Genomic DNA, 56,299 nt, shown 5'->3' with positions numbered 1-56,299 from the left:
CATGCAGCCTGATCCCAAGTGCCGTTATGACCTTCATGATGGTCGCAAGGCTTGGGTTCCCATCCGCCGATAACGCTTTATAGAGCCCTTCCCGAGTCAGGCCGGTATCGCGCGCCAATTGGGCCATGCCGCGCGCACGCGCAATATCACCCAATGCAGCAGCAAGCAAAGCCGGATCGTTTTCCTCAAGGCAGGCCTGAAGATACAGGGCCATGCCCTCCTCAGTCTTGAGGTGATCTGCGGCGTCCCACTTGGTCAGTTTGGTATTGGTCATGGCGGCCTCCGATTACCCGTATGCCAATTTGTCCTTGATCTATCATCCCCGCTACTCGCCAGCGAAACGATTGAGAATGTAGTCACGATCGACTAAGTCGCAACATGCTCGGCGACCGTCGCCCCAAACATGCAACCCCAGTCATTAAGGTGCAGGAAAACAAAAGCACAAGCCGGGAAAAGCTGAAAAATGATGCCAAAATGGCATCGATCTACCTAAGCTAGCGTTACACTTCTTGACTGCCGCCGATCTAGCGACCATACCACTCTCTAACCAGAGGTGTCATAATCCGGCCAGAATGATGGCGAAAAGCCTTCGACAGATAGTATTACGTTTAATGGACCTTTATGGATTATGTGGGTCCTACAAGACAGGGGATAGCGTTACCTAGTGAATCGCTAGAGTTTCGCTTCAGGTCAACTAGAGATTTTGCAGGAATAACCATGGCCACTGCCGAACAAATTAAAGCGCTGCTCAGAAGTCATATTGATCGGGACGAACATCGCTTTTATTCAATTGCGCTGCAGGTTGCGGCCAAAGAGGCTAGGATCGGCCATACCAAATTAGCCGGTGAAATAAAAGTTTTGATTGACAAAGCCCAGGCAGCTAGGCCAGCGGAGGTTGCGTCAACAGTTAAAGCAACACCATTAAATCGCCCACCCCAAGAGCTAAACGGCCTGCTGCAACTGTCTCACCCAACCTCGAGGCTGTCTGAACTTATACTTTCAGCCGAGACAAACACTAGAATCAATCGAATCATTATCGAACAACGACAGAAAGATAAACTCGGCCAGTACGGCCTATCACCTAGACGGAAAATTTTGTTCACAGGTCCACCTGGAACAGGAAAAACTCTCACATCTTCTGTTCTAGCGTCGGAACTCAAACTACCGCTTTACACGATTGTTCTCGACTCCCTCATTACCCGCTATATGGGAGAAACAGCTTCAAAGCTCCGACTTGTCTTTGACCATATCAAGCAAACAAGGGCCATTTATCTTTTTGACGAATTTGATGCCATTGGGACTCAGCGCGGCTCACAAAATGATGTTGGAGAAATCAGAAGGGTACTAAACTCTCTTCTGCTTCTCATCGAGCAAGATACGTCTGAGAGTATAATCATTGCAGCAACGAACCACCCCGAATTATTAGACAAAGCTCTATATAGAAGATTTGACGATATAATACCTTTCGAAAAACCAGATAAGAGCAGTATAAAAAAAATCATCGTTAACAAACTATGCCAATTTGATCTAAAAGATGTGAAATGGCCTGCTGTTATCAACAAGGCAGAAGGGTTGAGTTCAGCAGAAATCGCTAGGGCATGTGACGACGCCGCAAAAGAAGCAGTACTGCACAATGAATCAACCTTAACTGACCAGCTTTTAGTAGACGCACTGGCATATAAACACTTACACACTTAACGGTACACATAGATGCGCGAAGGATTGCCACACATAGTTTTAACGGGATTCAATAGAAAAGAAAAATTCAAATCAAAGTCTATTGGTAGGAATCCCGAAATACCATTTCAAGACAGGGCTTCCCATGGAAGCCAGATGCTTTCGAGCTACAACAACGCTATTGCAATTGGAGCCTCACGCAAAGAGAATTCAAAGCCCTTAACAACTGAGAGTGGTATATACTTAGAAATAATAAGCTTTCCAGACTGCTCGCTCCAACTGGACAGCCTGGACAGTTCCAAGGGATACAAACTAAAAAGTTTGCACCTAGCAGAAAATCGAGAGATAGCTGTAATTTTTGTTCCTGACAGCAAGCGCTCAGAATTTTCAAACAAAATTGAAGCGTATCTGAATCCGGACAAAGATGTACATAGTAAAAAACATCAGACATCCGCCCCAAAGAACAGAAAATTAATAGATAGCATCGAGACAATAAAACTCGCCAGCCTACGCTCATTTTGGACCGATGTATCTTCTAAATACCCATCAAACGATGAAACCATAATTTGGTGGGAGGTTTGGTTAAGCTGGGGGCCAAACATGGGGTCTCCGCTTGATTTAGCAAATCGCTTAGCAGAGCGCATAGGTGCCCAAACCACTCAATCATTCCTGACTTTTTTCAATTCTGCCGTTTTCTTGCTGAAATGCTCCGCTTCAACCCTTCAATCCGCACCTGAACTGATTGGAAATCTAGCAGAGCTTAGGCTTGCCCAGGCCTCCCCTAACTTATCCATTACTTTGTCTGCTCGCGACCAGACCGAGCTTTCGAGCAATCTGCGCTCAAGGACAACGTTCAAGCCAGGGTCCACGGCATCAGTATGCATTTTAGACACAGGCGTAAATTATAATAACCCACTTTTATCTCTAGCCTGTAGCCGTGAAAAGTCTGAGTGCTGGGACGCGAGCTGGAATCATTTTGATAACTATTTGCCAGGACAGTCCTACAACGATCATGGATCAAGGCAAGCCGGCTTAGCCCTTTATGGCGCTGAACTGCAAGAACTTCTATTCCTTAACACATCAGTTGAAATAAACTACCACATCGAGTCGGGAAGAATTCTGCCTGAAACTGGAAGCAATGACCCCAAGCTCTATGGGGCCGTGACAGTAGACACCGCTAACAAGATTGAGATCGTGAGGCCCAGCTGGAATAGGGTTTATTCATTAGCTGTCACAGCTACACCCTCTGGACCTAGTGGCATCCCGTCATCATGGTCCGCAGAGATAGACTATTTTTCTTCCGGATACCAAGATGAAAAACAACGTCTCTTTGTAATTTCCGCAGGAAACAACGCCTCCATCAGTCCGCATACAGATTACTGGGACCAAGTTAATCTTTCGGAAATTGAAGACCCTGCCCAGTCATGGAACGCATTAACGGTCGGTGCTTGTACTTTCTTAACAACTGTCGACGATCCTACTTTCAAAGGCTGGGCGCCATTCGCTCACCCTGGGGATATTTCGCCTTCTTCTCGCTCATCTTTAAATTGGAACTGGAGAAAACAGGCCCCCTACAAACCAGAAATTGTTGCAGAGGGTGGAAATCGGCTAATTTCTCCATGTGGAACTAGCCTGTCCGATGCGGACTGCGTTTCTATACTTACTACCTCCGGGCGATCATCTGGGCTCGTTCTCGAAACTACAAAAGACACAAGTGCCGCAAGCGGTCTTGTCTCAAGAGATGCAGCTATTCTAATTGCCGAGTATCCAAATTTCTGGCCAGAAACTATTCGCGGACTACTTGTTCACTCTGCCGAATGGTCTCAGCAAATGATGAACAGGTATCAAACCCTCCAAAGCTCGCACTCTCTTAGCGTTGCGAAAGAGGTCATGCTACGAACCGTAGGGCATGGAGTTGTCAACTTACGCAAAGCGCAACACAGCGCAAGCAATCTGTTAACACTAATATCACAAGAAGAAATAAAACCGTTCATTAAAGAGCAGAGCAAGAGCACGCCGTCGTCTGATGCAAAACTTAATGAAATGACCCTCTACGACCTGCCTTGGCCAATTGAGACACTTCAAAGCTTACAAGGTACAACCGTAAAACTAAGAGTGACACTATCTTACTTCATCGAGCCCAATCCGGGTAGGAAGGGGTACCGAAGCAGATATAGCTATCAGTCCCACGGGCTCAGATTCGAAGTTATTAGACCAGAGCAAAGCCTACAAAACTTTAAACGTTTTGTGAATGGCTTGGTCAACGAAGATAGTGAGGACTATGACGGCCCAGAGGGAGATAACTCCGGTTGGAACTTTGGACCAAATCTTAGAAAAAGAGGGTCATTGCACACAGACTTTTGGGTAGGCGACGCATCTCAGCTATCTAACATGCGCTATATCGCAGTATACCCAGTAGGAGGCTGGTGGAAATACAAAACCTCTGGTGATAGTTGGAAAAAAAGTGCTAGGTACAGCCTCATTGTCACCATAGAAACGCCAGACGAGATATCCGAAGTACCTGTAGACATTTATACCCCAATAAAGATCATAACTTCAACAGATATCCAAGTTTAGATCTGGACAGCCCAAACTCTCAAGACAGGTCAATCAGCAGATTAATACATTTAAAGAAATCACAACCATCATAAAAGTAGTTACTTGACTCATAGATTTCTTGCTTACGCGCGTATGGGGATGTATCTTTAAACGGTCGCTGTTATACAGCGACCAGGCTTGGCGGCCTGAACAGTACAAGGCGCAGCAGCGCCACCATCACGGTTGTCGGCGCTTTTTTTGCGCCCGGCATTCCTGTGCTATGGCGGGTTGCGCAGGAGCACCTTCGGGTGCGCCGGTTCCCTTGTACGCCGGTCCGCCAATCCTGTGCAATCCGCCACCCATACTGCTTGGCGGCAGCGGGTGACGGCTACTTAGTACAAGGAGTTCATCCATGCCTATCGCTTCTCATCCATCTCCCCCTGGCACCTCTGACACCAATCTGACGATTGCCAAAGGCCATCGCTTTTGCCCCACCGGCGACGCATCCCATGACCGCCACTTGTTCATGGTGACACCAGGCATACCCATTTCGGATGCAGCCCGATCTCTTTGCGAACTGCTTGATGCTTTGGACGAACCGATCTATGCCACAGCCATGAACGAACGGGAGTTCACCGCCCGCGACGCTTGGCTGGCTAAGTACACACTCGACGCGGCAAAAGCAGTCGCCGGCGCAATCGCGCGCACGTTGGAAAAACGCGACCCTGAACCAAAACTACCTGCCGAGTAAGGCTTGCGCCCCCTCTGCCCACTAGGCTCAGGGGGCGTCGCTCATATCCAGTTGATCGATATCAAGAAGCAGCCATCTGCTTGCACATAGCATGAAGGGTGGACACTCGACCGACCCCGCAAGGACCTCCATGAGCGAAGAATCCGCCACCCTCCTCCTGCCGTCGCCTGCCGACACCGGCAGCGGCACCAAGCCCGTCACCCGCACCCGCCGCCCACGTCAGCGCAAGCCAGCCCCCAGCATCGCCGCGCCAGAGACCATCACCCAGGTCAGCCAGCAACCCGCCGCCCTGGTAGTGGCCAACGCGCGCAAAGGCAGCAACGAAGACAGTACCTCGGCGCACCTGCCGGCCAGCTACCCGTACCGCACGCGCATGCGCCGCCAGGACTACGACAAGGCCAAGCACGCGCTGCAGATCGAGCTACTGAAGGTACAGAACTGGGTGAAGGAAACCGGCCAGCGCATCGTCATCCTCTTCGAGGGCCGTGACGCAGCGGGCAAGGGCGGCACCATCAAGCGCTTCATGGAGCACCTGAATCCGCGTGGTGCTCGCATCGTCGCGCTGGAGAAGCCCTCCGAACAGGAGAAAGGCCAGTGGTACTTCCAGCGCTACATCCAGCACCTGCCCACCGCCGGTGAAATGGTGTTCTTCGACCGCTCCTGGTACAACCGCGCCGGGGTCGAGCGGGTGATGGACTTCTGCTCGCCGCTGCAATACCTGGAGTTCATGCGCCAGGCGCCGGACCTGGAGCGGATGCTGTGCAACAGCGGCATCCTGCTGTTCAAGTTCTGGTTTTCGGTGAACCGCGAGGAGCAATTGCGCCGCTTCATCTCGCGGCGCGACGACCCACTCAAGCACTGGAAGCTGTCGCCCATCGACATCAAGTCGCTGGACAAGTGGGAGGATTACACCGCCGCCAAGGAAGCCATGTTCTTCCACACCGATACTGCCGATGCGCCGTGGACGGTGATCAAGTCCGACGACAAGAAGCGCGCGCGGATCAACTGCATCCGGCATTTCCTGCATTCGCTGGACTATCCGGGCAAAGACCACAGCGTGGCGCATGCGCCGGATCCGCTGCTGGTGGGGCGCGCTTCGCGGGGGTTCGAGGAGGATGAGGTGCCAGCCCCGAGCCCTCTGTAACGGCCATCGCGGGGCCAGCCCGCTCCCACGCGGCGCCCCACCCTTGGGTTTTCAGGGCAACTGCGCTTCAATACGCGCCTTTACCAGATACCTCCAAGGATCGCTTCATGGCCACCAACACCAAGCAACAGAAACGCGCCAAGCGCGCCGCCACCAAGGCCAAGCAGAACCGCATGGTGCGCAGCGGCCAGGCGGTCAAGGCCAGCGCCGGCGACAGCGCCAGCGTCGAGCAGGTATTCAACAAGGCCATGGAGTCGGGCAGCTACAACAGCCTGTTCGAGAAGATGAAGGAAGCCCAGGAAAACGGCCTGGTGCCGATGATCTCGGTGTTCCTGGTGGACCCATTGCTGGCACTGGTGCTCAAGGGCCACAAGGAAGAACACGCCACCGACTACATCGTCATGGTGTTCACCGCCTACCGCAAATGGCTCGACGGCACCGACGAGGACGCGACCATGGCCTGGCTTGAGAGCGATGAGTTCCAGGCGGCCTATGTCACGGCTTCCGAGGTGGTGGCCAAGGGGCAGCAACAGCAGAAGCAATTCGGCTGAGCCAGCACCGCCGCCTTCGCGGGTAACGCTCAACACTGTGGGAGCGGGTTTATCCGCGAAGAGGCAGGAACAGACAAACAAAAAGGCCGCGCCCTTCACAGGACGCGGCCTTTTCATTTCACAGGCAGCGAATCAGCTATCCAGTGCCACGCGCCCGGCAGCGCCGCGCTTGCGGTGCACCAGCAAGCCTGCGGCCACAACGGCGATGCTCAGCAGCGCGGTAGCGATGATCTCGACGCGGTGGTCCTCACGCAGCCCCATCACCACCAGAATGGCGACGATGAAGGCGATGGTCGCCCAGGTCAGGCCCGGGAACATCCACATCTTGAACGAGATCTTCTCGCCGCTGGCTTCACGCTGGGCACGCATGCGCAGTTGCGACACGGCGATCACCAGGTACACCAGCAGGGCGATGGCGCCAGAGCTGGCCAGCAGGAACTCGAATACCGCGGCCGGGGCCAGGAAGTTGGCGAACACGCACAGGAAGGCCGCAGCGGTGGACAGCAGCACGGCCCAGTGCGGGGTGCCCGCCTTGGTGGTGCGCTGGGCGACTGCCGGGGCATCGCCACGCTTGCTCAGGGAGAAGAGCATGCGCGAGGAGGTGTACAGCGCCGAGTTCAGGCAGCTGGTCACGGCGATCAGCACGACGATGTCGACGATCAGCTTGGCATTCGGTACGCCGATCAAGCTGAGGACGGTCTGGTAGGAGCCTTTCTCGGCCAGGGTCGGATCGTTCCACGGCACCATGGCCACGACCAGGAAGATCGATACCAGGTAGAACAGGCAGATACGCCAGATCACCGAGTTGGTGGCCCGGCTGATCTGCTTGCCCGGGTCTTTCGACTCGGCGGCGGCGATGGTGACGATCTCGGTCCCCATGAAGGAGAACATGGTGGTCAGCATGGCGGCCAGCACGGCGCCCAGGCCATTGGGCATGAAGCCTTGGGTATCGAACAAGTGGCTGACGCCGCTGATCTGGCTGCTCGGGACCATGCCGAACATGGCAGCGCAACCGACGACGATGAAGCCGATGATCGCCAGTACTTTGAGCAGGGCGAACCAGAACTCGAACTCACCGTAGTTCTTCACGCTGAACAGGTTGGTAACGGTCAGCACCAGGGTGATGATCAGCGAGAACGCCCACAGGTCCACGGCCGGGAACCAGGCATGCAGGATGGCGGCGGCGGCGTTGGCCTCCAGCGGGATCACCAGCACCCAGAACCACCAGTACAGCCAGCCGATGGTGAAACCGGCCCAGCGCCCGATGGCGCGGTCGGCGTAGGTCGAGAAAGAACCGGTGTCGGGCGAGGCGACCGCCATTTCACCGAGCATGCGCATCACCAGTACAACCAGGGTGCCGGCAGCGGCGTAAGCCAGCAGCACGGCAGGGCCGGCGGCGGCGATGGCATGGCCGGAGCCGACGAACAAGCCGGCGCCGATCACGCCTGCGATGGACAGCATGGTCACATGCCGTTGTTTGAGCCCCTGAGCGAGGTCATTGGAATTGTTACCGCTCATAAAACTACCTTTGTAAGGAGTGGACCACCCGAATGAAGGGAATACGAAGCGCACCAAGGGGTGATTTAGGCGTCGCCGCATTCGGTCTTTTCCCACTGGCAATAAGCGCGCCATTTTTAAATGCCATTTATCCGGAATGGCTGACGCCCGCAAATTCTCTGGCTTTGCGGCCTTTCTGCCAGGCTTTGACCGAAAGCCCGCCAAATCTCCATGCCAAGTCCGGATTACTGAAATACCCACTTACAAACGCACCAAAGGTGCTCCTCGGTAACACCCGCGCACCAGGGCAAGGCATTGAAGTGCAACCAAGAGGTACAACCATTGTTTCAGCCATGATTCGATCTGCGTGGGAGCGGGCTTGCCCCGCGATAGCGATTGTCGCTTCAACACCTTCAGTCCTGCCGAAGCCATCGCGGGGCAAGCCCGCTCCCACGAGGTGCTACCTGTTTCTGCGTAAATGGTCTAAACCGCTTCCATGCTCCGGCCAAAACTGGCACCATCGCGCCTTTTTTCATCAAGGCTCCGGTGCTGGGCAAAACGCCATTGCGGACATCCTCGCGACAGTCCACTGCAACGATGCGACAAACTGCCCCACCAATGACCGAAGCCCCTTGCGACCCGGTTGGCCGCTGTTGCGCCGCTATGCTAGCGTGGCGCTCGCCAGGAAGGCCGCCAACAGCTGGGAACGCACCCGAACACATGAGGACCGCACATGGCCCAGGCCACGCCCGCGCTGGAAATCCGTAACCTGCACAAACGCTACGGCGAGCAGGAAATTCTCAAGGGCATTTCGCTGACCGCGCGCGACGGTGACGTGATCTCCATCCTCGGCTCATCCGGCTCCGGCAAGTCCACCCTGCTGCGCTGCATCAACCTGCTCGAGAACCCGCACCAAGGCGAAATCCTGGTCGCCGGCGAAGCCCTCAAGCTCAAGGCGCAGAAAAACGGCGACCTGATCGCCGCCGACAACCGCCAGATCAATCGCCTGCGCAGCGAGATCGGCTTTGTCTTCCAGAACTTCAACCTGTGGCCGCACATGTCGATCCTCGACAACATCATCGAGGCGCCGCGCCGCGTACTCGGCCAAAGCAAGGCCGAAGCCATCGAGCACGCCGAGGCGCTGCTGAACAAGGTCGGCATCTTCGACAAGCGCCACAGCTACCCCGCCCAGCTTTCCGGTGGCCAGCAACAGCGTGCCGCCATTGCCCGCACCCTGGCCATGAAGCCCAAGGTCATCCTGTTCGACGAGCCGACTTCGGCGCTCGATCCGGAAATGGTCCAGGAAGTGCTTAACGTCATCCGCGCCCTGGCCGAAGAAGGCCGTACCATGCTGCTGGTGACGCACGAGATGAACTTTGCCCGCCAGGTGTCCAGTGAAGTGGTCTTCCTGCACCAGGGCCTGGTCGAAGAGCAGGGATCGCCGCAGCAGGTCTTCGAAAACCCGACCTCGGCGCGTTGCAAGCAATTCATGTCCAGCCACCGCTAACGGAGCAATACATGCAGACTTACAAGAAGTTCCTCCTGGCCGCTGCTGCCACCCTGGTGATGTCGGCCAACGCCATGGCCGCAGAAAAACTGCGCATGGGTATCGAGGCTGCCTACCCACCGTTCAACAACAAGGACGCCAGCGGCCAGGTCGTCGGCTTCGACAAGGACATCGGCGACGCCCTGTGCGCCAAGATGAAGGTTGAATGCACGGTCGTGACCTCCGACTGGGACGGCATCATCCCGGCCCTGAACGCCAAGAAGTTCGACTTCCTGGTGTCGTCGCTGTCGATCACCGACGAGCGCAAGCAGGCGGTGGATTTCACCGACTACTACTACTCGAACAAGCAGCAGTTCATCGCGCCGAAGAACGTCGACTTCAAGACCGACCGCGCTTCGCTCAAGGGCAAAACCATCGGCACCCAGCGCGCAACCCAGGCCGCAACCTGGCTGGACGAAAACGGCGGCATGGACAATGAGTTCAAGGTCAACCTCTACGATGGCCAGCAAAACGCCTACCTCGACCTGACCTCTGGCCGCCTCGACGCCATCCTCGCCGACAAGTACGCCAACTACGATTGGCTGAAATCCGAAGCCGGCAAGAACTACGAGTTCAAGGGTGAGCCGGTCAACGAGGATGACAAGGTCGGCATCGCCGTGCGCAAAGGTGACGACGCGCTGCGCAACAAGCTCAATGCCGCACTGAAGGAAATCATTGCCGACGGCACCTACAAAAAGATCAACGACAAGTATTTCCCGTTCAGCATCTACTGATTCGCACCTCTTGATTCGCCCCGACAGGCACCGCTGATGCGGTGCCTGTCCCTTGAACAAACCTACCCATGATAATCGACCTGCACGGATTCGGTCCGGCCCTGATCGCCGGCACTGTAATGACCGTAAAACTGGCGCTCTGCGCCCTGCTGCTGGGGCTGGCCCTGGGCCTGCTCGGCGCACTGGCCAAGACCTCGCAAGTCAAACCGCTGCAATGGCTTGGCGGCACGTATTCCACATTGGTGCGCGGCGTACCCGAGCTGCTTTGGGTGCTGCTCATCTATCTCGGTACGGTCACCATGATGAACCGTATCGGCGATGCCCTGGGCATTCCAGGCCTGGAACTCAGCGCATTTGCTGCGGGCGTGATCGCGCTCGGCCTGTGCTTCGGCGCCTATGCAACGGAGGTGTTCCGCGGTGCCATCCTGGCCATACCCAAGGGGCATCGTGAAGCCGGCATGGCCCTGGGCCTGTCGAAGGCTCGAATCTTGTCGCGGATCATCCTGCCGCAGATGTGGCGCATCGCCCTTCCTGGCCTGGGCAACCTATTCATGATCCTGATGAAGGACACCGCGCTGGTCTCGGTGATCGGGTTGGAAGAAATCATGCGCCACGCGCAGATTGGTGTAACCGTGACCGATAAGGCATTCACGTTCTACGCCGTTGCCGCCTGCATCTACCTGGGCCTGACCGTCATTGCCATGACCGGCATGCACTTCCTGGAAAAGCGCGCCGCTCGCGGCTTCATGAGGGCCGAATAAATGAACTGGGAAGTCATCATCAAGTGGCTACCGCGCCTGGCCCAGGGCGCGACCCTGACCCTGGAGCTGGTGGCCATCGCGGTCATCGCCGGGCTGATCCTGGCCATCCCGCTGGGCATTGCCCGCTCCTCGCGGCACTGGTACATGCGCGCCCTGCCCTTCGGCTACATCTTCTTCTTCCGCGGCACGCCACTGTTGGTGCAGCTGTTCCTGGTCTACTACGGCCTGGCCCAGTTCGACGCGGTGCGTACTAGTGCGCTGTGGCCGTACCTGCGCGACCCGTTCTGGTGTACGGTACTGACCATGACCCTGCACACCGCCGCCTACATCGCCGAGATCCTGCGCGGCGCACTGCAGGCGATCCCCAAGGGCGAGATCGAAGCCGCCCGGGCACTGGGCATGTCGCGGGGCAAGGCGCTGTTCTACATCATGCTGCCGCGCGCCGCGCGCATCGGCCTGCCGGCCTACAGCAACGAAGTGATCCTGATGCTCAAGGCCAGCGCCCTGGCCAGCACCGTGACGCTGCTGGAGCTGACCGGCATGGCGCGGACCATCATCGCCCGCACCTACCTGCCGGTGGAGATCTTCTTTGCTGCCGGGGTGTTCTACCTGGTGATCTCGTTCGTGCTGGTGCAGGGCTTCAAGTTGCTGGAACGCTGGTTGCGCGTGGATGCCTGCCAGGGGCGCTAACCTGCAACACGCTCGGGGCCGCTTTGCGGCCCCTTTCAATTGCGCCTCGGTGCCTGCATGAACACGACACTCCCCCTCCAAGGCAGCCAGCTCCTCGAGCGCTTCCAGGCCCTTGACCACTTTCTGCTTCAGCACCAGCCGCTGTGGCGCCCACGGCCGTTCACCGAACTGCAGCTGGGCTGGGAAAGCGAGTACTCCGAGCTGTCCGCATGGCTGCGCAATCGCACCCTGGAACAAGCCGAAGCCGTCCAGCAACACCCGGAACAGGTTCCGGCCCCGGCCCCCTTCCCGCAACTGGCCAGTCTGGCCCGACAGCTGTCTGCCGTGGGTGAATTGCCCGACGCTGGCCTGCACCCGGCCGGCCACCGCCTTGACGCCAACGTCCCTGGACGCAAATGGCAGCAGATCGAGGCCTTCAGCCGCCGCCTGAGCTTCAACCAGCCCACCCGGCACTGGCTGGACTGGTGTTCGGGCAAGGGCCACCTGGGCCGCCGCCTGCTGCAAGCCGGCCAGCAATTGACCTGCCTGGAGTACGACGCCGAGTTGGTCAGCGCCGGCCAGGCACTGAGCGATCACCATCGACTGCCAGCCCAGCATGTTCAGCAGGATGTAATGGCCGCAGACAGCATGCAGCAGCTGGGTGGCGACAAAAGCGTGGTGGCCCTGCATGCCTGTGGCGATCTGCATGTGCGCCTGCTGCACCTGGCCAGCCAGCAAGGCTGCCCGCAACTGGCCGTGGCGCCGTGCTGCTACAACCGCATCCAGGGCGAGCAGTACAAGGCGATATCCACAGCCGCACAGGCATCGGCCCTGCAGCTGTCGATCGGCGATCTGGGCCTGCCGCTCAGTGAAGCCGTCACCTCCAGCGCCCGGGTACGCCGCCAGCGCGACAGCTCGATGGCCAGGCGTCTGGGGTTCGACCTGCTGCAGCGCCAACAGCGGGGTATCGATGCTTACCTGCCAACACCTTCATTGCCGGTCGATTGGCTGAAGAAACCCTTCGAGCAGTACTGCCGTGACCTTGCCGCGCTGCGCCAGGTCGAACTGAGCGGCACGCCGGACTGGGCCGCCCTTGAGTCGCAAGGCTGGCAACGGCTGGCTCAGGTGCGCAACCTGGAGCTGGTGCGCAACCTGTTCCGCCGCCCATTGGAACTGTGGCTGGTGCTCGACCGAGCCTTGTACCTTCAAGAGCAAGGTTATGCCGTGCGCGTAGGACTGTTCTGCGAATACCCGCTGACGCCACGCAACCTGTTACTGCTGGCCGAACGCGACGGATCGCCGCAGCGCAGCTGACAACCTGTGGATAACTCTGTGTACAAGCTTGTGATGAAAATCACATACGCTTGGATCCAAGCGCTATTTGCGCCGCTTTGCTTATTCCGCTTTCCAGCTGAAAACCAGCAAAAACAGGGCTTTGCGCAAAGACCGGTGGCAGGGCCAGTCGGCATGCCTTTCGCGCAAGTAAAAAATGCCGCTTGTGCATAAGCATTTCAGCCGCAAGCTTGAAACCGCCTGAAACAGGCGATTTCAAGCCAGTTTCAACAGCCCCATACCGAGCAGAAGCAGCGCCAGCCCCAGCCAGCCACGGCCGCCCAGACGCTGACCGAACAGCGCCCAACCCATGGCGACAGTGGCAAGGATGCCGAAGCCGCCCCAGATGGCATAGGCCAGCGACAACTCGATGTCCTGTACCGCTTGAGCCAACGCGGTGAAGGCCGCCAGCACGCAGAAGATCGAGGCCACGCCCAGGCCCTTGCGACGAAAACCGTCGGAATACTTGAGCAGCAGGTTGGCCAGCACTTCCAGCACGATGGCCAGGCCCAGCCAGGCAAAGGGAATCAGCATGGCAGCGCCTCCCCTTCAACCTCGACGGGCTTGCTGCGGGTACCTGCCTTGATCAGCAGGATGCCGGCAATCATCACCGCCAGCCCCAGGGCCTTGGCCCAGCCCAGGCTTTCGCCCAGCCAGAGCACACTGACCAGGGTGATCAGGACGATGCCGATCCCCTCCCACAGCGCATAGGCCACACCGACCGGCACACGCTTGACCGCCAGGGCCAGAAAGAAATACGACAGGCAGATCATGACGTACATCACGGCATGCCCAGCCACGGGGAAATGAGTGGCGGCGAGTTTCATCGACGCCGTGCCGATCACCTCGGCGGTGATGGCGACGATCAGGTAGATCCAGGAACGCATGGTGCCCTCCCATGGGCGACACAGCAGCCGAGCGCACAGGCGTCGGCGCAAGACAGAAAGGTTTGAGGCTGTAGTGGGAGGGTGGCGCTAGAGGTCGCCGGTCCAGTGACGTTCACGGGAAACCAGGCGGGAGGTGGAGAGGAGCTTGAAAGCTTTACTGTTCAACATAATGAACAACAAATTAGCTTAGGCAATCGCAAAAGTCAAAGCGATAGAAAAAACACAAATAAAGACGCGAACAAATTGCAGGTATACCGAACAAACCCCTGAAAACACCTAGAACGGCGCGTAAATTATATTAACCACCCATGGAGCGACAGGAACACAGCATGCCTCGTGGCCCGGCAACTCAGCCACAGCACAGCCAAGCTTCGTCGGCTCGTTCGGTGTATCATCGCCGGCTGTCCACGTGATCATGCACTGTTCAAACGAGCCAAGACGCGCAGAACCACCCGCCCGGTGATCTGCCGGCGCTGTGCGAAAAATGATCAAGGATGCCAACAACCGTGATTGTTCGCGTAGGGGGCATGGCCTCATCGTATTAACGGGACGCGCGTCACAGCTGCCAATACCCAAGCTACTGGTCCCCGAGAGGGAGCCGCTAGCGTTGCAGCCGCCTCTTGAACACAGACTGACCTTGGAACGGATTCGAACATCGTGAAACACGCCAAGCCCTTCGCCCTGCTGACCGTCGCCCTGGCCCTGACTGGCTGCGCCAGCAGCACGCCACCGGCCAAGCCGACACCGCTGGACTGGAACATGCCCGGCATGCAGCTCGGCGGCGACCGCGGCCTGCCGCTGCACGTCGCCACCCCTTGCCGCAAGCGCGGCTGCGACAACGACAAGCTGTTCTTCAATCCCGGCAAGACCGAACCAAGCGTCACCACCATCCACCGCGGCTGGTAGGAAAATTCTCCTTTGCGCTCGGTGACTTAGGGTGTTACGCATTGATTGCAAGAAGTAGTTTACAGCCACGAATCCATCGCTATAATGACGCCCCTGTGCCGGTATAGCTCAGATGGTAGAGCAACTGACTTGTAATCAGTAGGTCCCGGGTTCGATTCCTGGTGCCGGCACCATACTCAAAAAGCCTCGACGTAAGTCGGGGCTTTTGCGTTTCTGGAGATCATCCAGTCGCCCCCCCACCCCGTCACTCCAGCAACAACGCCTTATGCAGCTTCCTGATCTCCGGCCCGCTAAGCTCCAGCGCCACGTGCTTGCCCTCCTTCCCCAGCCCGTTGATCAGCACGATCCCTCCCTTGGCAAACGTCCTTTCCTGAGCAAGCGGATAAAGCGCAATGATGTGATCGATGCTGATCACATACTGACGGTGATTGCTGACTTCGAAACTGACGAAACGGCTCACTCCCTGTGCTCCCTGAGTCGCTGCACGTGGCAGCCCACGTAACTCCATAGTAGCTATCGGCCACAATTGCGACAGATTGCCCTGCCGCTCGATTTCTTGTTTGGGCTCAATAAACCCTGTTTTCAAAATGGGTATTCCTGTGCCGACGGCTTTCGTCGACTTAAGGAGAAGTCCCATGAGTGAGCAAAAAGGCGTAGCCCTGACGCGGCGCGGGGTGCTGGCGGGGGGTGTATTGCTGGGGGTTGGCAGCACTGCGTTGGCCTGCGGCCTGGCGCGGGCGGCGGTACCGGCAACCAATGATCCACCCACCGACCTGACCCGGCTGGAACGCACCCGGGTCGAGCTGGTTGCACCACCCCAGGTACATGCCCACAGCCAGCGCGCGCCTGGCAAACCGCGGATCGTCGAGTTCCGCATGGAGATCGAGGAGAAAGAACTTGCGGTCGACAGCGAGGGCGCCTACATCCATGCCATGACCTTCAACGGCTCGGTGCCCGGCCCGCTGATGGTGGTGCACGAGGGCGACTACGTGGAGCTCACCCTGGTCAACCCGGCCAGCAACAGCATGATGCACAACATCGACTTCCATGCCGCCACTGGCGCGCTCGGCGGTGGTGAACTGACCCATGTGAAGCCTGGCGAGCAGGTGAAGCTGCGCTTCAAGGCGGACCGCGCCGGGGTGTTCGTGTACCACTGCGCGCCGGGCGGGGTGATGATCCCTTGGCACGTGGTGTGCGGCATGAACGGTGCAATCATGGTGCTGCCGCGGGACGGCCTGAAAGACGGCGACGGGCGGCCGCTGCAATACGACAAGGTCTGGTACATCGGCGAGCAGGACTACTACATCCCGCGCGACAAGGACGGCAAGTACAAACGCTACGCCAGCCCATCGGCGAGCTTCGCCGACATGTACCAGGTGATGAAGGGGCTTATCCCCACGCACGTGGTCTTCAATGGCAGCGTCGGCGCGCTGACCGGCCAGCACGCGCTCACCGCCACGCTCGGCGAAACGGTGCTGCTCGTCCACTCGCAAGCCAACCGCGACACCCGCCCGCACCTGATCGGCGGCCATGGCGACTACGTGTGGGCCGCCGGCAAGTTCGCCAACCCGCCGCAGCGCAACCTGGAAACCTGGTTCATCCCCGGCGGCGCCGCAGGCGCGGCGCTGTACACCTTCCGCCAGCCCGGCCTGTACACCTACCTCAATCACAACCTGATCGAGGCCGTGATGCTGGGTGCCGCTGCGCACGTGAAGGTCGAAGGGCAATGGAACGACGACCTGATGAAACAGCTGGAAGCGCCTGGACCGATTCGCTAGCGGCGACCACCATCATTTGCGAAGGCTTCGCATTCGCAGATGATTTTTTGTTACGATTGCGTCGCCTCACGCACTGCCGCCATGTCGGTCTGCGCGGGGATGACGTTGATCGTAACGAGCGCTGCCGCTCGCATTTCTACAGGTACCCTTCCATGAGCTTCACCCTGCTGGTTGTCGACGATGACGACGAGATTCGCGAACTTCTCTGCGATTATCTGAGTGATGCCGGCTACCAGGTTTTAGCGGCCGCAGATGGCGAGCAGATGCGCGCGCAACTGGCCCTGCACAAGGTCGACCTGGTGGTGCTGGATCTGATGCTGCCCGGCGAGGATGGCCTGAGCCTGTGCCGGCAGTTGCAGGGGCTGCCGGGGCTGGCGGTGATCCTGCTGTCGGCCAAGGGCAGCACCCTGGACCGCATCACTGGCCTGGAAGCAGGCGCCGACGACTACCTGGCCAAGCCCTTCGAGCCCCGCGAGCTGGTTGCCCGGATCAAGGCGGTGCTGCGCCGGCCCCTGCAGCTGGAGGCCAGCACCGGCGAAGGCGATGTCCAGCCGCAGCGATTCGCAGGCTTTGCGCTGGACCCCATCAAACGGCTGCTCACCCACCCCGACGGCCAGGCCCTGACCCTGCCACGCTCCGATTACCGGGTACTGCACGAGTTGCTGCAGGCCGATAACAGCGTGGTATCCCGCGATCATCTGACACGCAGCGCGTTCGGCCGCGACCACCTGCCCGACGACCGTTCGGTGGACATGTGCATCAGCCGCCTGCGCCGACAGTTGCGCCGTGCACCGGGCCAAGCTGCGCAGATCCTCACCATCCGCAACGAAGGCTACTTGCTGAACCTGCGCCGCGAAGCTTCGGGCACCTGAGGTGCGCCTGGTTCGGTAGCCCAAAGCGGGCCCAACGTAGCTATTTGCAGTCGCCCTGCAGGATTCTCAGCGCCGCTTCAGCCAGGAAGCCCGAGCGGCTTTTCTGCTCAGGATGGTTCTTCACGTAGGCATCGATACGGGTGAGCAGGTAGGCCGGCAGGGTGATGTTGAGCTTCTCGGCCTTGCCCAGGTAGCGGGTGATATCGATGTCGATGAGCGCCCAGGTGCATCCGGCGTAGTCAGGGTTGGCCGCATGGGCGCTCACCTTGCTGGCCTTGGGGATTTCCTGGCCGTCCTGGGCGAGCAGTTCGAGGTGGCCCTCGATGGCCTCGCGGGCCATGGCGATGGCGTCATCGAGGTCTTCACCGGCCGAAAAGCAGCCCGGGATGTCCGGGACTTCCACGCCCCAGGCGTGCTGGTCGTCGCCGGGCAGGATGGCGATGGGGAATAACATGGCAGTGGCTCTCCTGGTCAGCTGGCGTAGCCGATCCGCGCCTGGCGCAGGATGCTGGCCGCAGTGGCGGGCAGCAGGTCCTTCTTCGGGTGCGGGATGGTCACCAGCCCAGTCTTGTGGGGGTGCTTGAAGTGATGGTGGCTGCCCTTGGATCGCACCAGGTACCAACCATCGGCCTCGATCACCGAAATCATTTCGCGGCTGTTCATGAACCCTTCCTTGGGCTGTTCGCAGCGGTGGTTAGTATAACTACCGTCAACGATCTATCAACACCATACCCACCAATCCGACCAGCGGGCTGCCTGGAGGGGAAGTATGGTCAGGGGAAAGAGCAAGGCAGGCACGCAAGTGATGCCGGATCTTGCGGCGCAAACGCCACACCCCACGCCCATGCAAGAGTCTTTTACCGAAACCCCTGGTTTTCCGCGCACAGGCTTTGCCTATCCTAGGCCGCGTCATCCCGCCTGCGATGGACCCATGAACGATTCGCTCCCCAGCCGTTATGCCTGCCTGGCCCTGTGCCTGGTCTTCACCCTTGCCAGCATCCCCTTTCTGATCCAGCACAGCTGGCTGTGGCCATTCACCCTGGTGACCGCGCTGCTCAGCCTGGTCGGCCTCAATGATCTGCGCCAGAGCCACCACGCGGTGCGGCGCAACTACCCGATCCTGGGCAACATCCGCTACCTGATCGAGACCATCCGGCCTGAGATTCGCCAGTACCTGATCGAGGGCGACGACGACAAGCTGCCGTTCTCCCGTGCGCAACGTTCGCTGGTCTATGCCCGGGCCAAGAACGAGAGCGCCGAGAAGGCCTTCGGCACCCTCAATGATGTGTACAAGCCGGGCTTCGAGTTCATCAGCCATTCGATGCTGCCCGTGCCACAGGCAGATCCTGCGTCATTTCGCATTCGCATCGGCGGGCCGCAGTGCACCCAGCCGTATTCGGCGTCGATCTTCAATATCTCGGCCATGAGCTTCGGCGCGCTCAGCGCCAATGCCATTGCCGCGCTGAACAAAGGGGCGCGCCTGGGGCGCTTTGCCCATGACACCGGCGAGGGCAGCATCAGCCCTTATCACCGCGAACACGGCGGCGACCTGATCTGGGAAATTGGCAGCGGCTATTTCGGCTGCCGCACCGAGGACGGGCGCTTCGACCCCGAACGCTTCGCCGAACAGGCGCGCGATGGCCAGGTGAAGATGATCGAGATCAAGCTCAGCCAGGGTGCCAAGCCGGGCCATGGCGGCATCCTGCCGGGGCACAAGGTCAGCGCCGAGATCGCCGCCACCCGGGGGGTGCGCGAGGGCCAGGACTGCATCTCGCCGGCCGCCCACAGCGCCTTCCGCAACCCGGTGGAGCTGCTGCAGTTCGTCGCCAGGCTGCGCGAGCTGTCAGGCGGCAAACCGGTAGGTTTCAAGTTCTGCCTGGGCCATCCGTGGGAATTCATGGGCATTGCCAAGGCCATGCTCGCCACCGGCATCACCCCGGACTTCATCGTCGTCGATGGCAAGGAAGGCGGCACCGGCGCGGCGCCCCGGGAGTTCTCCGACAACATGGGCATGCCGCTGCGTGACGGCCTGATGTTCGTGCACAACACCCTGGTGGGCCTGAACCTGCGCGAACGCGTGCGCATTGGCGCGGCGGGCAAGATCGTCAGCGCGTTCGACATTGCCAGCGTGCTGGCCATCGGCGCCGACTGGGTCAACTCGGCACGCGGCTTCATGTTCGCCATCGGCTGCATCCAGTCGCAAAGCTGCCACACCAACAAGTGCCCCACTGGCGTGGCCACCCAGGACCCGCTGCGCCAGCGTGCGCTGGTGGTGCCGGAGAAAGCCGAGCGGGTTGCGAGTTTTCACCGCAACACCTTGCACGCCCTGGCCGAAATGCTGGCCGCTGCGGGGCTGGATCACCCGTCCGAGCTCAAGCCCAAGCACCTGGCACGGCGCATCAGCCCCAGTGAGATCAGCCTGTTTTCGCAGCTGCACGCGTTCCTCAAACCGGGTGAGTTGCTCAGCGGCTCGATCGATAACGCGTTCTATGCACGGATGTGGCGGATGGCGCGCAGTGACAGCTTTGCGCCGCAGATGGGGGAAGTCGAAGGGGTGCCTGCGGCGAATGCGGCACGCCACAAAGAAACAGCCCCGGCATAGGCCGGGGCTGCTGATGACGCCAGATCAGGATCAGAAGATGCTGATTGGGTACTCGACGAATACGCGAACTTCGTTGCCGTCGTCGTTGTAGCCGTTCTGCTGGACCGCGTTGTTGGTACGCAGGAACGAGCTACGCAGCTTGATCGACAGGTCCTTGGCCGGGCCGTCCTGAACGACGTAGCGCAGCTGGTTGAAGATCTCGCGTTCCTTGCCTTCGCCGAAGCCTTCCGGGTTCTTCAGGTTGCGGGTGTTGATGTTGTCACCCACTACGTAGGCGACCTTGTAGGTCAGGCCCGGCACGCCGAAGGCGCCGAAGTCCAGGCCGTAGCCCAGCTGCCAGGAACGCTCGTCTTCGGCGTTGAAGTCGGACCAGTAGGAGTTGGCCAGGTAGATGGTCGAACCACCGTCGCTGGTACCACCCGCGCTCTGGTAGCCGCCGTAGTTGTAGCCGGTGCTGCCGGTGCTGCGCTGGTGCGCCAGGGTGATCGAGTGCGGGCCGAAGGCGTAGGTGGCCGCCAGGCTCCAGATGGTGTTGGAGTCGCCGTTGAGCTCGGCCGAGCGCACGAACTGCTTGTCGATGCTGGTCTTGTAGCCGTTGAAGTCCAGGGTCACGGACTGGTCATTGGCGATCGGGAAGACGTAGTTCAGGCCCAGGTAGTGCTTCTTCATCACATCTTCGTTGTCTGCGGTGTACAGCGAAGCGGTGAAGTTGTCGGTGAACTTGTAGCTACCACCCAACACGTCGATCGACTTCAGGCCGCCGCTGTCACGCCCTTCGGCGCTCTTGCGGGCTTCCTGGGTGAAGCGGCCGGCGTTCAGCTCCAGGCCCTTGATCTCCTTGGAGGTGATCAGGGTGCCAGTGAAGCTTTCTGGCAGCAGACGGCCATCGTCGTAGTTCAGCACCGGCAGGGCCGGCATCTGGTCACCGTACTTGAGCACGGTGTTGGAGATGCGGAACTTCACTGCAGCGCCGCCGCGGGCCAGGTCATGTGGGCTGCTGGCGTTGCCGTCGGCGTTCTTGGTGTTGTGCGGCTTGAAGAAGTCGACACCACCACCACCGTTGTGGCCTTTGCCGCCGTCCAGACGCACGGCGTACAGGCCGAAGGCATCAACGCCGACACCGACGGTGCCCTGGGTGAAGCCGGAGGAGAAGTTGGCGATGACGCCCTGGCCCCATTCGATCTGGTCGTCGGTGCGATGCTTCTTGTCACGGTTGATGTAAGCGTTGCGCAGAAGGACGTTGGCGTGGCTGTCCTCGATGAAACCTTTGCTGTCGGCCTGCTCGTTGGCCTGTGCCTGGGTCGCGGCGATCATCGCCAGGGCGACCAGGCTGATCCTGGTTTTCAACATTTTATTTTCCTTATTGCTTAATCAAAAACGCTCTGCATGAGAACGCCAGGAACCAACGCCCCTTCGTAGGTTCGACGCTATGCGGATCCAGGCTGAAAGGCCCGCTGATGGTCTGCAACGGGCCTTTCAGCCGCATGGCCAAGTCATGGCCAGCAGGCGTAGAGGCCGAATCCTAGCTGCGCCTGCTTATACATGTCAAAAAATCGTGATTTGCAGGTTGATATAACCAAAAAAAAGGTCTGGAACAGTGCATTTCCACGCACTAATGCCCAGCTTCTGCGCAAATTTGTCTCTTTCAGGTTTTATCGAAAAAACTCGCACAACGGTCATGTAAATGGGCAACGCACACGCGCGCTTGGTACCGGTCGAATCGTTCAGAAAGGACTAGTTACAAAGTGATACAAACGTAAAGACAAGTCTTTACGAATAGGCGAGCAACAGCAAATAGCAAGCATTACCATTCGCGCCCAATTTCTCACTTGCGTAGATGGATGCCTGCAATGCCTGCCCCCTGCCGCCTTTCACCCCTGACCCTGGGCCTTTCGCTGTTGTTCAGCGCAGGCCTGGCGAGTGCCGCCACCACCACCCTGCCGGAAACCGCAGTCACCGCCGACAGCGAGCGCGAAGAGGACAACCCACGGGTACGCGAAGTGAGTACTGCGACCCGTACCTCGACCCCGGTGCGCTATGTGCCCCAGGCCATCGACACGGTGAAGACCAGCAATGTGCTGGACTATGGCAGCAGCACCCTGGGCGAGGCCCTGGAAGGTATCCCCAACGTCAGCAGCGGCGCCGACACGCGTTTCGACAGCGTACGCATACGCGGCTTCGAGGCCAGCAACGACTTCTACCTGGACGGTGTGCGCGACGACAGCCAATACGTGCGCGACCTGCACAACATCGAGCGGGTCGAAGTGCTCAAAGGCCCGGCCGCGGTGCTGTATGGCCGTGGCAGCCAGGGCGGCATCGTCAACCGGGTGAGCAAGGCGCCGGAACATGGCCGCCGCTCGACCATCGAAGCCCAGGGCGGCAGCCAGGACCTGCGCAGCCTTTACGCCGACCTCAGCGCAGACCCCAGCGACACCGTCAGCCTGCGCCTGAACATGGGCAATGAAGACAGCAACAGCTTCCGCCACGGCGTCGATGGCAACCGCCAGCTGTTCGCCCCTTCCATGAGCTGGCAACTGAACCCCGACCTGAACTGGCTGGTGCAGTACGAGTACAGCCGCTACAACCGCACCCCAGACCGCGGCATCCCCGGCAACCCGTTGACCGGGCGCCCGGCGGACGTCAGCCGCAGCGCCACCTATGGCGATACCCAGCGCGACTACATCGACGACCGCGCCCAGACGCTGCGCTCGCGCCTGAACTACCAGCTGAGCGACAACTGGCAACTGCGTCATACCCTGGGCCTGTTCAAGCTCGACAGTGAGTTCGACAACACCTACCAGACCGCCTACAACCCGCGCACCAACCTGGTTACCCGCCAGCGCTGGCAGCAGGACCTGAACACCCGCAACCTGTTCAACAACCTCGAAGCCGAGGGTGATGTCAGCACCTGGGGCCTGGAGCACAAGCTGCTGCTGGGCCTGGAATTCGGCAACCAGCGCCGCGACCCGACGCTGTACAACGCCGCCACTACAGGCCCTGGTGCCCGCCCGGTACCGGCCCTGAACCTCGACAGCCCCAACCGTAACCTGCAGCACAATGGCCGCATGGCGGTGTCGAGCAACAACCACACGGTGGTCGAGAGCCGCGGCATCTACCTGCAGGACCAGATCCGCCTGAACGACCAGTGGCAGATCCTTGCCGGCGTGCGCTTCGACCAGTTCGAGGTGGAAACCACCAACAAACTGCGCAACCTCTCCGAGAAGCAGAACGACAACAGCTTCAGCCCACGCCTGGGCGTGGTCTATACGCCGTGGCGCGACCACTCCTTCTATGCCTCCTGGAGCAAGACCTACTCACCCGTCGGCGGCGGCTTGATCGGCATCACCCCTGGCGCGGCCGGCAACACCAACGAGACCGACCCGGAGCTGACCCGGCAGAAGGAAATCGGGGTCAAGAGCGACTGGTTCGACGAGCGCCTGACTACCACCCTGGCGCTCTACGAACTGGAGCTTTACAACCGCCGCACCCGCGACCCGATCGACCCGAACATCACCCTGATGTCTGGCCTGCAGCGCTCGCGCGGCATCGAGCTGACCGCCACCGGCAATGTGGTCGGCAACTGGTATGTACGCGGCGGCATCGGCCTGCAGGACGCGAAGATCGTCGAGGACAACAATGGCCAGGAAGGCAACCGCATCAACGACGTGGCCCGGCGCAACGCCAGCCTGTTCGTGACCTGGAAGCCGGAGCTGGGCTGGTACGCCGAAACCGGCATGACGCTGGTGGGTGACCGCTACGCCGACAACCAGAACACCGTGATCCTGCCGGGCTATGGCCGTTGGGATGCCCTGGCCGGCTATCGCACCCATGACTGGGACGTGCGCGCGGCGCTGAAGAACATCACCGACAAGACCTACTACGATTCGGCCACCAGCGCGGCGCAGATCCAGTATGGCGATCCGCGAAGCCTGGTGGTGACCGGCAGCTACAGCTTCTGACGCCATCGCTGGCAAGCCAGCTCCCACCCAATGGACTGCTGTCCTCTGTAGGAGCGGCCTTGTGTCGCGATAGGGCTGCAAAGCAGCCCCGCGATTTCTGCTTTGACGCTGAAATCCTGGGGCCGCGCTGCGGCCCTATCGCGACACAAGGCCGCTCCTACAGAGAGCGTGCAAGCCTGTTAGTGGGCCGACTTGCCGGCGATGCGGCCAGCACAAGCGCCACAAACGAAAACGCCACCGCATGTGCGGTGGCGTTTTTCGTTGCGACGGATTGATACCCGGTCAGTGCCACACAGCCAGCAGCGCTTCGAGCTCCGCATCGCTGATCAAGCCCTGCGGATAACGCCCGTTCAGCAGACGTCGTGGGTCGGTCTTCCTGACCCGGATGCATCCATGGTCTCGCAACCACTGCGCCAGTATTTCAAGCGTTTGGTGATTCACTGCCGATGGGGGCATAGCCGACTCACTTGCTGCATTCATTTCTACACGCACTCCCTGGGCCCGTGAGCGGCTAACTTACGTAAGGTTTGTTACAGAACGGCGTGGGCCTATCTCTCTGAAACACAATGAAAAACTAATACAAGAGCTGTGCCATTCGCCGCCACCGAACGTCGCCACAAACAAAAAAGCCCGTCATCGGACGGGCTTTTTCTTGCTGCGTGAATCAGCGCTTGAACGGCGCCGGCTGTTGCTGGGTCAGGCAGTGGATGTTGCCGCCGCCGAGCAGCAGCTCGCGGCCGGGGATCATGACCACTTCGTGATCCGGGAAGACCTTGGCCAGGATCGCTCTGGCCTGCGCATCGGCGGGGTCATCGAAGCTCGGCGCGATGATGCCGCCGTTGACGATCAGGAAGTTCACGTAGGAGCCGGCCAGGCGCACCGACGGGTCACGCTCCTGGCTGCCGACCACCTGGTCGACGCAGGCGCATTCGGCTTCGGTGGCGAACAGCGGGCCAGGGATCGGCATCTTGTGCACCACAAACTCGCGGCCCTTGGCGTCGCGGCTGTTTTTCAGCACATCGTAGGCCGCGTGGCAGCGTGCGTAATTGGGGTCGTTGGAATCATCGGTCCAGGCCAGTAACACTTCGCCTGGGCTGACGTAACAGCAGAAATTGTCGACGTGGCCGTCGGTTTCGTCGTTGTACAGGCCGTCCGGCAGCCAGACGATGGTTTCCACCGCCAGGTGCTCGCGCAGGATGTCTTCGATCTGCTCGCGGGTCAGGTGAGGGTTGCGGTTGCGGTTGAGCAGGCACTCTTCGGTGGTGATCAGGGTGCCTTCGCCATCGACATGGATCGAGCCGCCTTCAAGCACGAAACCTTCGGTGTGGTAACGCTGCACGCGCTCCATTTCCATCACCTTGGCCGCCAGTTCCTCGTCGCGGTTCCACGGTGCGTACAGGCCGCCATCGAAGCCACCCCAGGCGTTGAAGCCCCAGTCCACGCCACGGACTTCACCCTGGTCGTTGATCACGAAGGTCGGGCCGGTGTCACGCACCCAGGCGTCGTCGTTGCTGATCTCGACCACACGGATGTTGGGCACATCGAGCTGGCGCCGGGCGTTCTCGTACTGGCCGGCGGAAACCGCCACGGTGACCGGTTCGAAACGGGCGATGGCCTTGGCCAGGGTCACGTGCGCGGCCTGCGCCGGCTTGCCGCCCAGGCGCCAGTTGTCCGGGCGCTCCGGCCAGACCATCCACACCTGGGTTTGCGGGGCCCATTCGGCGGGCATGTGGAAGCCGTCGGCGCGGGGAGTCGTGTTGAGGGTTTTCATCGATAACCTCTAGGGCAACTGGCGGAAGGGCGGGGCGCGCTGCGCGCACCTCTCGCGACACAAGGCAGCCCCTGCAGGGAGTCGCGTCCCTGTGTAGGAGCGGCCTTGTGCCGCGAAAGGACCGCAAAGCGGTCCCACCGGCTGATGGCGAACATTTATAGCCGATAAATATCTGCTTTCAAAGGTGCAATGAAGACCGATTTCGCATAAAGGATGCTCTCAACCCGATAACAATCGATTTCAAAGCCCTTCGGCGAGGATCCGCTCCACGCTGTCGACAAAGTAGTCCACGCTCGCCCGCGTGGTGCACATCGGTGGCTTGATCTTGAGGATGTTCAGGTAGTCGCCGGTCGGCTGCATGAAGATCCCCAGCTCGCGCAGGCGGTTGCACAGGTGCATGGTCTCCTGCGTGGCCGGCTCCAGCGTCTGCCGGTCGCGCACCAGCTCCAACCCCAGGTAGAAGCCCGAACCATGGGCGGCACCCGCCAGCGGATACTTATCGACAAGCGCCTGCAACCGCGCCTTGAAATGCCGCCCCACGTCACGGGCGTTGTCCCATAGCCCTTCGTCACGCATCACGTCCAGCACCGCCATGCCGATGCGGCAGCTGACCGGGCTGCCGCCGGCCGAGGAGAAGAAGTAACCCTCGGCTTCCAGCGCCTCGGCGATCTCGCGGCGGGTGATCACCGCCCCCAGCGGCTGGCCGTTGCCCATGCCCTTGGCCATGGTGATGATGTCCGGCACCACGCCCTGCTCCTCGAAGCCCCAGAAATATTCGCCCAGGCGCCCATAGCCGACCTGCACCTCGTCGGCGATGCACACCCCGCCACGCTGGCGCACCTTGGCGTAGGCCTCGCGCAGATAGCCGGCCGGCAGCGAGATGCCGCCGGCGTTACCGTACACCGGCTCGCAGATCATGCCCGCCAGCTGGCGGCCACGGGCATCGAGGTCGGCGAGCTTGGCATCGACATCGCGCAGGTAGTCAGCCGCGCTGTCGGCACCGCGGTAACGGCCACGGAAGGTGTTCGGCGCCTCCACCGGGTGCACCCAGTCCGGGCGAGTTTGCAGGGCCTGGGGGTTGTCGGCGATGGAGGTGGAGATCGCATCCGTTGCCACCGACCAGCCGTGGTAGGCCTCCAGCACGCTGAGCAGGTCGCGCCCGCCGCTGTAGGCCCAGGCCAGGCGGATCGCCAGGTCGTTGGCCTCGGTGCCGCTGTTGACCAGGAACACCCGGTCGAAGCCTTCCGGCGCCACTTCCAGCAAGCGCTCGGAGAATTCGGCAATGGCCGCGTAGTGGAAGCGCGAGTTGGTGTTGAGCAACGACCATTGGCGCGCCGACTCGGCGACCATGCGCGGGTGGCCATGGCCGAGCACCGCGACGTTGTTGAGCATGTCCAGGTACGAGCGGCCCTGCATGTCGATCAGGTAGTTGCGCCAGCCGCGTTCGATATGCGGCGGCTGCTCGTAATAGTGCTTCTGCGAGCGGGCGAAGCTGGCATCGCGGCGGGCCAGCAGCGCCTGCGCGTCGGCCAGGGGCTCGGCGGCGCAATCAAAGCCCAGCAGCGCCGAAGGCGAAGGGCACAGGGCCAGCCAGGCAGCGGCAGCACTGGGCGTGGCGAAAAACGGCGGCACGGCCTGGCCATCGAGGCACAGCTGCACACTGAGGAAGCCACAGGTGGCGCCCAGCGCCTGGCCCCTGGCAAGCACCTGGCCGTCGGCCGGGGCCTCTTCCAGGCCGTTGAGCCACAGGTTCCAGTGCGCGGTGCGCAGGCAGCCGCGGTTGTCGCCGGCACGCTGCCATACGCCCTCGGCAGGTGCCTGCAGCAGGCTGCCGGGCATCAGCTGCAGCTCTACACCCAGGGCACAGGTGGCGGGCTCCTCGGGGCGGTCGATGTGGGTTTGCGACAGCCGGTACTGGCCGTGCAGGCTGCAGGCCGGCGCAGGCTGGGTGGCCAGCAGGCGCTGGTCGAAGCCTGGTTGCTCCCAGTTGCCGGCCTCGCAGTGCGGGCTGAGCACACCGAGGTCGACTCGGGTGATCGCCTGCCCTGCAAGCGCTGGCAGCAACGGCAGGCAACCGCTGAAGTCGGCGCTGGCGGGCCGCTTGCCGGCAGCCTGCAGGATTGCCACTTCCATCAGCGCGGCGGGCACCGCGCAGGCGGTGTCGAAGATTTCCCACTCATGGGCGATGTTGTCGCGGGTGTACTGATTGAGTGGGTCGATCGCCAACTGCTGCTCGCTGCTGAGCACCAGCACGGCGGCGCGCAGCTGCACCAGCGGCCAGAGCGCCTGTAATTCGGCCGTTTCAAGCGGGTTGGCGGCCTGGTAGGCGGCCACCGCCGGCAAGATGCGCAGCGGGTCGCCTTCGGCGTGGTGCAGCAGCGCCGAACAGGTCACCGACAGGTCGGCGATGCGCCAGCTGCGCAGCAGGTCACCGAAATCGATCACCCCCTGCACTTGCCACTCCCGTTGCCCGTCACGCGCCCACACCACGTTGTCGTCGGTGATGTCCAGGTGCACGGCCTGGGTCGGCAGTTGCCCGACCAGCGGCGCCAGCCTGTCTGCGGCCTGGCGGGCCAGACCCGCGACCTGCTGGCGGCGTGCCGGGTCAGTGAGGACCGGCAGCAGGTGCTCGACCAGTGCCTGGGCATGCCGCGGGTCCCACTGCAAGGTGCGCTCCAGCCCCGGATGCTCGAAACCTGCCAGCGCCCGGTCGACCTGCGCGCACAGCCTGCCCAGCTCAGCCACCACCGACAACGGCAGGTGCTTGAGGCGGGTCAGCGGCTGGCCTTCGATATAACTGAGCAGCCGCACCCGCAGGGGTTGGCCATCGACCTCAAGCGCCAGCAGCGCCTCACCGGCAAGCGACGGCTGCACCTGCGGCACCGGCACGCCACGCTCGCGCAAGTACGCCAGGGCGGCGTGCTGGGCCTGCAATTCGGCTTCGGCGTAGCTGCCGTGGCAGGCCTTGAGCACATAGCGCCCCTGGCCAGTGTCGAGGCAAAAATTCACATCCTGTTGGCTACCCAGTGCCTGCAACTCGCCCCGCAGGTCATAATGCGAGCGCAGCAGGGCATGGGCCTGGGCTTCACCGAGTGAAGGGCTGGGCTGGCTCGAACGCTGGATCAGGGTGCTCAGGGGCATGCGGGGGACCTCGGTTTTTTTGCCGCTTATATCGCCACTACTGTTGCCGTTATTCAAGAGGCAGCTCGCACCAGGCGACGGACATCGTTCGCCAGCACGATTTACGACGAGCGGCCACAAACAAACCAGCTAGGCTTTTCGCCAAAGCCCTCAGCAAAGGCCATTGCACATGCGCATTCTCGTCACCGGCGGTGCCGGCTTCATCGGCTCGGCCCTGATCCGCCACCTGATCGGCAGCACCGAGCATGAGGTGCTCAACCTCGACAAGCTGACCTACGCGGGCAATCTGGAATCGCTGCAGCCCATCGCCAGCAACAGCCGCTACGAGTTCGTCCAGGCCGACATCGCCGACCAGGCAACGGTCGCCGAGGTTCTGCAACGCTTCGAGCCCCAGGCGATCATGCACCTGGCGGCCGAGTCCCACGTGGACCGCTCCATCGATGGCCCGGCGGCCTTCATCCAGACCAATATCGTCGGCACCTATGCCCTGCTCGAAGCCACCCGCGCCTGGTGGTCGCGGCTGCCGGCGGCGCAGCGCGAAGCCTTCCGCTTCCACCATATCTCCACCGATGAGGTGTATGGCGACCTGCATGGCGTCGACGACCTGTTCACCGAAACCACGCCCTATGCGCCCAGCTCGCCCTATTCGGCGAGCAAGGCGGCGTCCGACCATCTGGTCCGCGCCTGGCAGCGCACCTATGGGCTGCCGGTGCTGCTGACCAATTGCTCGAACAACTACGGGCCCTACCACTTCCCGGAAAAGCTGATCCCGCTGATGATCCTCAACGCCCTGGCCGGCAAACCGCTGCCGGTGTATGGCAACGGCCAGCAGGTGCGCGACTGGCTGTACGTCGAGGACCACGCCCGGGCGCTGCTCAAGGTGGTGAGCACAGGCCAGGTCGGCGAGACCTACAACATCGGCGGGCATAACGAGCAGAAGAACATCGACGTGGTGCTCCAACTGTGCAAGCTGCTTGAAGAGCTGGCCCCCGAACGACGCCCGGCCGGCATCGCGCATTACAAAGACCTGATCACCTACGTGCAGGACCGCCCCGGCCACGACCTGCGCTATGCCATCGACGCCAGCAAGATCGAGCGCGAGCTGGGCTGGGTCCCCGAAGAAACCTTCGCAAGCGGTCTGCGCAAGACCGTGCAGTGGTACCTGAACAACCTCGAATGGTGCCGCCGTGTACAGGACGGCAGCTATCAAGGTGAGCGCCTGGGCAACTCCAACATCAAGGACTTGATCGCATGACCAAAGGTATCGTTCTGGCCGGTGGCTCCGGCACCCGTCTGCACCCCATCACCCTCGGTGTCTCCAAGCAGCTGCTGCCGATCTACGACAAACCGATGATCTACTACCCGGTCTCGGTGCTGATGCTCGCCGGGATCCGCGACATCCTGCTGATTTCCACCCCCCAGGACCTGCCGCAGTACAAGAACCTGTTCGGCGACGGCCAGCAGTTCGGCCTCAACATCAGCTACGCCGAACAGCCCTCGCCGGACGGGCTGGCCCAGGCCTTCCTGATCGGCGAGCAGTTCATTGGCGATGACTCGGTGTGCCTGATCCTGGGCGACAACATCTTCCACGGGCAGAGCTTCACCGAACAGCTGCAACGCGCCGTGAAACATGAGTCGGGGGCCACCGTGTTCGGCTACTGGGTCAAGGACCCCGAGCGCTTCGGTGTGGTCGAGTTCGATGAGCAGGGCAATGCCCTGTCGATCGAGGAAAAGCCACTGCAGCCCAAGTCCAGCTATGCCGTGACCGGCCTGTATTTCTACGACAACGATGTGGTGCGCATCGCCAAGGATGTACGCCCTTCGGCACGCGGTGAGCTGGAAATCACCGACATCACCAACGCCTACCTCAAACGCGGCGACCTGCGCGTGGAGCGTTTCGGCCGCGGCTTTGCCTGGCTCGACACCGGCACCCATGAAAGCCTGCTGGACGCCTCGCAGTACGTGCAGACCATCGAGAACCGCCAGGGGCTGAAAGTGGCCTGCCTGGAAGAGATCGCCTTCAACCAGGGCTGGATCAGCCGCGAAGACTTGCTGGCCAAGGCCGAAAAACTGAAAAAGACCGGATACGGTCAATACCTGGGCAAACTGGCCAAAGAATCTGCATGAACATCATTGCTACCGACATACCCGACGTACTGCTCATCGAACCCAAGGTGTTCGGTGACGACCGGGGTTTTTTCTTCGAAAGCTTCAACGCCCGGGTGTTCGCCGAACTGACCGGGTTCACGGGCGACTTCGTCCAGGACAACCACTCGCGCTCAGCGCACAACGTGCTGCGCGGCCTGCACTACCAGGTGCAGAACACCCAGGGCAAGCTGGTGCGGGTGGTCCACGGCGAAGTGCTGGACGTGGCGGTGGACGTGCGCCGCAGCTCCAAAACCTGTGGCCAGTGGGTGGCGGCGCGCCTGTCCGCCGAAAACCGTCGCCAGTTGTGGATCCCGCCCGGCTTCGCCCATGGCTTCGTGGTGCTGAGCGAGTCGGCCGAGTTCCTGTACAAGACCACCGACTACTACAACCCCGGTGCCGAGCACTGCATCCGCTGGGATGACCCGGACCTGAACATCGACTGGCAGTTGCAGGGGGTAGCGCCGAAGCTTTCCGACAAGGACAAGCTGGGCAAACGCTTCAGCGAACTGAGCAAGGCAGGGAGCCTGCTGCCATGAAAGTGCTCGTCTGCGGCCGCAATGGCCAGGTGGCCCAGGCACTGCAAGGCGCGCTGGCCGGCCTGGGCGAAGTCCACCTGCTGGGCCGCGAGCAGCTCGACCTTGCCCACCCGCAGCAGTTGCGCGCGCCGCTGCGCGAGCTGCGGCCCGACCTGGTCATCAACGCCGCAGCCTACACCGCCGTGGACCAGGCCGAAAGCGAGCCGCAACTGGCCTTCGCCATCAACGCCGAAGCCCCCCGGGTACTCGCCGAAGAGGCCGCGCGCCTGGGCGTGCCGCTGATCCACTACTCCACCGACTATGTCTTCGATGGCAGCAAGGCGGCGCCCTATGACGAGGACGATGCACCGCACCCGCTGGGCGTCTATGGCCACAGCAAGCTGGCCGGCGAACAGGCCATTGCGGCAGTCGGCGGCGAGCACCTGATCCTGCGCACCAGCTGGGTCTACTCGCGGCATGGGCGCAACTTCCTGCTGACCATGCAGCGCCTGCTGCAGGAACGCCCGCAATTGAAGGTGGTGAACGACCAGGTCGGCGCCCCCACCTGGGCCGGCACCATCGCTGCCAGCACCCGCGCCCTGATCGAACGCTGGCAACAGGGCCAGGCCGGCGCCTGGGGCACCTACCACCTGACCGCACAAGGCGAAACGTCGTGGTTCGGCTTTGCCCAGGCCATCGCTGAACGGCTCAAGGCACAAGGCCTGCCTTGCGCCGAACTGCTGCCGATCGCGTCGAGCGAATACCCCACACCCGCGCAAAGGCCGCTCAACTCGCGCCTGGACTGCTCGCGCCTGGCGCGCGAATGGCAGGTTACGCAGCCGCACTGGCATCAAGCGCTGATCGACTGCCTTAACTAGCGCATAATTGCGCCAGACTCTCCTGGCGCCCTTTACCGATGATTCCCAAACCCACGCCGCCTCGCCGCCCCCGCTGGCGCAGCCTCGCCCTGCTGGCGCTGTGCCTGACCCCACTGCTGTGGCCTCTGCATCATCTGGCCGAGCGCTACTACCAGGAAGAACTGGCCTCGCAGAACCGCCAGACCCTCGACCTCTACGTCGCCAACCTGCTCGGCACCCTGCACCGCTACGAGACCCTACCGCAGATCCTCGGCGAACTGCCGGCCCTGCGCGGCGTGCTGGCCGACCCGTTCAAGCTCGAGGCGGTGACCAACGCCAACCGCCTGCTCAAGCACATCACCCAGCAGACCGGTGCCGAAGTGATGTACCTGATGGATGTCAGCGGCAACACCCTGGCCGCCTCCAACTGGGACAAGCAGGACAGCTTCGTCGGCCGCAACTTCTCGTTCCGGCCGTACTTCATCGAAGCCATGGACGGCCACCTGGGGCGCTTCTTCGGCCAGGGCACCACATCGGCCAAGCGCGGCTATTTCTTCGCCGCCGCCGTGCACGACCGTGAGCGGGTGATCGGCGTGCTGGTGGTCAAGGTCGACCTCGACCACACCGAAACCCTCTGGGGCCGTACCCCCGAGCAGCTGCTGCTGACCGACCAGAACGGCGTGGTAGTGCTCACCTCACGCCCGGACTGGCGCTTTCGCGCCACCCGTGAACTGACCGAGGCCGAGCGCCAGGCAATCATCGCCATCCAGCCGTACCCGACCCAGGCGCCGCAACCGTTGAGCCTGAACCACGACGCCTGGCTCACGCAGACCCGCGACATCAAGGAAACCGGCTGGCAGGTGAGCATTCTCGCCCCGCGCACCCTGGTCGACCGCTCGGTGCAGACGGTCATGGCCATCGGCGCCGGTGCGCTGCTGGTGACCATGCTGCTGGCTGGCCTGGTTATGCAGCGCCGCCGCCATTACATCGACCGCATCGACTTCGAAGCCCGCGCCCGCCATGAGCTGGAAAACCGCGTGGTGGAGCGCACCGCCGACCTCGAAGGCCTCAACACCCGGCTCAAAAGCGCCGTGCTGGAGCGCGAGAACGCCCAGCAGGAGCTGGTGCGCGCCCAGGACGAGCTGGTCCAGGCCGGCAAGCTGTCGGTGCTCGGCACCATGTCGGCGAGCATCAGCCACGAACTCAACCAGCCGCTGGCGGCGATCCGCAGCTACGCCGAAAACGCCGAGATCCTGCTCGACCACCAGCGTTCCGAGGACGTGCGCGGCAACCTCAAGCTGATCGGCGAACTGACCGGGCGCATGGCCTCGATCATCGCCCACCTGCGCGCCTTTGCCCGCCGCGACCGTCACGCCCCGGAAAGCGTGGCCCTGCAGCCGGCGCTGGACGACGCCCTGGCGCTGCTGGCCAAGCGCCGCCGGGCCATGGCCGTGGAGCTGGTGCGTGACCTGCCGGAGGCCACCCTGTGGGTGCAGGCCGGTGAAACCCGCCTGCGCCAGGTGCTGGGCAACCTGCTGGCCAATGCCCTGGACGCGCTCACCGAAAAGGCCAACCCGCGCAAGCTGTGGCTAAGTGCCGAGCGCCAGGACGATTGCGTCTACCTGTACATTCGCGACAACGGCCCAGGCTTCAGCCGCCAGGCCCTGGAGCACGCCAAAGAGCCCTTCTTCACCACCAAGACCCGCACCCAGGGCCTGGGGCTGGGGCTGGCCATCTGCGAAAGCCTGATGCGCGCCCTGGGCGGCGAGCTGCTGCTGGCCAACCACCCGGAAGGCGGCGCCCTGCTGACCCTGCAACTGCGCGTGGCCACGCCCGGCGCCAACCTGCAATCTTCGGAGGACACCTCGGCATGACCACCGAGACACTGATCGACAGCCACGCCCAGGTGATCCTGGTCGATGACGACCCGCACCTGCGCCAGGCGCTGAGCCAGACCCTCGACCTTGCCGGGCTCAAGGTCGTGGCCCTGGCCGATGCCCAGGGCCTGGCCGCGCGCATCGAGGCCGACTGGCCGGGCGTGGTGGTCAGCGACATCCGCATGCCCGGCATCGATGGCCTGCAACTGTTGGAGCAACTGCACGCCCGTGACAGCGAGCTGCCCGTGCTGCTGATCACCGGCCACGGCGATGTGCCGCTGGCGGTGCAGGCGATGCGTGCCGGGGCCTATGACTTCCTTGAAAAGCCCTTTGCCACCGACGCCCTGCTCGACAGCGTGCGCCGTGCCCTGGCCCTGCGCCGGCTGGTGCTGGACAACCGTAGCCTGCGCCTGGCGCTGAGCGACCGCCAGCAACTGGCCACGCGCCTGGTCGGCCTGTCGCCGGCCATGCTGCGCCTGCGCGAGCAGATCGGCGCCCTCGCCGGCACCCGCGCCGACGTGCTCATCCTTGGCGAAACCGGCGCAGGCAAGGAGGTGGTGGCGCGTGCCCTGCACGACCTGTCGAGCCGCCGCGACGGCCCGTTCGTGGCGATCAACGCCGGCGCCCTGGCCGAATCGGTGGTCGAGAGCGAGCTGTTCGGCCATGAGCCAGGGGCGTTCACCGGCGCGCAGAAGCGCCGCATCGGCAAGTTCGAATTCGCCAACGGCGGCACGCTGTTCCTCGACGAGATCGAGAGCATGAGCCTGGATGTGCAGGTCAAGCTGCTGCGCCTGTTGCAGGAGCGAGTGGTCGAGCGCCTGGGCGGTAACCAGCTGATCCCGCTGGACATCCGCATCATCGCCGCAACCAAGGAAGACCTGCGCCAAGCCGCCGACCAGGGCCGCTTCCGTGCCGACCTGTATTACCGCCTGAACGTCGCGCCGCTGCGCATCCCGGCCCTGCGCGAGCGTGGCGACGACATCCTGGTGCTGTTCCAGCATTTCGCCGATGCCGCCAGCGAACGCCACGGCTTGGCGCCCCACAGCCTGCAACCCGCCCAGCGCGCCATGCTGCTGCGCCACGAATGGCCGGGCAACGTGCGCGAACTGCAGAACGCTGCCGAGCGCTTCGCCCTGGGCCTTGAACTGGCCCTCGACGGGCAACCGCCAGCCACCACCAACGACGTTCACCGGCCCGTGCCGAGCGGCAACCTCAGCGAACAGGTCGAGCAGTTCGAACGCTCGCTGATCGCCGCCGAACTGGCCCAGCCACACAGCTCCATGCGCAGCCTTGCCGAAGCCCTCGGCATCCCGCGCAAGACCCTGCACGACAAGCTGCGCAAGCATGGCATGAGTTTCGACGGCGCCAGCGGCGGGCACGACGACCATGAGGACAACCGTCAATGAGCACCGACAGCCAGTACCTGCAAGCCGTCCTGCACGGCGACATTCCCCTGACCCGCGAGATGGGCATGGCCGTCATCGACTGGCAAGGCCACTGCCTGCGCCTGCAGCTGCCGCTGGCCCCCAACGTCAACCACAAGAGCACCATGTTCGGCGGCAGCCTGTATTGCGGCGCGGTACTGGTGGGTTGGGGCTGGCTGCACCTGCGCTTGCGTGAGCTGGGCATCGATGACGGGCACATCGTCATCCAGGAGGGGCAGATCAGTTATCCACTGCCGGTGACCGGTACCGCCGTGGCGCGTTGCCCGGCGCCGGACGAGAAAGCCTGGGAACGGTTCCTGACGATGTACCAGCGCCGCGGGCGGGCGCGGTTGACGTTGGAGACGGTGGTGAGCAATGAGGGCAGTGACGAGCCTGCGGTGAGGTTCAGCGGCCAGTACGTGCTGCACCGCTGAGAAGCTGATCAACGTGGGAGCGGGCTTGCCCCGCGATGAGGCCAGTCAGGACAACTGAGTGGCCTGCTATTGCCTCATCGCGGGGCAAGCCCGCTCCCACGTGCGTCACACTTTGGGGTCAGCTGAGGACATGCATAGTTCAACTAACGCCTGCCGCCAATCGGCAGCCTTGGGCAACGCCAGGAAAAACGGGTTGAGCAACGACTCCCGTGGCGGGTAACGAAACGCCTGACCATCCAGGCCGATCACCTCGCCCCCGGCCCCCTCCAGCACGCCCTGCGCGGCAGCGGTGTCCCACTGCGAGGTCGGCGCCAGCCGCGGATAGCAGTCGGCAGCGCCTTCGGCGAGCAGGCAGAACTTCAACGAGCTGCCGATATTGGCCAGTTCCAGCTCGCCCACAGCGCTGGTCAGGCCAGCCAGCAGCGCTTCCTGCTCGGGGCTGGAATGCCGGCGGCTGGCGACCACGGTGAAACGGCCATCCTGTGGCGGCGCGTTGCGCACCTGGATCGCCTGCGCCTCGGCATCGCGCTCGGCACGCCAGGCCCCCAGCTCGCGACCGCCGAAGTAACAACGGCCATTGGTCGGCATCGCCACCACACCAAACACCACCTCGCCCTGCTCGATCAGCGCAATGTTGACGGTGAACTCTTCGCTGCCAGCGATGAATTCCTTGGTACCGTCCAGCGGGTCGACCAACCACCAGCGCTGCCAGGCGGCGCGGGTCTGCAGCGGGATATCACAGTCTTCCTCGGACAAGACCGGGATCTGCGGCGCCAGCGCTTGCAGGCCATCGGCAATGATCCGGTGCGCCGCCAGGTCGGCAGCGGTCACCGGCGAGTCGTCGGCCTTGGTGGTGACGGCCACGTCTGCGCGCCAGAACGGCAGGATGGCCTCGCCGGCCAACTGGGCGAGCTTCACCACGTGCTGCATCAGTTGAACATCGTTCATGCGCTCAGCACCCCACGCTGGATCAGCAGGTCACGCGCCAGGTACAACGCCGCCAGGGCCCGGCCTTCGCTGAACTGCGGGTGCATGGCCAGCGCCGACAGCTCGCGCAGGTTGACCTTGTCGACCCGCATCGGCTCCGGCTCATCACCCTCCAGCCGCTCTTCGTACAGGTCGGTGGCCAGCACCACCTGGATCTTCTGGCTCATGTAGCCGGGCGACAACGACAGTTCGGTCAGGTGCTCCAGCTGGCGTGCGCCGAAACCGGCCTCTTCCTTGAGCTCGCGGTCGGCGGCGGCCAGCACGTCCTCACCCGGCTCGATCAGGCCTTTGGGCAGGGACAGTTCGTATTCATCGGTGCCGCCGCAATATTCCTCGACCAGCACTGCGTGTTCGGCATCGAGCATGGCCACGATCATCACCGCGCCATAACCATTGCCCCGGCCGACCAGTCGCTCATAGGTGCGTTCGGTGCCGTTGGAAAAGCGCAACTGCACGGCTTCGACGCGGAACAGGCGGCTGCTGGCGACGATCTCGCGGCTGAGGACGGTGGGTTTCTGGCGCATGGGGCGGCTCCTTGGCGTGAACGGGTTACTATACCGTGGCTTGCTACCTGATCGAGAGTTTCCCATGCCCGTTCTCCCCTGGTCCGCCATCGATACTGTCCTGTTGGACATGGACGGCACCCTGCTCGACCTGCACTACGACAACCGCTTCTGGCTGCAGCACCTGCCCCAACGCTACGCCGAGCTGCATGGCGTGAGCCGGGCGATGGCCGAAATGGAGCTGCAGCCGCTGTTCGAACAGCATGCCGGGACGCTGAACTGGTACTGCCTGGACTTCTGGAGCCGCGAGCTGCGCCTGCCGATCCGCGAGCTGAAGCAGGAGATCGCCGACCTGATCGCCTTGAAACCGGATGCCGACACCTTCCTCGCCGCCATCCGCAAGGCCGGCAAGCGGGTGGTGATGATCACCAATGCGCACCGTGACTCGCTGTCGCTGAAACTGGAGCGGGTGGAGCTGGCGCCGTATTTCGAACGGCTGATCAGCTCGCATGACTACGGGTATCCGAAGGAGAGCCCGCAGTTCTGGGACGCGTTGCAGGCGGACATCGGTTTTGAACCGGCGCGCAGCCTGTTCATCGATGACACCCTGGCGATTCTGCGCAGTGCTCGGCGATTTGGGGTGGGGCACCTGCTGGCGGTGCGCCAGCCGGATAGCCGGGCGGAACCTCGGGATACCCACGAGTTCGCGGCGGTCGAGGATTACCGGGAGTTGTTGAAAGGACTGTAGGCCCTATCGCGGAGCAAGCCCGCTCCCACGCAGACTCACGTGGGAGCGGGCTTGCCCCGCGATGAGGTCAGTCGGGAATACGCAATACCTGCCCCGGATAGATCTTGTCCGGGTGCTTGAGCATCGGTTTGTTGGCCTCGAAGATCTTGTTGTACTGGTTGGCGTTGCCATACACCTTCAAGGCGATGGCACTGAGCGTGTCGCCCTTCACCACGGTGACGAACACCGCCGCCTGAGCAATCGGCCCGGTGACGGTGATCTGGTCGTCCACCGCAGCCACACCGGCAATGTTGCCGGCCGCCAGGATGATCTTCTCCTTCTCTTCCTGGCTGCTCACCTCGCCCTTGAGGATGACCTTGTCTCCCTCTACAGTGGCCGAGATGTTCGGGTTGCCCAGGCCAACGCTTTCGACGTGTTTCTTCAACTGCTCCTCGGCATTGGCATTGCCCGGGGTCAGCAGGTCGATCAACTTCTCACCGGCTTCCTTCACGAAACTGAACAGGCTCATGTGGCGCTCCTTTGAGGGTGAATCCGTGGAAGCAGGAGTCTAGGCCAGGATCCTGCCCTGCGCCCCTGTGCGACCAATCGACGTGGTCTATCACGGCATAGACGCTAGCGATTAGACGCCACCTGCCCGGCGGCCTAGGCTTGTGGCATCAAACTGCCGCCGGTATTCGCCCCGATGAACAGCAAGCCTCCGGTCTGCGCGGCGCCTTCGTCATTCGATCTGCCCGCCGCCAGCAACACCTACGACTACCTCGAGCTCACCGATGCTGCGCGTGCCAGCACACCGCTGGCCGAGGAAGTAGCACTGGCCATCGTCTACAACGGCCTCAACCAGGCGGTGATGCTGGTCAGCCCCACCGACCTTGAGGACTTCGCGATCGGTTTCAGCGTCGGCAGCGGCATCGTCAGCGGTACTGACGAAATCTATGACGTGAAGCTCTCCGGCAGCGGCTCGGCCTTGTATGCCGACCTGGAAATCTCCAGCCGTGCCTTCTGGGAGCTGAAGAACCAGCGCCGCCAGATGGCCGGCACCAGCGGCTGCGGCCTGTGCGGTGTCGAAGCCTTGGAGCAGGCGCTGCCCGAACTGAAGGTACTGCCCGGAGCCCCCTTGCTCCCGGCCCATTGGCTCAAGGACCTGCGCCAGCGCATCGATGCCTTCCAGCCCCTTGGCCAGCACTGCGGCGCCGTGCACGCAGCGCTGTTCATGGACCGCGACGGCCAACTGCTGCTGGGCCGCGAGGACATCGGCCGGCACAACGCCCTGGACAAGCTGATCGGCGCCCTGCTGCGCCAGCGCATCGACACCACGGGTGGCCTGGCCATCGTCACCAGCCGTTGCAGCCTGGAACTGATCCAGAAGGTGCTGCGCGCCGGCATCCAGACCCTGGTCAGCCTCTCGGCGCCCACGGGCCTTGCCCTGCAATGGGCACGCAAGCACAACCTCAACCTTATCCACCTGCCCAAACACAGCGCACCGCGGGTATTCAGCCCAGCGGCGGAGTAGTAACAGCCGTGACCTCGTACGAAAAACTCCCGGACAACGCCCCCGCCTCTTCCCCTCGCTACAAGCCATACCCCGGCCCCGCCGGTGGCTGGGGCGCGCTGCGCAGCGTGGCCAAGGCCTGGGTCGGCAGCGACAACGCCCTGAAAAACCTGCGCGCCCTGCTCAAGACCAACCAGAACGGCGGCTTCGACTGCCCCGGTTGCGCCTGGGGCGACTCGCCCGAAAGCGGCATGGTCAAGTTCTGCGAGAACGGCGCCAAGGCGGTCAACTGGGAAGCTACCAAGCGCCGTGTCGATGCGGCTTTCTTCGCCCGCTACAGCGTCAGCGCGCTGCGCCAGCAAAGCGACTACTGGCTTGAATACCAGGGCCGGCTGACCGAACCGATGGTCTACGACCCGATCACCGACCGCTACCGGCCGATCGAATGGGACGCGGCCTTCGCCTTGATCGCCCGCCACCTGAACAACCTGGCCAGCCCCGACCAAGCCGAGTTCTATACCTCCGGCCGGGCCAGCAACGAGGCCGCGTACCTCTACCAGCTGTTCGTGCGCGCCTATGGCACCAACAATTTCCCCGACTGCTCGAACATGTGCCACGAGGCCAGCGGCGTTGCCCTGAGCCAGAGCGTTGGCGTGGGCAAGGGCACGGTCACCTACGACGACTTCGAACACGCCGACGCGATCTTCGTCTGGGGCCAGAATCCCGGCACCAACCACCCACGCATGCTCGACCCGTTGCGTGACGCAGTGAAGCGCGGCGCCCAGGTGGTGTGCGTCAACCCGCTCAAAGAGCGAGGCCTGGAACGCTTCCAGCACCCGCAGAACCCGCTGGAGATGCTGACCAACAGCGATCGCCCGACCAACACCGCGTTTTTCCGCCCGGCCCTGGGCGGCGACATGGCACTGCTGCGCGGCATGGCCAAGTTCCTGCTGCAGTGGGAGCGCGAGGCGCAGGCCAAGGGCGAACCGGCGATCTTCGACCACGCCTTCATCGCCGAGCACGGCCATGGCGTGGACGAGTACCTGGCGGTGGTGGATGCCACGCCCTGGGAGCAGATCGAGGCGCAGTCCGGCCTTGCCATGAGCGACATCGAACTGTCGGCGCGCATGTACTGCAAAGGCAAACGGGTGATCATGTGCTGGGCCATGGGCATCACCCAGCACCGCCACTCGGTGCCGACCATCCAGGAAATCGTCAACCTGATGCTGCTGCGCGGCAACCTCGGCGCACCCGGCGCAGGCCTGTGCCCGGTACGCGGCCACAGCAACGTGCAGGGTGACCGCACCATGGGCATCAACGAGCGCCCGCCGGTGTTCCTGCTCGACGCCCTCGAAAAGCGCTTCGGCTTCAGCGTGCCGCGCCACAACGGCCATAACACCGTCGAGGCGATCCACGCCATGCTCGAAGGCCGGGCCAAGGTGTTCATCGGGTTGGGCGGCAACTTCGCCCAGGCCACCCCGGACACCGAACGCACCGCCCAGGCCCTGCGCAATTGCGAGTTGACCGTGCAGATAAGCACCAAGCTCAACCGCAGCCACCTGGTCCACGGCAAGCAGGCGCTGATCCTGCCGTGCCTGGGCCGTACCGATATCGACCTGCAAAGCGATGGGCCGCAGGCGGTCACGGTGGAGGACTCGTTCAGCATGGTCCATGCCTCCAACGGCCAGCTCAAGCCGCTGTCCAGGCAGATGCGCTCCGAACCCGCCGTGGTCGCCGGCATCGCCGCCGCCACCTTGGGCAAGCAGCCGGTGGACTGGCACTGGCTGGTGGCCGATTACGACCGCATCCGCGCGCTGATCGCCGACACCATCCCAGGTTTTGCCGACTTCAATGAGCGCCTGCGCCTGCCGGGCGGTTTCTACCTGGGCAACAGCGCCGCCAGCCGCCAGTGGAAAACCGCCACCGGGCGCGCCAACTTCAAGGCCAACCTGCTGCCCGACAGCCTGCTCGACGAGCGGGTGCGTGCCAGTGGCCAGCTGCCGGACCTGATCATGCAGTCGATGCGCTCGCACGATCAGTACAACACCACCATCTATGGCATGGACGACCGCTACCGCGGCGTGCGCGGCCAGCGCGACGTGCTGTTCGTCAACGAAGCCGACATCGTCCGCCTGGGCTTCCAGCCGGGGCAAAAGGTCGACATCGTGTCGCTGTGGGGGGATGAGCATGTACGCCGGGTGCAGGGTTTCACCCTGCTGGCGTTCGACATTCCTGCCGGGCAAGCGGCGGCCTATTACCCCGAGGTGAACCCGCTGGTGCCGCTGGAGAGCATTGGCGACGGCAGCCATACACCAACCTCCAAGTTCATTGCCATCAAGCTTGAGCGGGCGAGGGACGACGGGCGGATCATCTGAATTCGCAGATGCTGAGTGGGAGCGGGCTTGCCCCGCGATAGGGCCTGCCGCCGAAACGGGGTTGCCAGGTAGGGCCTATCGCGGGGCAAGCCCGCTCCCACGTCGCACTCTGCGCAGCCTCTCTTCACCCAGGCGTCGCCCACAAAAAAAGCCCTGTCCGCAATGGATCAGGGCTTTGTCATAAAAGCCTCAGACCACCGAAAATCGAGAAAGTTTCATACATAATTCAATAACTTAGAGAATTGTGTACAACTCGTGCTACTCGTCGGATTTCCATTGCCAGCCGCTTCGCCGGGCCTCAAATTCCGCCTCGTCATCCCTTTGAGGCTCTCTTGATGAAGAAGTACTCCTCGATTCTGTTGTTGTCTTTCAGCTTGCTCAGCGGCGTGGCCATGGCAGGCGGCACCACCGAGGCCGGCATTGGCGGCGCATTGGGTGGGGTACTGGGCTCCGTGGTGGGCAACTCCATCGGTGGTAGCACCGGCGGCGCCATCGGTGCCGGCCTGGGCGGCGCTGCCGGCGGTGCCCTGGGTGCCGACAAGCGCCAGCGTGGCGAAGCGGCCATCGGCGGCGCGCTGGGCGCAGCGGGCGGCAACGTGGTCGGTCGCTCCATGGGCGGCACCACCGGCAGCTACATCGGTGCGGCAGCCGGCGGCGGCGCCGGTGGCGCGCTGGGCAACTACATGGGCAACAAGGCCGACGAAGACGAGCGCCGCGATTCGCGTCGCTATCGCCGCGACTACGATGATCGCCGTTACTACGACCGCGGCCACCACTACGGCCACCGCAAGCACAAGCGCCACTGGCGCGACTGATCGCCAGGCTTAAGCCTTGCGCCTAGGCCCCGCCCTCATCGGCGGGGCCTTTTCGTTTGCGCCAATGCCCGAGGATTAGGGGCCGCCCCGATATGGAGGCAAGTTGCCACTAGCTATCATTCCCTGCTTCCACCTTGAACAGGACGCAGGGAATGCGCGCGATCAGCCTCCCTTTCATATGCTCGCCTCCAGCCCTGGGAGGTTGAAACATGCCCACCCGCACTCGTCCGCCACTGCTCAGCGAAGCCAGCTTTGCACGCATTCGCCAACGGGTTGTGCAGGCGACCGGCGTACATCTGGCCGACGACCGCCGGGCAGTGGTCGCAGCGCGCCTGCACAAGCGTCTGAAAACCCATCGTCTGGCAGACTTCGAGCATTACCTGGCCCTGCTCGACAGCGAACCGGGCGCAACGGAACACGAGCACCTGTTACGCCTGCTGGTAGCCCGCGACAGCTACTTCTTCCGCGAACACCGCCATTTCGAATGGCTGGCCGGCTGGCTGGCTGAACACCAGCACCCCCTGCACTTGTGGAGCGCCGCCTGCGCCACCGGTGAAGAAGCCTGGAGCCTGGCCATGGTCGCCGCCGAAAACGCCCGCCACCCGGGCTGGCAGGTGCTGGCCAGCGATTTCGATCCGCAACTGCTGGAGCACGCAGCCGCCGGCATTTACGACATTGCCCAGGCCCGCTACTTCCCGGAAGGCTGGCTGGCCCGCCACTGCCTGTGCGGGGTGGGTGAAATGGCCGGGAGACTGCGCGTCGTCCCCGCCCTGCGCGGGCAGGTAGGCTTCGAGGCGATCAACCTGATTCAGCCCCTGCCGGAACGGCTCGGCCAGTTCGACGCCATCCTGCTGCGCAACCTGCTGTCCAGCCTCGCCCCAACCTACAAGTGCCAGGTGCTGCGCCGTGTACTGGCACAACTGCGCCCCGGCGGCTTGCTGATCATCGGGCACAGCGAGAGCATCCACGAGCTGGACCTGCCCCTGCGCCCCTTGCTGCCCTCGGTGTTCGAACGCTTATGATCAAAGGCACTGACTGCGCCCAGGCGCCGCAGTGCCCTTGCGGATCGAGCCGGCCTGCCGCCCCCCCTTCCCTTGCGAAACAGGCCCTGACCCATGCCCTGCCGTATCCTGCTTGCCGACGATTCGCCGCTCTTTCGTGCCGGCCTGCGCGCCCTGCTTGAACAGAAAAAGGACTTCGCCGTGGTCGGCGACACCGGCGATGCCATGGCCGCCGTGAACCTCGCCGAGAAGCTCAAGCCGCATATCGTGGTGCTCGACATGAGCGGCGAGCTGGACAACCAGCAAGCCCTGCAGGAACTGTTCATTCGCGCCCCGGCCAGCCGTGTGCTGATGTTTTCCGCACGCTCCGAGCTGGAACACGTGCTCAACTGCCTGCAGCTGGGCGCCCATGGCTTCCTGCTCAAGAATGCCTCGGTGGGTGAGCTGGAGCAGGCCCTGCAGACCCTGCGCCACGGCGGCCAGTACCTGTCATCGGCGGTGCTGCCGATGGTCATCGACCAGGCCCTCAAGCACAGCCGCAAACGCCCGACAGGTCAGGTGCAGACGCCGCTGACCACCCGCCAACTGGAAATCCTGCGGCTGATCGCCCGTGGCGAAACCACCCGTTCCATCGCCGATGGCCTGGGCCTGAGCATCAAGACGGTGGAGGCGCACCGCTCGCAGATCATGCACCGCCTGCAGATCCACGATGTGCCGGGGCTGGTGCTGTTTGCCGTACGCGAAGGGATCATCCGCCTCAACGATTGAGCGACAGCCCGGCGAGGATCAATTGCAGCGTCTCTGGCAATGCGGCCGGGCGCCCCGAGGCACGCTCGACGAACACCTGCACCAAGCTGCCTGCCGCGCAGGCTTCGGCCTCGCCAGGGCGGAACAGCGCCAGGCGATACTCCACCGTGCTGCCCGCAAGGCGCGTGATGCCCAGGCCCACTTCGAGCACGTCGGGGAAGCCAGGCAGCGCGAAGAAGTCTGCCGCCGAACTGACCACGAAGCCGGCCAGTTCGCCGTCACGCAGGTCCAGTTCGGCCTGTTCGACGAGGAAGGCCTGGATGGCGGTCTCGAAGAAGCCATGCACGGTGGAACCGGCGAGGTGGCCGTTGAGGTCGTTGTCCTGGGGGCGGGTGAGGATCGGGTGGAAATGGGAGAAGGCGGTGCGTTGAGGGGATTCGGTCATGGGTTGTCCTATGTTGTCCTTTGCACTTCAGGGAAGCTTCCCACACGGACTTGGGAACGCCTATAGTCGCAATCAACAATAGATCGCATAGCATGGCCCATCTTCATGAAGCCGAGACACTCGCCCGTGCCTACCCAACAGCTGGATCACACCAACCTCAGCCGCATGGCCGCCAAAGGGCGCATCAACGCCACCCATATCGTCGGGCAGCCAGGCGGGTGGGCCATTCAGGTAGACATCAACAACCAGGAGCACGTGCTCACTGCGCAGCGTAGCGGCAATGTAAGGCTGTTCAAGAAGTTCGAAACACTTGTCAGCTACCTGCATGAGTTGGGCATCGACCATTTTCAGGTCGATACCTCAACTTACGATCCACAACAAACCAGTACTTATCAACGACCGGATCGCGCTCAAGCACTCAAGCGCGCCCATGAGGCCGCCGCTTACGATGCCTGGTTCGTCGAGCAGGTCGAAGCGAGCCTGCGCGATCCCTCACCCGCCATGGATGATGCCGAGGTAGAAAGATTCTTTGCCGCCCGGCGCGCTGAGTTGCGAGCCAAAAAAGGCTGATGCGCCTTACCTGGTCGGCCATGGCTTACAAGGATCGCTTGCAGATTCTAGAGCTTATTGCCGAAGACAATCCGACTGCAGCCGAAGCGCTGGATGAAACATTCAGGGATAAGGCCAGACGCGCCACACGGTACCCAGCGCTATACAAGCCCGGGCGCCTCCCCGGAACACGCGAAATCGTCGTGCACCCAAACTATGTAATGGTCTACCGAACCCTGGTGGATCAGATCGAGATCATCCGCATTCTGCACGCTCGACAACAATGGCCCTGAGGGCAGGAACAAAAAAGCCGCCCCGAAGGGCGGCTTTCTCGTTCGAACCGGCAGCCGATTACAGCTGCGGGCCAGCGCCTTTGATGGCGTCGGAAACTTCGAACTTCTTGAAGTTTTCGATGAACAGCTTGGCCAGGCCCTTGGCGGCTTCGTCGTAGGCAGCCTTGTCAGCCCAGGTGTTGCGCGGGTTGAGCAGCTCGGTCTCGACGCCCGGAACGGCCTTCGGCACGTCCAGGTTGATGATGTCCAGGTGCTCGGTTTCGGCGCCGACCAGAGCACCGCTCTGGATGGCGGCGATCACGCCACGGGTGGTCGGGATGCTGAAGCGCTTGCCAACGCCGTAGCCACCGCCGGTCCAGCCGGTGTTGACCAGGTAGACCTTGGAGCCGAACGCCTTGATGCGCTTGATCAGCAGCTCGGCGTAAACGCCAGCCGGACGCGGGAAGAACGGCGCGCCGAAGCAGGTGGAGAAGGTCGACTTGATGCCGCCGCCCGAACCCATTTCGGTGGAACCGACCAGCGCGGTGTAGCCGGACAGGAAGTGGTAGGCCGCCTGCTCGTTGTTCAGGATCGACACGGGCGGCAGTACGCCGGTCAGGTCGCAGGTCAGGAAGATGACCGCGTTCGGCTCACCGCCCAGGTTCTCTGCCGAGACCTTCTCGACGTGCGCCAGCGGGTAGGCGGCACGGCTGTTCTGGGTCAGGCTCACATCGGCGTAGTCGGCGTGCTTGTTGGCGTCGATCACGACGTTTTCCAGCACCGCGCCGTGCTTGATGGCTTTCCAGATGACCGGCTCGTTCTTCTCGGAGAGGTCGATGCACTTGGCATAGCAACCGCCTTCGATGTTGAAGACCACGCCCTCGCCCCAGCCGTGTTCGTCGTCACCGATCAGGTAACGGCTTTCGTCGGCCGACAGGGTGGTCTTGCCGGTGCCGGACAGGCCGAAGAACAGGGTGACGTCACCCTCTTCGCCGATGTTGGCGGCGCAGTGCATCGGCAGCACGTCGGCGGCCGGCAACAGGAAGTTCTGCACCGAGAACATGGCTTTCTTCATTTCACCGGCGTAACGCATGCCGGCGATCAGCACCTTCTTCTGGGCGAAGTTGATGATCACGCAGCCATCGGAGTTGGTGCCGTCACGCTCAGGCACGCACTCGAAGTTGGCGACGTTGAGGATCTGCCACTCACCGCGGGCAGCCGGGTTGTACTGCTCAGGGTTGATGAACAGGCAACGGCCGAACAGGTTCTGCCAGGCGGTCTGGGTGGTCATCTTGACCGGCAGGTAGTGCTCGGCTGCAGCGCCTACGTGAACGTAGGAAACGAAGTGATCCTGGGCGTTGTTGAACGCCTCTACGCGGTCCCACAGGGCATCGAACTTGTCGGCCGGGAACTTGCGGTTGATCGGGCCCCAGCCAATCTGGTCCTGGGTGGAAGGTTCTTCGACGATGAAACGGTCAGCCGGCGAACGGCCGGTGCGATGACCGGTTTCCACCACCAGCGCGCCAGTATCGGCCAGCACGCCTTCACCGCGGGACAGCGCTTCTTTTACCAGCTCATCGACGCTCAGGTCGGTGTACACGGTGTTGTTGGCTTGCGTCATGAGATACCCCATCCGGCCCGAGGCCGAGTGCTCCAAACGTTTTGTAGTTGTCTCGAAAAAACTACTACAGCGAAAAAAGTGGCCGGATTATGCCAGAAACGCCCAAAAAAAGTAGGCCCCTCCTGTCAGAACTGCGCTTTTGCGCAATTCGACAGGAGAAAGCCCTGTAGTTAAACGTTTCAGTGCTGAGTTTCTGATGGTGCGTCGGTGCCACCACCGGCAAACAATTGCTCCACATCGCTTGCATCGAAGAAATAGCGCTCATTGCAGAACTGGCAATCGATCTCGACCTGGCCGCCGCATTCGGCCACCAGCGCCTTGGCATCGGGTTCGCCGAGACTGACCAGCGCGTTGCCGGAACGCTCGCGCGAGCAACTGCAGCGGAAGCGTAGCGGCTGGATATCGAACAGGCGAACCGCGTCCTCGTGGTACAGGCGGTGGAGCACGGTTTCGTTGTCCAGGCCGAGCAGCTCTTCGGCCTTCACGGTGCTGGCCAACGCCTTGACGTGGGCCCAGCTTTCGTCGCGCTCCTCGCTGTCCTTGTGGATCTCGGCCGGCAGTTGCTGCACCAGCAGGCCGCGGGCGCGCACGCCATCGGCGACCAGGGAGATGCTGGTATTCACCTGCTGCGACATGACGAAGTAGTTGGTGAAGCACTCCGACAGGTTCTTGCCATCCAGCTCAACGGTGCCCTGGTAGCGCTGGCCCTTGACCGGAATGATGGTCAGTACCAGGTGGCCGCCGGGCATCAGGTCGGCAAGGGTCGCATCGTCGTTGATCTGCTCGGCGTCATAGCGCGCCAGCCCGCGGATCTCGTGCTCGCTGGTGTATTCGATGGCCAGCAGCGGCACCGGCCCCTGGGACTGAGCCTGGAGCACCAGCAGCCCATCGAACTTCAACGAGCCCACCAGCAGCGCAGCGGCGCCCATCAGCTCGCCCAGCAAGTGCCGGACCGGGCGCGGGTAATCGTGCTTGGCCAGCACCTCGGCGTAGCTGCGTTCCAGCGCGACCATCTCGCCGCGCACGTCGCGGTCGTCGAACAGGAAGCGTTGGGTGAAATCTGTATCTGGCAAGTCGCTCATGGTTGTCTGGCTATCTGAAAATGATGTCAAAATAATTACAGGAGGCTGAAAGGCCCGTCACAGAGCGCTCAATAGGCGCTAATTCCCGCTGGAGATCGAGGTATTTTATGGATAATCGACCACTGTTCCAAGCAAGGTGGTCCTGGGGACCCTTGGCGGCCTGCACGCTGCTGCCCATCGCACTACTGTGTTTCTGGTTATGGCCCGTTGGCCAGAACCTGTGCCTGACTTTCGACGAGTGGCTGTTCCACAGCCTCAACGCCCCGCTGGCCGACCATGTGCTCTGGCGCTCCATCTGGGCTGTCGGCAGCCTTCGCCCGTTCGACCTCCTGGTCGGGGTGATCATGCTGTCGCTGCTGATCCGCGGCGACTGGGTATTCAAGGCAATTCAGGTGCGCCAGGCGTTTTTCGGCTTCCTGGTGACCCTTTTACTCTTAGTGGTGATTCGTGCGCTGTTTTCCAAGTGGGTCGGTGCAATGGGTTGGCAACACAAGAGCCCGTCGATGGTCATCGACAACGCCGTTCACCTGAGCGACCTCTACCCGAACCTGGAAGCCAAGTGGGAGCTCAAGGACCGTTCCGGCCAGAGCTTCCCAGGTGACCATGCCTCGGTGCTGCTGGTCTGGGCGCTGTTCATGAGCCTGTTCAGCCGCCGCGTGCTGCAGCACCTGGTGATCTGGGTGCTGGCCTGCCTGTTCATGCTGCCGCGCCTGGTGGCGGGTGCGCATTGGGGCCAGGACGACTACATCGGCGGGTTGCTGATGGCGGTGCTGGCATTGGGTTGGAGCTGCCACACGCCGCTGGCGGCCAAGGCCAGCGCGGCGCTGATGCGCTGGACGGCGCCGCTGTTCGACCTGTTCGGCAAACTGCCGCTGGTCGGGCGCATGAGCGTGATGCGCGCCTTGTGATCAACTGATCGCGGTCCCTGTAGGAGCGGCCTTGTGCCGCTCCTACAAAGTACGTAATGCCATCACTCGAAACTGCCATGCAGCTGGTGAATCTGCCGCCGCTGCTTCTTGTTCGGCCGCCCATCGGTGGTCACGCCCATCGCCCCCGCCTTGCGCAGCTCAGCCGCCTGCTCGCGGCGCTTCACGCTCTCGGCGGTTTCTTCATACAGCGCCTGCGCCTCAGGGGCGCCACGGCGTACCGCCGACAACGCCTTGACCACCACGGTGCGCTCGTCGAAGCCGGTGCGCAGCAGGAATTCGTCGCCCACCCGTGGTTCCTTGCCCGGCTTGCAACGCTCGCCCCGGCAGTGCACCTTGCCGCTCTCGATGGCCGCCTTGGCCAGCGCACGAGTCTTGTAGAAGCGCGCCGCCCATAGCCATTTGTCCAGGCGGACCTTGTCATCGTCTTCAGGCTTTTGTGCCATGGTTTTTCCTCGAATTCTGTCTTTCACGGAACTGTACTACCGTGACTGACGGATGCAAAAAGTCCGTGCCGTCATTACAGTTCACCACCTTACCCGCAGGGCACGCTCCGTGAAGACATTTGACCACCTGACTGTGATCGGCCTGCGCGAGTGGGTCGCCCTGCCCGACCTCGGCCTGGCCGGCCTGCGCGCCAAGATCGACACCGGCGCCAGCACCTCGAGCCTGCACGCCACCGACGTCGAACCCTTCGAGCGCGATGGCCAGCCCTGGGTGCGTTTCACCGCGCACCTGGGCTCGGTGGTGCAACTGCGCCACCGGCGCTGCGAGGCGCCGCTGGTGACCATGAAAAGCATCAAGAGCTCCAACGGCCAGGCCCAGGCCCGCTACGTGATCCGCACCACCCTGGCACTGGGCGACCGGGTCTGGGAAGTGGAGTTCACCCTGGCCTGCCGCAAGAACATGCGTTATCGGCTGCTGCTGGGCTCCAAAGCGCTCATCCACGGCCAGTTGGTCGTCAACCCCGGCCTCAAGTACGTCCAGGACAAACCGGCCTTCCCGGCCACCCTTTCCCCTGTCACAGGTGCTGCATGAAGATCGCTGTGCTGTCGCGCAATCCGCGTCTGTATTCCACCCGCCGCCTGGTCGAGGCCGGTACCCAGCGGGGCCATGAAGTGGTGGTGGTCGACACGCTCCGGGCCTACATGAACATTGCCAGCCACAAGCCGCAGATCCATTACCGCGGCAAGCCGCTGGAAGGCTTCGATGCGGTGATCCCGCGCATCGGTGCCTCGGTCACCTTCTACGGCTGCGCAGTGCTGCGTCAGTTCGAAATGATGGGCGTCTACCCGCTCAACGAATCGGTGGCCATCGCCCGTTCGCGGGACAAGCTGCGCTCGCTGCAGCTGCTGTCACGCCGCGGCATCGGCCTGCCGATCACAGGCTTTGCCCACTCGCCGGACGACATTCCCGACCTGATCCAGATGGTCAACGGCGCCCCGCTGGTGATCAAGGTGCTCGAAGGCACCCAGGGCATCGGCGTGGTGCTGTGCGAAACCACCAAGGCCGCCGAGTCGGTGATCGAGGCGTTCATGGGCCTGAAGCAGAACATCATGGTCCAGGAATACATCAAGGAGGCCGGCGGCGCCGACATTCGCTGCTTCGTGGTCGGCGACAAGGTGATCGCCTCGATGAAGCGCCAGGCCAAGCCCGGCGAATTCCGCTCCAACCTGCACCGCGGTGGCGTGGCCAGCCTGATCAAGATCACCCCCGAGGAACGCATGACGGCGATCCGCGCGGCCAAGGTGATGGGGCTGAGCGTGGCGGGTGTGGATATCCTGCGCTCCAACCACGGGCCGCTGGTGATGGAGGTGAATTCCTCACCGGGCCTGGAGGGGATCGAGGTGACCACCGGCAAGGATGTAGCCGGGATGATCATCGAGCACCTGGAGAAGAATGGCGGGCCGAATCAGACCCGGACCAAAGGCAAAGGCTGAAATCGATCGCGGGGCAAGCCCGCTCCCACGTAACCAGCGTGGGAGCGGGCTTGCCCCGCGATGCGTTCAGACGGCGTTACGCGGCAACAACAACCCCAGCGGCAACCGCACCCGCGCCTCGATCCCGCCACCGGACCGATTGCGCAACTCGACATTGCCGCCATGCTGCGCGGCAATCCGCTTGACGATCGCCAACCCCAGCCCGGTGCCCTTGCCACCGCGTGCCCGATCTCCGCGGATGAACGGGTTGAAGATGGTCTCCAGCTCCGATTCATCGATGCCCGTGCCACGGTCCAGCACACTCAGCACCACGTAGGGCGCGCTCTGGTCACCCGACACATAGGCCGCCACCTCCACGCCCTTGCCGGCGTGGTGCAGGGCGTTGCCGATCAGGTTGCCGAGCATGCGCTTGAGCGACACACGGCGCAGCGCGAACGGCGGGATCGGCTCCAGGCACAGGCGCACGCGCTCCTTGGGCTGGTTGTACGGCGCCACCACTTCACGGATCAGCTCATTGAAGTCGACCTCCTCCACCGGCTCGTCGCGCCCGTCACGGATGAACGCCAGGAACTGGTCGAGGATCGCATCCATGTCTTCGATGTCGCGGACCATGTCGTCGCTGAGGTCGCTGTCGTTGCCCATCAGCGACAACGACAGGCGCAGCCGGGTCAAGGGCGTGCGCAAGTCATGGGATACACCGGCCAGCATCAACTCGCGCTCACGCCCGGCCTGTTCGACGTCCTCGGCCATCTGGTTGAACGCCTTGTACACCTCGGTCATCTCGCTGGGGGTGTCGCTGACCGGCAGGCGCACGCTGCGCCCCTGGCCCAGCTGGCGGGCGGCGAACACCAGGCGCTTGAGCGGCTGGTTGAGCTGGCGCACGAAGATCCACGCCGAGGCGGTGGACAACAGGCCAATGGCCAGGAACCAGCCCAGCACGTTCCAGATCTTCTGCCCGCGCAATGGGTGCGGGTACAGCGGCACCTTGAGCCAGCCCGGGCCCAGGCTCGGCGCATTCACCCACAGCGCCGGTGGCGCGTGGATACGCAGGCGCACCTCGGTGTCGTCACCCAGTTCGGCCTGCATCTGGCGCTGGTAGATCTCGCTGTACGGCCAGTGCTGCTCGCCTTCCGGCACGCCGGAACCGGTGACCCGGATCAGCCCGGCAGCCTCGGCGATTTTGTCACGGTTCTCTTCATCCGCCGCCCAGTAGGCGCGCAACGTCAAGGCCACGCCATGGCTGTACTGGCGATCGACCAGCACGTCCTCGTTCATCAGCAGGTACACCAAGGTCAGCGCCTTGGAGAACAGCACGACGATCAGCACCAGCCACAGGGTGCGGGCGAAGAAACTTTGCGGGAACCAGAGAGGGGTTTTCATCGATCACTACTAATCAGCAAGGGCAACGTGGAAAAGCCGCACGCCACAGACGAAAACAGGGCGGCTCCTGCGAGCCGCCCTGCACCGTCGCAACGAGCCGGCTGGCTCATTTGCCGGCGTTTCCGTCCGGCACGAAGACGTAGCCCACGCCCCACACGGTCTGGATGTAACGCGGCTTGGACGGGTCGGGTTCGATCATCCGGCGCAGGCGCGAGATCTGCACGTCGATGGAGCGCTCCAGCGCATCCCATTCGCGGCCACGGGCCAGGTTCATCAGTTTGTCGCGGGTCAGCGGCTCGCGGGCATGCATCACCAGGGCCTTGAGCACGGCGAATTCGCCGGTGGTAAGCATGTGCGTTTCATCGCCACGCTTGAGTTCGCGGGTGGCCAGCGACAGTTCGTAGTCACCGAAGGTGACGGTCTCTTCCTCGCTGCCCGGCGCGCCCGGCACCGTCGGCGACTGGCGGCGCAGCACGGCCTTGACCCGGGCCACCAGCTCGTCGGGGTTGAAAGGCTTGGCCAGGTAGTCGTCGGCGCCCAGCTCCAGCCCTTTGATACGGCTGAGCTCGTCACCCTTGGCGGTGAGCATGATGATCGGGATCTGGTTGTTCGATGCGCGCAGGCGCTTGCACGCGGAAAGGCCGTCCTCGCCCGGCAGCATCAGGTCGAGCACCACCAGGTTGAACACCTCACGGGCCAGCAGGCGGTCCATCTGTTCGACGTTGGGCACGGTGCGCACACGGAAGCCCTTGCTGGTGAAAAAACGGTCCAGCAGGCTGCTCAGGCCTGGGTCGTCGTCGACGATGAGAATCTTGTCGCCATCTGCGGCGTTTGCGGTGCTGGTCATGAATTGCTCCTCTGAGATCGCCGCGCATTATGGCGTAGCCATTGCAGCGCGTGCCGTGTGCATTGTTAGCAGATTTTTCCCATGCTGCCACTGCCAGGCTTGTGGGAGCGGGTTTACCCGCGAAGAAACCAGCACGGTGCCTGGCAAGGGCTTGGCCCTGTTCGCGGGTAAACCCGCTCCCACATCGGTATAATGCGCCGCTTTAAATCCTTGCCAGGTGGTTCTCATGGACAGCATCAACAGCCGTATCGCCGAGGAACTGGGCGTGCGCCCACAACAGGTCGAAGCGGCCGTGGGCCTGTTGGACGAAGGCTCGACCGTGCCCTTCATCGCCCGTTACCGCAAGGAAGTGACCGGCAGCCTGGACGACACGCAGCTGCGCCACCTGGAAGAGCGCCTGCGCTACCTGCGCGAACTCGACGACCGACGCGCCAGCATCCTCGCCAGCATCGAGGAGCAGGGCAAACTGACCCCGGAACTGGCCCGCGAAATCAAGCTCGCCGACACCAAGACCCGCCTCGAAGACCTCTACCTGCCCTACAAGCAGAAGCGTCGCACCAAGGGCCAGATCGCCCTGGAGGCGGGCCTGGGCGAGCTGGCCGACGGCCTGTTCAACGACCCGCAACTGAATCCGGAAAGCGAAGCGGCGCGCTTCGTCGACGCCGAAAAAGGCGTCGCCGACGTCAAGGCAGCGCTCGAAGGCGCCAAGTACATCCTCATGGAGCGCTTCGCCGAGGACGCCGCCCTGCTGGAAAAACTGCGCAACTTCCTCAAGCAGGAAGCCGTGCTCAGCGCCCGCCTGGTGGCCGGCAAGGAAGAGGAAGGCGCCAAGTTCCGCGACTACTTCGCCCATGACGAACTGCTGCGCACCGCCCCGTCGCACCGCGCCCTGGCGATCTTCCGCGGGCGCAACGAAGGCGTGCTGAGCGCCTCGCTGAAAGTCGGCGAAGAGCTGCCCGGCACCCTGCACCCGTGCGAAGTGATGATCGCCAGCCACGTCGGTATCGAAAACCGCAACCGCCCGGCCGACAAGTGGCTGGGCGAAGTGGTGCGCTGGACCTGGAAGGTCAAGCTGTACACCCACCTGGAAACCGACCTGTTCGGCGAGCTGCGCGACAACGCCGAAGGCGAGGCGATCAACGTGTTCGCCCACAACCTGCATGACCTGCTGCTGGCCGCCCCGGCCGGCCCGCGCGCCACCCTGGGCTTCGACCCGGGCCTGCGCACCGGCTGCAAGATCGCCGTGGTCGACGCCACCGGCAAGCTGCTGGACCACACCACGGTGTACCCGCATGCGCCGAAGAACGACTGGGACCGCACCATTTCCATCATGGCCGCCCTGTGCGCCAAGCACTCGGTGGAACTGATCGCCATCGGCAACGGCACCGCCAGCCGCGAAAGCGACAAGCTGGTCGCTGAGCTGGTGAAAAAGTATCCCGCCCTGAAGATCACCAAGATCATGGTTTCCGAGGCCGGCGCCTCGGTGTACTCGGCCTCGGAACTGGCCGCCCGTGAATTCCCGGACCTGGACGTATCGATCCGCGGCGCCGTGTCGATCGCCCGCCGCCTGCAGGACCCACTGGCGGAACTGGTGAAGATCGACCCGAAATCCATCGGCGTCGGCCAGTACCAGCACGACGTGTCGCAGGTGAAACTGGCCCGTGGCCTGGACGCCGTGGTCGAGGACTGCGTGAACGCCGTGGGCGTGGACGTCAACACCGCTTCGGTGGCCTTGCTGACGCGCATCTCCGGCCTCAACGCGACACTTGCGCAGAACATTGTTTCGCACCGCGACGCCAACGGCCCGTTCGCCACCCGCGCCGCGCTGAAAAAGGTCAGCCGCCTCGGTGAAAAGACCTTCGAACAGGCCGCCGGCTTCCTGCGTGTGATGAACGGCGACAACCCGCTGGACGCCTCAGCCGTGCACCCCGAGGCCTACCCGCTGGTGCAACGCATCGCCGCCGGCACCGAGCGCGACATCCGCTCGCTGATCGGCGACAGCGGCTTCCTCAAGCGCCTGGACCCGAAGCAGTTCACCGATGAAACCTTCGGCCTGCCGACCGTCACCGACATCCTGCAGGAGCTGGACAAGCCCGGCCGCGACCCACGCCCCGAGTTCAAGACCGCCACCTTCCAGGACGGCGTCGAGGACCTCAAGGACCTGGAGCCGGGCATGATCCTCGAAGGCGTGGTGACCAACG

At 62.6% G+C, this 56,299-nt stretch carries 54 protein-coding genes and 1 tRNA gene (2 of these 55 only partly in view); 35 read left to right on the top strand and 20 right to left on the bottom strand.

The window, feature by feature from the left end; translation table 11 throughout:
• A protein-coding gene (locus tag DM373_RS03490; RefSeq protein WP_110992241.1) for an addiction module antidote protein crosses the window boundary here: on the bottom strand, positions 1–274 show its 5' portion. The gene continues 32 nt to the left of window position 1, outside the view; 274 of the gene's 306 nt are visible here — the first part of the coding sequence; it begins with the start codon at positions 272–274; the stop codon falls past the left edge of the window.
• 443 nt (positions 275–717) lie between these two features.
• On the opposite strand from DM373_RS03490, the gene DM373_RS03485 reads away from it, so the two are divergent.
• From DM373_RS03485 to DM373_RS03465, 5 genes are all read left to right on the top strand, one after another.
• Complete coding sequence (locus DM373_RS03485; protein WP_110992240.1) at positions 718–1,698, top strand: AAA family ATPase; 981 nt, start codon at positions 718–720, stop codon at positions 1,696–1,698.
• Positions 1,699–1,710: 12 nt separating this feature from the next.
• Positions 1,711–4,254, top strand: coding sequence for a S8 family peptidase (locus DM373_RS03480; protein WP_110992239.1), 2,544 nt, complete (start codon positions 1,711–1,713; stop codon positions 4,252–4,254).
• Between the two features lie 373 nt (positions 4,255–4,627).
• Positions 4,628–4,966 (top strand): DUF3077 domain-containing protein, encoded by a 339-nt coding sequence (locus DM373_RS03475; RefSeq protein WP_110992238.1) that lies wholly within the window; start codon positions 4,628–4,630, stop codon positions 4,964–4,966.
• A gap of 130 nt (positions 4,967–5,096) precedes the next feature.
• Complete coding sequence (gene ppk2 / locus DM373_RS03470; RefSeq protein ID WP_110992237.1) at positions 5,097–6,110, top strand: polyphosphate kinase 2; 1,014 nt, start codon at positions 5,097–5,099, stop codon at positions 6,108–6,110.
• Positions 6,111–6,217: 107 nt separating this feature from the next.
• Positions 6,218–6,661: a hypothetical protein gene (locus DM373_RS03465; RefSeq protein ID WP_110992236.1), complete on the top strand. Its 444-nt coding sequence runs from the start codon at positions 6,218–6,220 to the stop codon at positions 6,659–6,661.
• A 132-nt stretch (positions 6,662–6,793) separates the two neighbouring features.
• On the opposite strand, the gene gabP is transcribed toward DM373_RS03465, so the two are convergent.
• Positions 6,794–8,179, bottom strand: coding sequence for a GABA permease (gene gabP, locus DM373_RS03460; RefSeq protein ID WP_110992235.1), 1,386 nt, complete (start codon positions 8,177–8,179; stop codon positions 6,794–6,796).
• A 712-nt stretch (positions 8,180–8,891) separates the two neighbouring features.
• On the opposite strand from gabP, the gene DM373_RS03455 reads away from it, so the two are divergent.
• From DM373_RS03455 to DM373_RS03435, 5 genes are all read left to right on the top strand, one after another.
• Positions 8,892–9,665 carry an ABC transporter ATP-binding protein gene (locus DM373_RS03455; protein ID WP_046853793.1) on the top strand — a complete coding sequence of 258 codons (774 nt, stop codon included), beginning with the start codon at positions 8,892–8,894 and terminating at the stop codon, positions 9,663–9,665.
• 11 nt (positions 9,666–9,676) lie between these two features.
• Positions 9,677–10,438, top strand: coding sequence for an ABC transporter substrate-binding protein (locus DM373_RS03450; protein ID WP_110992234.1), 762 nt, complete (start codon positions 9,677–9,679; stop codon positions 10,436–10,438).
• A gap of 68 nt (positions 10,439–10,506) precedes the next feature.
• On the top strand, positions 10,507–11,199 hold the full coding sequence (locus DM373_RS03445; protein ID WP_110992233.1) for an ABC transporter permease: 693 nt from the start codon (positions 10,507–10,509) through the stop codon (positions 11,197–11,199).
• On the top strand, positions 11,200–11,889 hold the full coding sequence (locus DM373_RS03440; RefSeq protein ID WP_110992232.1) for an ABC transporter permease: 690 nt from the start codon (positions 11,200–11,202) through the stop codon (positions 11,887–11,889).
• 57 nt (positions 11,890–11,946) lie between these two features.
• Positions 11,947–13,182 carry a methyltransferase gene (locus DM373_RS03435; protein WP_110992231.1) on the top strand — a complete coding sequence of 412 codons (1,236 nt, stop codon included), beginning with the start codon at positions 11,947–11,949 and terminating at the stop codon, positions 13,180–13,182.
• A 234-nt stretch (positions 13,183–13,416) separates the two neighbouring features.
• On the opposite strand, the gene mdtI is transcribed toward DM373_RS03435, so the two are convergent.
• Positions 13,417–13,734: a multidrug/spermidine efflux SMR transporter subunit MdtI gene (mdtI, locus tag DM373_RS03430; RefSeq protein ID WP_110992230.1), complete on the bottom strand. Its 318-nt coding sequence runs from the start codon at positions 13,732–13,734 to the stop codon at positions 13,417–13,419.
• Positions 13,728–14,087 (bottom strand): multidrug/spermidine efflux SMR transporter subunit MdtJ, encoded by a 360-nt coding sequence (locus DM373_RS03425; RefSeq protein ID WP_110992229.1) that lies wholly within the window; start codon positions 14,085–14,087, stop codon positions 13,728–13,730. The genes mdtI and DM373_RS03425 overlap by 7 nt, the downstream gene beginning before the upstream one ends.
• Before the next feature lie 657 nt (positions 14,088–14,744).
• Here DM373_RS03425 and DM373_RS03420 point away from each other — a divergent pair.
• Entirely contained in the window at positions 14,745–14,993 is a 249-nt protein-coding gene (locus DM373_RS03420; protein ID WP_110992228.1) for a hypothetical protein, read from the top strand.
• A gap of 97 nt (positions 14,994–15,090) precedes the next feature.
• Positions 15,091–15,166 (top strand) — tRNA-Thr (locus DM373_RS03415).
• Between the two features lie 71 nt (positions 15,167–15,237).
• On the opposite strand, the gene DM373_RS28660 is transcribed toward DM373_RS03415, so the two are convergent.
• Complete coding sequence (locus DM373_RS28660; RefSeq protein WP_125857131.1) at positions 15,238–15,453, bottom strand: hypothetical protein; 216 nt, start codon at positions 15,451–15,453, stop codon at positions 15,238–15,240.
• A 175-nt stretch (positions 15,454–15,628) separates the two neighbouring features.
• Here DM373_RS28660 and nirK point away from each other — a divergent pair, with 175 nt between their 5' ends.
• Both nirK and DM373_RS03400 read left to right on the top strand, forming a co-directional pair.
• Positions 15,629–16,771 carry a copper-containing nitrite reductase gene (gene nirK / locus DM373_RS03405; RefSeq protein ID WP_110992226.1) on the top strand — a complete coding sequence of 381 codons (1,143 nt, stop codon included), beginning with the start codon at positions 15,629–15,631 and terminating at the stop codon, positions 16,769–16,771.
• 152 nt (positions 16,772–16,923) lie between these two features.
• On the top strand, positions 16,924–17,643 hold the full coding sequence (locus tag DM373_RS03400) for a response regulator (RefSeq protein WP_110992225.1): 720 nt from the start codon (positions 16,924–16,926) through the stop codon (positions 17,641–17,643).
• Between the two features lie 40 nt (positions 17,644–17,683).
• On the opposite strand, the gene DM373_RS03395 is transcribed toward DM373_RS03400, so the two are convergent.
• A complete protein-coding gene (locus tag DM373_RS03395; RefSeq protein WP_110992224.1) occupies positions 17,684–18,097 on the bottom strand; it encodes a type II toxin-antitoxin system HicB family antitoxin in 414 nt (137 codons plus the stop codon).
• Between the two features lie 17 nt (positions 18,098–18,114).
• On the bottom strand, positions 18,115–18,306 hold the full coding sequence (locus tag DM373_RS03390; RefSeq protein WP_110992223.1) for a type II toxin-antitoxin system HicA family toxin: 192 nt from the start codon (positions 18,304–18,306) through the stop codon (positions 18,115–18,117).
• 268 nt (positions 18,307–18,574) lie between these two features.
• Here DM373_RS03390 and DM373_RS03385 point away from each other — a divergent pair, with 268 nt between their 5' ends.
• The gene (locus DM373_RS03385; RefSeq protein WP_110992222.1) at positions 18,575–20,245 is read left to right on the top strand and encodes an FMN-binding glutamate synthase family protein; all 1,671 of its coding nucleotides are present in this window, start codon (positions 18,575–18,577) and stop codon (positions 20,243–20,245) included.
• A gap of 30 nt (positions 20,246–20,275) precedes the next feature.
• Here the strand turns inward: DM373_RS03385 and DM373_RS03380 are convergent, their stop codons facing one another.
• A complete protein-coding gene (locus DM373_RS03380; RefSeq protein WP_110992221.1) occupies positions 20,276–21,595 on the bottom strand; it encodes an OprD family porin in 1,320 nt (439 codons plus the stop codon).
• Positions 21,596–22,095: 500 nt separating this feature from the next.
• Here DM373_RS03380 and DM373_RS03375 point away from each other — a divergent pair, with 500 nt between their 5' ends.
• Positions 22,096–24,204 (top strand): TonB-dependent receptor, encoded by a 2,109-nt coding sequence (locus DM373_RS03375; RefSeq protein ID WP_110992220.1) that lies wholly within the window; start codon positions 22,096–22,098, stop codon positions 24,202–24,204.
• Positions 24,205–24,486: 282 nt separating this feature from the next.
• Here DM373_RS03375 and DM373_RS29150 read toward each other — a convergent pair whose 3' ends face one another.
• The 3 genes from DM373_RS29150 to DM373_RS03360 form a co-directional block, all read right to left on the bottom strand.
• The gene (locus DM373_RS29150) at positions 24,487–24,684 is read right to left on the bottom strand and encodes a hypothetical protein (protein WP_110992219.1); all 198 of its coding nucleotides are present in this window, start codon (positions 24,682–24,684) and stop codon (positions 24,487–24,489) included.
• A gap of 184 nt (positions 24,685–24,868) precedes the next feature.
• A complete protein-coding gene (gene aguA / locus DM373_RS03365; protein ID WP_110992218.1) occupies positions 24,869–25,975 on the bottom strand; it encodes an agmatine deiminase in 1,107 nt (368 codons plus the stop codon).
• 240 nt (positions 25,976–26,215) lie between these two features.
• Positions 26,216–29,116 (bottom strand): aminotransferase, encoded by a 2,901-nt coding sequence (locus tag DM373_RS03360; RefSeq protein ID WP_110992217.1) that lies wholly within the window; start codon positions 29,114–29,116, stop codon positions 26,216–26,218.
• 169 nt (positions 29,117–29,285) lie between these two features.
• Between DM373_RS03360 and rfbB the strand changes: the two genes are divergently transcribed.
• Genes rfbB through DM373_RS03325 form a run of 7 tightly spaced genes read left to right on the top strand, consistent with a single transcriptional unit; the run spans position 29,286 to position 36,371 of the window.
• Entirely contained in the window at positions 29,286–30,371 is a 1,086-nt protein-coding gene (rfbB, locus tag DM373_RS03355; protein WP_110992216.1) for a dTDP-glucose 4,6-dehydratase, read from the top strand.
• Positions 30,368–31,243, top strand: coding sequence for a glucose-1-phosphate thymidylyltransferase RfbA (gene rfbA / locus DM373_RS03350; RefSeq protein WP_110992215.1), 876 nt, complete (start codon positions 30,368–30,370; stop codon positions 31,241–31,243). Before rfbB ends, rfbA begins: the two co-directional genes overlap by 4 nt.
• Entirely contained in the window at positions 31,240–31,800 is a 561-nt protein-coding gene (gene rfbC, locus DM373_RS03345) for a dTDP-4-dehydrorhamnose 3,5-epimerase (protein ID WP_110992214.1), read from the top strand. The genes rfbA and rfbC overlap by 4 nt, the downstream gene beginning before the upstream one ends.
• Positions 31,797–32,657 (top strand): dTDP-4-dehydrorhamnose reductase, encoded by an 861-nt coding sequence (gene rfbD / locus DM373_RS03340; protein WP_110992213.1) that lies wholly within the window; start codon positions 31,797–31,799, stop codon positions 32,655–32,657. The genes rfbC and rfbD overlap by 4 nt, the downstream gene beginning before the upstream one ends.
• Positions 32,658–32,695: 38 nt before the next feature.
• Positions 32,696–34,510: a sensor histidine kinase gene (locus tag DM373_RS03335; RefSeq protein ID WP_110992212.1), complete on the top strand. Its 1,815-nt coding sequence runs from the start codon at positions 32,696–32,698 to the stop codon at positions 34,508–34,510.
• Positions 34,507–35,919: a sigma-54-dependent transcriptional regulator gene (locus tag DM373_RS03330; RefSeq protein WP_110992211.1), complete on the top strand. Its 1,413-nt coding sequence runs from the start codon at positions 34,507–34,509 to the stop codon at positions 35,917–35,919. The genes DM373_RS03335 and DM373_RS03330 overlap by 4 nt, the downstream gene beginning before the upstream one ends.
• Complete coding sequence (locus DM373_RS03325) at positions 35,916–36,371, top strand: thioesterase domain-containing protein (protein ID WP_110992210.1); 456 nt, start codon at positions 35,916–35,918, stop codon at positions 36,369–36,371. The genes DM373_RS03330 and DM373_RS03325 overlap by 4 nt, the downstream gene beginning before the upstream one ends.
• Before the next feature lie 105 nt (positions 36,372–36,476).
• Here the strand turns inward: DM373_RS03325 and cysQ are convergent, their stop codons facing one another.
• Both cysQ and nudE read right to left on the bottom strand, forming a co-directional pair.
• Positions 36,477–37,319 carry a 3'(2'),5'-bisphosphate nucleotidase CysQ gene (gene cysQ / locus DM373_RS03320; RefSeq protein WP_110992209.1) on the bottom strand — a complete coding sequence of 281 codons (843 nt, stop codon included), beginning with the start codon at positions 37,317–37,319 and terminating at the stop codon, positions 36,477–36,479.
• Positions 37,316–37,882: an ADP compounds hydrolase NudE gene (gene nudE, locus DM373_RS03315; RefSeq protein ID WP_110992208.1), complete on the bottom strand. Its 567-nt coding sequence runs from the start codon at positions 37,880–37,882 to the stop codon at positions 37,316–37,318. The genes cysQ and nudE overlap by 4 nt, the downstream gene beginning before the upstream one ends.
• A 64-nt stretch (positions 37,883–37,946) precedes the next feature.
• On the opposite strand from nudE, the gene yrfG reads away from it, so the two are divergent.
• Positions 37,947–38,609, top strand: coding sequence for a GMP/IMP nucleotidase (gene yrfG / locus DM373_RS03310; protein ID WP_110992207.1), 663 nt, complete (start codon positions 37,947–37,949; stop codon positions 38,607–38,609).
• A gap of 67 nt (positions 38,610–38,676) precedes the next feature.
• Here yrfG and lysM read toward each other — a convergent pair whose 3' ends face one another.
• Positions 38,677–39,117 (bottom strand): peptidoglycan-binding protein LysM, encoded by a 441-nt coding sequence (lysM, locus tag DM373_RS03305; protein WP_110992206.1) that lies wholly within the window; start codon positions 39,115–39,117, stop codon positions 38,677–38,679.
• 174 nt (positions 39,118–39,291) lie between these two features.
• Here lysM and fdhD point away from each other — a divergent pair, with 174 nt between their 5' ends.
• From fdhD to DM373_RS03280, 5 genes are all read left to right on the top strand, one after another.
• Positions 39,292–40,119, top strand: a complete 828-nt coding sequence (fdhD, locus tag DM373_RS03300; protein WP_110992205.1) for a formate dehydrogenase accessory sulfurtransferase FdhD — start codon at positions 39,292–39,294, stop codon at positions 40,117–40,119.
• 8 nt (positions 40,120–40,127) lie between these two features.
• Positions 40,128–42,473 (top strand): FdhF/YdeP family oxidoreductase, encoded by a 2,346-nt coding sequence (locus DM373_RS03295; protein WP_110992204.1) that lies wholly within the window; start codon positions 40,128–40,130, stop codon positions 42,471–42,473.
• Between the two features lie 335 nt (positions 42,474–42,808).
• Positions 42,809–43,288: a glycine zipper domain-containing protein gene (locus DM373_RS03290; protein WP_110992203.1), complete on the top strand. Its 480-nt coding sequence runs from the start codon at positions 42,809–42,811 to the stop codon at positions 43,286–43,288.
• Between the two features lie 209 nt (positions 43,289–43,497).
• Positions 43,498–44,310: a CheR family methyltransferase gene (locus DM373_RS03285; protein WP_110992202.1), complete on the top strand. Its 813-nt coding sequence runs from the start codon at positions 43,498–43,500 to the stop codon at positions 44,308–44,310.
• 93 nt (positions 44,311–44,403) lie between these two features.
• Entirely contained in the window at positions 44,404–45,057 is a 654-nt protein-coding gene (locus DM373_RS03280) for a response regulator (RefSeq protein ID WP_110992201.1), read from the top strand.
• Here DM373_RS03280 and DM373_RS03275 read toward each other — a convergent pair.
• Positions 45,047–45,481, bottom strand: a complete 435-nt coding sequence (locus DM373_RS03275) for an acyl-CoA thioesterase (protein WP_110992200.1) — start codon at positions 45,479–45,481, stop codon at positions 45,047–45,049. The genes DM373_RS03280 and DM373_RS03275 overlap by 11 nt on opposite strands.
• A 126-nt stretch (positions 45,482–45,607) precedes the next feature.
• Here DM373_RS03275 and DM373_RS03270 point away from each other — a divergent pair, with 126 nt between their 5' ends.
• A complete protein-coding gene (locus DM373_RS03270; RefSeq protein ID WP_110992199.1) occupies positions 45,608–46,051 on the top strand; it encodes a hypothetical protein in 444 nt (147 codons plus the stop codon).
• Positions 46,051–46,323: a type II toxin-antitoxin system RelE/ParE family toxin gene (locus DM373_RS03265; RefSeq protein ID WP_110992198.1), complete on the top strand. Its 273-nt coding sequence runs from the start codon at positions 46,051–46,053 to the stop codon at positions 46,321–46,323. The genes DM373_RS03270 and DM373_RS03265 overlap by 1 nt, the downstream gene beginning before the upstream one ends.
• Before the next feature lie 58 nt (positions 46,324–46,381).
• On the opposite strand, the gene DM373_RS03260 is transcribed toward DM373_RS03265, so the two are convergent.
• Entirely contained in the window at positions 46,382–47,923 is a 1,542-nt protein-coding gene (locus tag DM373_RS03260; protein ID WP_110992197.1) for a phosphoenolpyruvate carboxykinase, read from the bottom strand.
• Positions 47,924–48,102: 179 nt separating this feature from the next.
• Complete coding sequence (gene hslO, locus DM373_RS03255; RefSeq protein ID WP_110992196.1) at positions 48,103–49,005, bottom strand: Hsp33 family molecular chaperone HslO; 903 nt, start codon at positions 49,003–49,005, stop codon at positions 48,103–48,105.
• Between the two features lie 107 nt (positions 49,006–49,112).
• On the opposite strand from hslO, the gene DM373_RS03250 reads away from it, so the two are divergent.
• Positions 49,113–49,913, top strand: coding sequence for a phosphatase PAP2 family protein (locus DM373_RS03250; protein WP_110992195.1), 801 nt, complete (start codon positions 49,113–49,115; stop codon positions 49,911–49,913).
• Between the two features lie 62 nt (positions 49,914–49,975).
• On the opposite strand, the gene DM373_RS03245 is transcribed toward DM373_RS03250, so the two are convergent.
• A complete protein-coding gene (locus DM373_RS03245) occupies positions 49,976–50,377 on the bottom strand; it encodes an RNA-binding S4 domain-containing protein (protein WP_110992194.1) in 402 nt (133 codons plus the stop codon).
• A 109-nt stretch (positions 50,378–50,486) separates the two neighbouring features.
• On the opposite strand from DM373_RS03245, the gene rimB reads away from it, so the two are divergent.
• The gene (gene rimB, locus DM373_RS03240; RefSeq protein ID WP_110992193.1) at positions 50,487–50,969 is read left to right on the top strand and encodes a retropepsin-like aspartic endopeptidase RimB; all 483 of its coding nucleotides are present in this window, start codon (positions 50,487–50,489) and stop codon (positions 50,967–50,969) included.
• Positions 50,966–51,871, top strand: coding sequence for a 30S ribosomal protein S6--L-glutamate ligase (gene rimK / locus DM373_RS03235; protein ID WP_110992192.1), 906 nt, complete (start codon positions 50,966–50,968; stop codon positions 51,869–51,871). The genes rimB and rimK overlap by 4 nt, the downstream gene beginning before the upstream one ends.
• 66 nt (positions 51,872–51,937) lie before the next feature.
• Here rimK and DM373_RS03230 read toward each other — a convergent pair whose 3' ends face one another.
• Positions 51,938–53,251, bottom strand: coding sequence for an ATP-binding protein (locus DM373_RS03230; RefSeq protein ID WP_110992191.1), 1,314 nt, complete (start codon positions 53,249–53,251; stop codon positions 51,938–51,940).
• 106 nt (positions 53,252–53,357) lie between these two features.
• Positions 53,358–54,098 (bottom strand): osmolarity response regulator transcription factor OmpR, encoded by a 741-nt coding sequence (ompR, locus tag DM373_RS03225; protein WP_110992190.1) that lies wholly within the window; start codon positions 54,096–54,098, stop codon positions 53,358–53,360.
• A gap of 226 nt (positions 54,099–54,324) precedes the next feature.
• Between ompR and DM373_RS03220 the strand changes: the two genes are divergently transcribed.
• Positions 54,325–56,299, top strand: the 5' portion of a protein-coding gene (locus DM373_RS03220) for a Tex family protein (RefSeq protein WP_110992189.1). Its footprint extends 353 nt past the window's final position; only the first 1,975 of its 2,328 coding nucleotides appear in the window; it begins with the start codon at positions 54,325–54,327; its stop codon lies beyond the right edge, outside the window.

The organism is Pseudomonas sichuanensis, assembly GCF_003231305.1.
GTDB lineage: Bacteria > Pseudomonadota > Gammaproteobacteria > Pseudomonadales > Pseudomonadaceae > Aquipseudomonas > Aquipseudomonas sichuanensis.
This window is presented reverse-complemented; position numbering and strand designations above follow the sequence as displayed.

Bases quoted from the DNA above. Each gene is read 5' to 3' on its own strand.
- fdhD (WP_110992205.1), top strand. From the start codon at position 39,292: ATGAACAGCAAGCCTCCGGTCTGCGCGGCGCCTTCGTCATTCGATCTG.
- DM373_RS03435 (WP_110992231.1), top strand. From the start codon at position 11,947: ATGAACACGACACTCCCCCTCCAAGGCAGCCAGCTCCTCGAGCGCTTC.
- DM373_RS03475 (WP_110992238.1), top strand. From the start codon at position 4,628: ATGCCTATCGCTTCTCATCCATCTCCCCCTGGCACCTCTGACACCAAT.
- lysM (WP_110992206.1), bottom strand. From the start codon at position 39,117: ATGAGCCTGTTCAGTTTCGTGAAGGAAGCCGGTGAGAAGTTGATCGAC.
- DM373_RS03400 (WP_110992225.1), top strand. From the start codon at position 16,924: ATGAGCTTCACCCTGCTGGTTGTCGACGATGACGACGAGATTCGCGAA.
- DM373_RS03480 (WP_110992239.1), top strand. From the start codon at position 1,711: ATGCGCGAAGGATTGCCACACATAGTTTTAACGGGATTCAATAGAAAA.
- rimK (WP_110992192.1), top strand. From the start codon at position 50,966: ATGAAGATCGCTGTGCTGTCGCGCAATCCGCGTCTGTATTCCACCCGC.
- DM373_RS03325 (WP_110992210.1), top strand. From the start codon at position 35,916: ATGAGCACCGACAGCCAGTACCTGCAAGCCGTCCTGCACGGCGACATT.
- DM373_RS03440 (WP_110992232.1), top strand. From the start codon at position 11,200: ATGAACTGGGAAGTCATCATCAAGTGGCTACCGCGCCTGGCCCAGGGC.
- rfbB (WP_110992216.1), top strand. From the start codon at position 29,286: ATGCGCATTCTCGTCACCGGCGGTGCCGGCTTCATCGGCTCGGCCCTG.
- DM373_RS03385 (WP_110992222.1), top strand. From the start codon at position 18,575: ATGAACGATTCGCTCCCCAGCCGTTATGCCTGCCTGGCCCTGTGCCTG.
- DM373_RS03360 (WP_110992217.1), bottom strand. From the start codon at position 29,116: ATGCCCCTGAGCACCCTGATCCAGCGTTCGAGCCAGCCCAGCCCTTCA.
- nudE (WP_110992208.1), bottom strand. From the start codon at position 37,882: ATGCGCCAGAAACCCACCGTCCTCAGCCGCGAGATCGTCGCCAGCAGC.
- DM373_RS03455 (WP_046853793.1), top strand. From the start codon at position 8,892: ATGGCCCAGGCCACGCCCGCGCTGGAAATCCGTAACCTGCACAAACGC.
- DM373_RS03265 (WP_110992198.1), top strand. From the start codon at position 46,051: ATGCGCCTTACCTGGTCGGCCATGGCTTACAAGGATCGCTTGCAGATT.
- rfbD (WP_110992213.1), top strand. From the start codon at position 31,797: ATGAAAGTGCTCGTCTGCGGCCGCAATGGCCAGGTGGCCCAGGCACTG.
- DM373_RS03260 (WP_110992197.1), bottom strand. From the start codon at position 47,923: ATGACGCAAGCCAACAACACCGTGTACACCGACCTGAGCGTCGATGAG.
- DM373_RS03485 (WP_110992240.1), top strand. From the start codon at position 718: ATGGCCACTGCCGAACAAATTAAAGCGCTGCTCAGAAGTCATATTGAT.
- DM373_RS29150 (WP_110992219.1), bottom strand. From the start codon at position 24,684: ATGAATGCAGCAAGTGAGTCGGCTATGCCCCCATCGGCAGTGAATCAC.
- mdtI (WP_110992230.1), bottom strand. From the start codon at position 13,734: ATGCTGATTCCCTTTGCCTGGCTGGGCCTGGCCATCGTGCTGGAAGTG.
- DM373_RS03395 (WP_110992224.1), bottom strand. From the start codon at position 18,097: ATGTTATTCCCCATCGCCATCCTGCCCGGCGACGACCAGCACGCCTGG.
- DM373_RS03375 (WP_110992220.1), top strand. From the start codon at position 22,096: ATGCCTGCCCCCTGCCGCCTTTCACCCCTGACCCTGGGCCTTTCGCTG.
- gabP (WP_110992235.1), bottom strand. From the start codon at position 8,179: ATGAGCGGTAACAATTCCAATGACCTCGCTCAGGGGCTCAAACAACGG.
- yrfG (WP_110992207.1), top strand. From the start codon at position 37,947: ATGCCCGTTCTCCCCTGGTCCGCCATCGATACTGTCCTGTTGGACATG.
- DM373_RS03245 (WP_110992194.1), bottom strand. From the start codon at position 50,377: ATGGCACAAAAGCCTGAAGACGATGACAAGGTCCGCCTGGACAAATGG.
- DM373_RS03230 (WP_110992191.1), bottom strand. From the start codon at position 53,251: ATGAAAACCCCTCTCTGGTTCCCGCAAAGTTTCTTCGCCCGCACCCTG.
- DM373_RS03330 (WP_110992211.1), top strand. From the start codon at position 34,507: ATGACCACCGAGACACTGATCGACAGCCACGCCCAGGTGATCCTGGTC.
- DM373_RS03290 (WP_110992203.1), top strand. From the start codon at position 42,809: ATGAAGAAGTACTCCTCGATTCTGTTGTTGTCTTTCAGCTTGCTCAGC.
- DM373_RS03450 (WP_110992234.1), top strand. From the start codon at position 9,677: ATGCAGACTTACAAGAAGTTCCTCCTGGCCGCTGCTGCCACCCTGGTG.
- rfbA (WP_110992215.1), top strand. From the start codon at position 30,368: ATGACCAAAGGTATCGTTCTGGCCGGTGGCTCCGGCACCCGTCTGCAC.
- DM373_RS03390 (WP_110992223.1), bottom strand. From the start codon at position 18,306: ATGAACAGCCGCGAAATGATTTCGGTGATCGAGGCCGATGGTTGGTAC.
- aguA (WP_110992218.1), bottom strand. From the start codon at position 25,975: ATGAAAACCCTCAACACGACTCCCCGCGCCGACGGCTTCCACATGCCC.
- hslO (WP_110992196.1), bottom strand. From the start codon at position 49,005: ATGAGCGACTTGCCAGATACAGATTTCACCCAACGCTTCCTGTTCGAC.
- DM373_RS03445 (WP_110992233.1), top strand. From the start codon at position 10,507: ATGATAATCGACCTGCACGGATTCGGTCCGGCCCTGATCGCCGGCACT.
- DM373_RS03465 (WP_110992236.1), top strand. From the start codon at position 6,218: ATGGCCACCAACACCAAGCAACAGAAACGCGCCAAGCGCGCCGCCACC.
- DM373_RS03425 (WP_110992229.1), bottom strand. From the start codon at position 14,087: ATGCGTTCCTGGATCTACCTGATCGTCGCCATCACCGCCGAGGTGATC.
- cysQ (WP_110992209.1), bottom strand. From the start codon at position 37,319: ATGAACGATGTTCAACTGATGCAGCACGTGGTGAAGCTCGCCCAGTTG.
- DM373_RS03335 (WP_110992212.1), top strand. From the start codon at position 32,696: ATGATTCCCAAACCCACGCCGCCTCGCCGCCCCCGCTGGCGCAGCCTC.
- DM373_RS03250 (WP_110992195.1), top strand. From the start codon at position 49,113: ATGGATAATCGACCACTGTTCCAAGCAAGGTGGTCCTGGGGACCCTTG.
- ppk2 (WP_110992237.1), top strand. From the start codon at position 5,097: ATGAGCGAAGAATCCGCCACCCTCCTCCTGCCGTCGCCTGCCGACACC.
- DM373_RS03280 (WP_110992201.1), top strand. From the start codon at position 44,404: ATGCCCTGCCGTATCCTGCTTGCCGACGATTCGCCGCTCTTTCGTGCC.
- DM373_RS03275 (WP_110992200.1), bottom strand. From the start codon at position 45,481: ATGACCGAATCCCCTCAACGCACCGCCTTCTCCCATTTCCACCCGATC.
- rfbC (WP_110992214.1), top strand. From the start codon at position 31,240: ATGAACATCATTGCTACCGACATACCCGACGTACTGCTCATCGAACCC.
- DM373_RS03285 (WP_110992202.1), top strand. From the start codon at position 43,498: ATGCCCACCCGCACTCGTCCGCCACTGCTCAGCGAAGCCAGCTTTGCA.
- ompR (WP_110992190.1), bottom strand. From the start codon at position 54,098: ATGACCAGCACCGCAAACGCCGCAGATGGCGACAAGATTCTCATCGTC.
- DM373_RS03380 (WP_110992221.1), bottom strand. From the start codon at position 21,595: ATGTTGAAAACCAGGATCAGCCTGGTCGCCCTGGCGATGATCGCCGCG.
- nirK (WP_110992226.1), top strand. From the start codon at position 15,629: ATGAGTGAGCAAAAAGGCGTAGCCCTGACGCGGCGCGGGGTGCTGGCG.